The following is a 57,104-nucleotide window of genomic DNA, read 5'->3' as shown; positions in this document are numbered from 1 at the left end:
CTCGGCCGCCGTGACGCCGGCGGCGAGCGCCGTGGCGGTCTCCGCGGCGGAGAGCGCGCCGACGCCGACGACGACCGGGCGGTCGCCGAGGTCGCTGTCGTCGACGACGTCGTTCGCCGGCAGCCGGCGCACGGCGGGATGGCCGGGCAGATCGACGGCGTTGCCGACGATGGTGGCGGCGGCGTCCGCCGCGGCGGCGTTGGCGGCGAGGATGGTGACGCTGTCGGCGATGCCCATGGAGAGGCTGCGGCCGCCGCGCCCGGAGGTGGCGACGCCCCGGCTCGGGTCGTCGGCGGTCACGATGAAGCGGCCGAGGCCGGCGCCGTCCTCGCGGGCGACGCCGACGCGGAAGGCGGCGCCGGGATCGAGGTGGAGCGCGATGTCGCCGCCGTCGTTGACATGGATCCGCGCCGGCCGGCGCGCCGGATCGACCGCCGCGAGCATGGCGGCGAGCACCTCGTCGGCGACCGCGCCGGCGACCGCGGCCATCGGCGTCACGAATGTTTCGCCGGCGAAGGGTTCGACCGCGGCCGTCATCCGCCGGGCGACCGACCCGGCCGGGCGCGGGCCGCCGGGGCGGGCGGGAGCCTTCAGAAAGGCGAGTTCGCCGACGAGCTCGTCGAGGATGGTGGAGAAGCGCACCCGGGCGGCGGCGAGGGCGTCGAGGCGGGCGGCGGGGTCCGGGCCGCCGTCGGCGCCGACGACGAGGTCGATCGGGCCGTGCTGCAGGTGCAGCCGTCCGTCGGGTCCGCCGTCGAGCCAGGCCGCCACCGCTCCGCCCATCGCCCGTGTCCCCTCCTTCGTCGCCCCCGGGCCGTTTTCCCGTCGTCGCGGTTCAGCCGCCCCAGGCGAAGTTGCGCCGGTCGGTCGGCCAAGCGCGCTCGACCACCGGGGCGATCCGCCGTTCGGCCTGTGCCACCGCCTCCTCGATCGGCACCACGGCGTCCATGTGACCGCCGAGGGCGCGGTAGTCGTCGAGGCGCATGGTGAATTCGATCGGCGCCACGATCGCCGGCGTCGGGACGTAGCCGAAGCTGCCGGCCGGCATCTCGGTGACATCGACCATCACCGTGATCCCGCCGCCGGGCCAGACGTAGGCCGGCGCGCCGCCGCAGGAGACGTGGGTGAGCGCGGCCTTGACCGAGCGCGTCAGCCGCACCGGGTTGGTGGTGACGCCGGCCCTGAGGCTGCCGCCGGCACCGCCGACGAACAGCACCGACACCGACGCCGGCTCGCAATTCTCCGCCACCGTCTCGACCGAGGCGCGCACGGCGTCGGGCAGCACGTCCTGGAGCACCGGGTTCAGCGCCTCGTCGAGGACGTAGTAGCCGTATTGCTCGCCGGTGGTGGAGAGCATCAGGAGTTTGAGGCCCGGCCGCGCCACGGCGGGGTCGAAGGCGCCGAGGATGGTGAGCGGATCGGAGATGTTGGTGCCGCCCCAGCCGGTGCCCGGCTCGGCGACGCGGAAATAGCGGCCGGGGGTCGAGCGCCGGCCCTTGATGCGGATCCCGGTCGGCGGCACGTCGAGCAGCTTGCCGGCCTGGTGCTCGGAGAGCACGCCGGTGATGTGGTCGTCGACTACCACGACCTCGTCGACCATGTCCTTCCACTGCTTGGCGAACATGCCGATCGAGGCGGAGCCGCAGCCGACCCGCATCCGCGCCTCCTCGACGCCGTCGATCACCGGGGGCCGGCCGGCCTGCAGCGACAGCGCGGCGCCGCCGTCCACCGTGAAGTCGACGCGCTCGCGGTTGCACAGCCGCATCAGCGCCTCGCAGGTGACGCGGCCCTCCTTCTTGCCCCCGCCGGTGAGGTGGTGGACGCCGCCGAGCGAGAGCATCTGCGAGCCGTATTCGCCGGTGGTGACGTGGCCGACCGGCTCGCCGTCGACCCGGACCAGCGCGGTCTCCGGCCCGACGAAGCGGTCGGTGTCGATCTTCACCTTGGCGCCGCAATAGGAAAATATTCCCTCGGTCACCACGGTGACCATGTCGACGCCGTCGGTCTTCTGAGACACGATGAAGGGCGCGGGCTTGTAGTCGGGATAGGTCGTACCGGCGCCGACGGCGGTGATGAAGCGGTGGCCGGCGGCGACGATGTCGCCGTCCCACTCGCGCTCCGGGCCGGGCATGAACTCGACCACCTTGCCGCCGGCCGAGACGGTGTTCTCGATCATCGTCAGCGGGTCGACGCGCACGAGGTCGCCACCGACGTTGGCGTAGCGGTCGCAGGCGCCGGCGCGGCCGTCGGCGATGTAGCACATCACCGGGCAGGCGTCGCAGCGGATCTTGCCGTTCACCGTGCTCTCGACCGCCTGCTTCACCATGGCCGCATCCTCGGCGTGCCGCGACGAACGGCCGGAGGGTCCGGCCGACGCGGCGTCCCCGGAAATATCATTTGTAGACGAACGAGTGTCAATCGCGGAAACGGCCACGGGGCAGCGGGCGGACGGGGACGGTGGAGCCGGCGCGTGGCGACCCCGGGGGGCGGGGCCGGTGACGGGTCGACGCGCCGGCGCCCGGGAGCGCCGTCGGATCCCGCGCCCTTCCCACCCGGGGTTGCCCGTGCCCCGGTCGGCGCGCTACCCATCGCGGGTGCGCCGTCGCGCGCCGCCGGGGAGGGCGGTGCGTCGGGGCGGCGCCGTGGAGGTCCGCGGATGGCGGATGAGGACGACGCCGAAGCCCTGCCGGTGCACGGCCGGATGCCGGGTCCGCTGCGCGATCGACTGGTGCGCAAGGGGCTCCGGCTCACCCACCTGCGCCTGCTCGCCGCCCTGGAGGCGACCGGGCAGATGAGCGCAGCGGCGGCGATGCTGGCGATCTCGCAGCCGGCGGCCTCGCGCTGCGCCGCCGAGCTCGAGGAGATCGCCGGCGCCAAGCTCTACGAGCGCCACGCCCGCGGCATCTCGCTGACGCTCTACGGCCGGATGATGGCGCGGCGCGCCCGCGCCGTGTTCCGCGAGATCGCCGAGGCCGACGGCGAGATCGCCCGCCTCAAGGCCGGGCTGATGGGCGAGGTCCGCGTCGGCGCCGTCACCGGCGCGGCGGTGGAATTCGTGCTGCCGGCGATCAAGGCGGCGCGGCTCACCCATCCGCAGGTCGACTTCAGCGTCGTCGTCGACACCTCCGACAACCTGATCACCGCGCTCGACGCCGGCCGGGTCGACTTCTTCCTCGGCCGCATCCCGCCGACCCACGACCACCGCTACTATTTCACCCGCCTCGCCGGCGACGAGCCGATCTCCCTGGTGGTGCGCGAGGGCCATCCGCTGATCCGCCGCCGCGAGATCGACCTGATGGCCTGCGCCGAATGCGACTGGGTGATGCAGCCGCCGGGCGGGCTCCTGCGCCGCAGCGTCGAGGCCTATCTCGCCGAGCGGATGGTGCCGCTGCCCAAGGTGGTGCTCGCCACCGCCTCGCAGTTCCTCACCCTGCTCGCGATCACCGAGCTCGACGCCATCGCGCCCTTGTCGCGCTCGGTGGTCGAATTCGTCCGCGGCGAGGCCAGCCTGCACGGCCGCGTCCTCGCGCTCCCCGTCGCCGGCGACCTCGCCGTGCCGCCCTACGCCATCGCCAAGCTGGCGGGACACGCGCTGTCACCGGCCGCGCAGATGCTGTTCGACGACATCAACGGGCGGTTTTGAGAGCGCGTGCTTCGCTCGTCAGTCGAACATTCTGAAAAATTCCGCAGGCAAAGATTGAGTAGAATCTCGGAGTATGACACGCTCAGGTTATGTCCAGTCACGGAACGACTTTCATCATGTGGAATAGGCTGCGAGCAATTGGCAAATATGTTGCTGAGCATATCGGTACCATTCTCGGCATACCAGCCGGATTAGCCGGGTTGATTACAGCTTACTACGAGCTGAAAGATCACTACTTTTCGATGAACGACGCCTCCTACTTGAATGCGGGCAAGTTTTCGTTCGATGGGACGGTTCTGCCCGACGTCTATCGTAGCGTTGCAACCGGTGGCGCAATCGGGGCACTCACGAGAACTACATTTACAATCAATAAGGATGACACGACTGGATCCGGAAAGGTCGACTTTCTCGTCTGCGATCGGGACCGTCTAATCACCAACGGGAAATTCGCGTTCGGCACTACATCTGCGTCTTATTCGTTGGATATCGAAGATCTCCAGATCGCAGATGTTCATTTGATAGCGAACGTCAGCATGGAGGACGGGATCTTTGCGGTTTCGCAGTTCCTATCGGGAGACGGATCCGCTTCGATATTCGTCCCGATAACAGAGCCATTGATTGAAAAAGTGGCGGCAACCTGCAAAACGGCTCCCGTCCAAGCCGAATAGTGTCGCTTCCGTCCAGGACGGAATTTTTCATTTCTTCCGCCGTCGAAGATGCGCGGCTACTGATGACTTCAGATAACACCGCTCACATCCGAGCTAAAATGTGCAGCGAACCTTCTTAGCGTCTAGTCTCGTGCACAATCCTTCTTGTGGAACGTCGGCACGCATCTGGAGCGTGCTCTTGCCGCCGAGTTGATGGATGACCTACATTATACCACCCCCGTTATATCGCCCCCGCCATTTCTGATTTGATCGGCAAATCGACCGGGCCTTAGGCTTTCCACCGATCGGAGGACGTCGGGGACAACCCGCCGCGATCGTATTCGGGAGGAGAGACCCATGACACTCAGGACCCTGCTCGCCGGGGCGAGCCTGCTCGCCTGCCTGCTCGGCGCCGGCGCGGCCGCCGCCGAGGACAAGCTGACCATCGGCTTCTCGCAGATCGGCTCGGAGTCCGGCTGGCGCGCCGCCGAGACCTCGGTCTCCAAGATCGAGGCCGAGAAGCGCGGCATCGATCTCAAGATCGCCGACGCGCAGCAGAAGCAGGAGAACCAGATCAAGGCGATCCGCAACTTCATCGCCCAGGGTGTCGACGCCATCTTCGTCGCCCCCGTGGTCGCCACCGGCTGGGACGACGTGCTCGCCGAGGCCAAGGACGCCGAGATCCCGGTCGTGCTGCTCGACCGCACCATCGACACCAAGGACGACAGCCTCTACCTGACCGCCGTCACCTCCGACACCGTGCACGAGGGCGCGGTCGCCGGCGAGTGGCTGGCGAAGACGGTCGGCGACAAGCCCTGCAACATCGTCGAACTGCAGGGCACCGTCGGCTCCTCGCCGGCGATCAACCGCAAGAAGGGCTTCGACGAGGCGATCGCCTCGCATGCCAACCTGAAGATCATCCGCTCCCAGACCGGCGACTTCACCCGCACCAAGGGCAAGGAGGTCATGGAGAGCTTCATCAAGGCCGAGAACGGCGGCAAGAACATCTGCGCCGTCTACGCCCACAACGACGACATGCAGATCGGCGCCATCCAGGCGATCAAGGAAGCCGGCCTGAAGCCGGGCACCGACATCCTGATGGTCTCGATCGACGCCGTGCCGGACATCTTCAAGGCGATGTCGGAGGGCGAGGCCAACGCCACCGTCGAGCTGACCCCGAACATGGCCGGCCCGGCCTTCGACGTCATCGCCGCCTACAAGAAGGACGGCACGATGCCGCCGAAGTGGATCCAGACCGAGAGCCGGCTCTACCTGCCGGACACGGCCAAGGAAGAGTACGAGCGCCGCAAGGGCCTCGGCTACTGATCGGGATCGCGTAAAGCGATCCGAGATCCCGTGAACGGCGCCGTCGGGCGGCAAGTCCGGCGGCGTTCCGCCATGTCGGCGGGGCGGCGCCGTGCCGCCCGCGCCCCGCACGCAACGGACGACGATCCATGGACCCGACCCCGGCGCTGCTCGAGATCCGCGGCCTCGCCAAGAGCTTTCCCGGCGTCAAGGCGCTCGACCGGGTCGACTTCACGCTGCGCGCCGGCGAGATCCACGCCCTCCTCGGCGAGAACGGCGCCGGCAAGTCGACGCTGATCAAGGTGATGACCGGCGTCCACCGCCGCGACGGCGGCGAGGTCCGCCTCGACGGCGTCGCGATCGACCCGGCCGACACCGCCGACGCCCAGCGCCACGGCATCGGCACGGTCTACCAGGAGGTCAACCTGCTGCCGAACCTGACGGTGGCGGAGAACCTCTTCCTCGGCCGCCAGCCGACCCGGCTCGGCTTCGTCGACGGCCGCCGGATGCGCCGCGACGCCGCCGCGCTGCTCGCCGAATACGGCCTCGCGGTCGATCCCGACAGCGTGCTCGGCGAGCACTCGGTCGCGGTCCAGCAAATCGTGGCGATCGCCCGCGCCGTCGACCTCTCCGGCAAGGTGCTGGTGCTCGACGAGCCCACCGCCAGCCTCGACGCCGGCGAGGTCCAGGTGCTGTTCCAGACCGTGCGCCGGCTCGCCGCCCGCGGCATCGGCGTCGTCTTCGTCACCCACTTCCTCGACCAGGTCTTCGAGATCTGCGACCGCGCCACCGTGCTGCGCAACGGCCGGCTCGTCGGCGAGCGCCGGATCGCCGAGCTCTCCCGGCTCGATCTCGTCACCATGATGCTCGGCCGCGAGCTCGCCGAGGAGACCATGATCCGCCACCGCGGCACCCGCACCGCCGCCGAGCCGTTCCTCTCGCTCGCCGGCTACGGCCGGCGCGCCTTCGTGCAGCCGCTCGACCTCGAGATCCGGCCCGGCGAGGTGGTCGGCGTCGCCGGCCTGCTCGGCTCGGGCCGCACCGAGACCGCCAAGCTGGTGTTCGGCGTCAAGGAGGCCGACAGCGGCAGCGCCACCGTCGACGGCCGGCGCGTTCGGATCGCCTCGCCGCGCGCCGCGGCCGCGCTCGGCTTCGGCTTCTGCCCGGAGGACCGCAAGACCGAGGGCATCGTCGGCGACCTCGGCGTGCGCGAGAACATCGTGCTCGCCCTCCAAGCCCGGCGCGGCTGGCTGCGGCCGATTCCGCGCCGCGAGGCCGAGGCGATCGCCGCCCGCTTCGTGCGCCTCCTCGACATCCGCACCTCCGACGTCGACAAGCCGATCCGCCTGCTCTCCGGCGGCAACCAGCAGAAGGCGCTGCTCGCCCGCTGGCTCGCCACCGAGCCGCGCTTCCTGATCCTCGACGAGCCGACCCGCGGCATCGACGTCGGCGCCCACGCCGAGATCATCCGCCTGATCGAGAAGCTGTGCGACGACGGCCTCGCGCTGATGGTGATCTCCTCGGAGATCGACGAGATCGTCGCCTATTCCGACCGCGTCGTGGTGATGCGCGACCGCGCCAAGGTCGGCGAACTCGCCGGCGCCGACGTCTCGGTCGAGGGCATCGTCCGCGCCATCGCCGGGGAGGCCCGCCCGTGACGCTCGCCCGCAATCTCCGCGGCGTCGGCGGCGCCCTGCCGCAGATCCTGACGCTCGCCGTCGTGCTCGCCGCCAACTGGGCGGTGTTCCCCGACTTCTTCGACCTCCGCCTCCAGGACGGCCGGCTGTTCGGCAGCCTCGTCGACGTGCTGAACCGCGGCGCGCCGGTGGCGATCCTGTCGATCGGCATGACGCTGGTGATCGCCACCCGCGGCGTCGACCTCTCGGTCGGCGCGGTGATGGCGATCGCCGGCGCGGTCGCCGCCACCCTCGCCGCCGACGGCCAACCGATCTTTCTCGTGATCGGCGCCGCCCTCGCCGCCGGCCTCGCCTGCGGCCTCTGGAACGGCTTCCTGGTCGCCGTGCTCGACATCCAGCCGATCATCGCGACGTTGATCCTGATGGTGACCGGCCGCGGCATCGCCCAGCTCGTCACCGAGGGCCAGATCGTCACCTTCACCGATCCGGCGCTCGCCGCCGTCGCCGCCAGTTCGGCCTTCGGCCTGCCGATGCCGGTGGTGATCGCGGTGGCGCTGGCGCTCGTCGCCGCCCTCCTGGTCCGGGCGACCGCGCTCGGCCTGATGATCGAGGCGATCGGCGTCAACCGGCTCGCCAGCGCCTATGCCGGCGTCGACGCCCGCGGCGTGCTGATGGCCGCCTACGCCACCTCGGGCGTCGCCGCGGCGGTCGCCGGCCTCGTCGTCACCGCCGACATCCGCGGTGCCGACGCCAACAACGCCGGCCTCTGGCTCGAGCTCGACGCCATCCTGGCGGTCGTGATCGGCGGCACCAGCCTGTTCGGCGGCCGCTTCTCGATCCTGTTGTCGCTGGTCGGCGCCCTCGTCATCCAGGCGCTCAACACCGGCATCCTGCTGTCGGGCTATCCGCCCGAGATGAACCTGATCGTCAAGGCGGTCGTCATCACCGTCATCCTGGTGCTGCAGTCGCCGGCGGTGCGCCGCCTCGCCACCTTCCTGAAGCGGAGCGACGCGCCGTGAACGCCCGCCACCTGCCCCTCCTCGCCACCATCGGCGTCTTCCTCGTGGCCTACGCGCTCGCCACGCTGCAGTTCCCCAACATGGCGTCGACGCGGGTGGTCGCCAACCTCCTGACCGACAACGCCTTCGTCGGCGTTGCCGCGGTCGGGGCGACTTTCGTGATCCTGTCGGGCGGCATCGACCTCTCGGTCGGCGCGGTGATCGCCTTCACCGGCGTGTTCCTGGCGGTGACGATCCGCGCGGGCCTCGATCCGATCGCCGCCTTCGTGCTGGTGCTCGCGATCACCACCGCCTTCGGCGCGGTGATGGGCGCGATGATCCACCAGCTCGAGACGCCGCCCTTCATCGTCACCCTCGCCGGCATGTTCTTCGCCCGCGGCGCCTGCTTCCTGCTCACCACCGATTCCGTGCCGATCGACCATCCGACCTTCGCGGCGATCGCCTCGTGGAGCTGGAAGATCCCGAGCGGCGGCCGGCTGACGCTCGTCGGCGTCGTCATGCTGGTCACCTTCGTAATCGGTGCCGTCGTCGCCCACCGCACCCGCTTCGGCACCGCGGTCTACGCCCTCGGCGGCAACCGCCAGTCGGCCGAGCTGATGGGCGTGCCGGTCGGACGCACCACGGTGGCGATCTACGCGCTGTCGGGCTTCCTGTCCGGCCTCGCCGGCATCGTCTTCGCGCTCTACACCTCGGCCGGCTACTCGCTGTCGGCGACCGGCGTCGAGCTCGACACCATCGCCGCCGTGGTGATCGGCGGCACCCTGCTCACCGGCGGCGTCGGCACCGTCGCCGGCACCTTCGTCGGCGTGCTGATCCAGGGCCTGATCCAGACCTACGTCATCTTCGACGGCACGCTGTCGAGCTGGTGGACCAAGATCGTGATCGGCGCGCTCTTGTTCGCCTTCATCCTGATGCAGCGCGGCCTCCTCGCCGCCGCCGCCCGCCGCCGCGAGAACGCCCGCGCCGGCGCGCGTGTCGCGGCGGCGTGAGGCGGGCGCAGGCGGAACGCAGGATCTCGCACCCGCGGGCCGGGCGTCGCCGGTGACGCTCGTCGCGGCACCGCCGCGGCGTCGCGAACTTCCCGACCGGCGAAGCTCCCCCGTGGCTGCGCGGAGCGACCCGCCCGACACGTGTGCACTCCGCGGCGACGACCCGCTCCGCGACCGGCCGCCTCGGGCACACCGGCGCGGCACGGACCGCGCATCCGCCGCACCCCTCCCGCTCTTGCACGGCAATTGCATACAATCGCCCGGCCGGTGCCCGTCACCGCGTCACCGCCCGCGAGGGCCCCGCCGCGCCCGGGGCCGCCGCACCGGGCGGAATGCTCCGTGGCGTACTGGATTGCCCGACGCGATGACCTGGGACCCGATCGGCGGCAGCCTCGACTTCCGCACCCTCCACGATGCCTACCGTTCGGGCAGTCTGACGCCGTCCGCCGTCGTCGCCGCCGTCTACGACCGCATCGCCGCCCGCGGGCCGGACCCGGCGTGGACGACGCTGATCCCGCGCGAGCGCGCGCTCGCCGCCGCCGCGGCGCTGGAGGCGTCCGTCGCCGGGCCGGACGACCTGCCGCTCTACGGTCTGCCCTTCGCCATCAAGGACAATTTCGACGTCGCCGGCCTGCCGACCAGCGAGGCCTGCCGCGCCAACGAGCACGTCGCCACCGAAACCGACCCGAACGTCCGCCTGCTGCTGGAAGCTGGGGCGATCGCGATCGGCAAGAACAACATGGACCAGTTCGGCATGGGCCTCGTCGGCGTGCGCACCGACTACGGCATTCCGCGCTGCGTGTTCGATCCCGCCTACATCTCGGGCGGCTCGACCTCCGGCGGCGGCGTCGCGGTCGCGGCCGGCCTCGTCTCCTTCGCCCTCGGCGGCGACGCGGCCGGCTCGGGCCGGGTGCCGGCGGCGCTCAACAACATCGTCGGCCTGAAGCCCACCAACGGCCTCGTGCCCTTCGGCCGCTCCGCCGCCGGCATGGGCGCCAGCCACACCGTGCTGACGCTAACCGTCGAGGACAACGTCCGCGCTCTCCAGGTGCTGATCCGCCACGACGCCGGCGACCCGCTGTCGCTGCCGGTGGCGGCGACCACCCGGCTCGCGATCTCGCCCCCGCCGGAGCGCTTCCGCTTCGCGGTGCCGTCCCGCGAGAGCCGGATCTTCGCCGGCGACGACGCCGCCGAGGCGCTGTTCGACGCCGCGATCGCCCGGCTGGAGGCGATGGGCGGCACCGCGGTGCCGTTCGACTACGCCCTGCTGCACCGGGCCGCGCGGATGCTCTACGAGGACGCCTTCATCGCGCGGCGCTACGCCAACCTGAAGCCGATCTTCGAGGCCTGCGGCGACCGCTTCCACCCGGCGACGCGCGCGGTGCTGTCCCAGGCGCTGAAATATTCGGCCGCCGACGTCTTCGTCGCGCAATACGAACTCGCCGGCCACCGCAAATACGCCCTCGCGCTGTTCGACGACGTCGACGTGATGGTGCTGCCGACGACGCCGACGACCTTCACCGTCGAAGAGCTCGAGGAGCGCAACGTCGAGTGCAACGCGATCATGGGCAGCTACACCAACTTCGTGAACCTTATGGAGTTCTGCGCCCTCGCCGTGCCGAACGGCTTCCGGCCCGACGGGCTGCCGCAGGGGCTGATGTTCGTCGGCCCGTCCTTCGCCGACGACCGCGTCCTCGGCTTCGGCGCCGCCTGGCACCGCGCCACCGGCCTGACCCTCGGCGCCACCGGCCACCCGCAGCCCTGATCCGCTCCCTTTCCCTCCCAGGAGATCCCCCGCGATGATCCGCGACCCCCTCGGCGCCTTCGTGCCCGGCACCGCCTGCGTGGTCCAGGCCACCGGCGACGGCCCGCTCGCCGGCACCACCTTCGCCGCCAAGGACCTGTTCGACGTCGCCGGCCACGTCACCGGCTGCGGCAATCCCGACTGGGCCCGCACCCACGCGCCGGCGAAGCGCCACGCCGCCGCCGTGAAGGCCCTGCTCGACGCCGGCTCGACCCTGGTCGGCAAGGCGATCACCGACGAGATCTCGCTCGGCCTCGTCGGCCGCAACCGCTTCGAGGGCACGCCGCTGAACCCGAAGGCGCCGGACCGGGTGCCCGGGGGCTCCTCGAGCGGCTCGGCCTCGGCGGTCGCCGGCGGCCTCGTCGACACCGCGCTCGGCACCGATTCCGGCGGTTCGGTGCGCACGCCCGCCGCCTTCTGCGGCCTCTACGGCCTCCGGCCCACCCTCGGCCGGATCTCCTGCGAGGGCATGATGCTGCAGTCGCCGACCTTCGACACCTGCGGCTGGTTCGCCGCCGACGGCGAGATGTTCGCCCGCGTCGGCGCCGTGCTGCTCGGCGCGCCGATCGGCGGGCCGGCCTTCTCGCGCATGATCGTCGCCACCGACTGCTTCGCCATCGCCGACGAGCCGGTCCGCGCCGCGCTCGCCCCGGCGGTCGCCCGGCTCGCCGGCGCCTTCGCGTCGGTGGTCGAGGCACCGCTCGCCACCGGCGACATCCTCGAGTGGTCGGCGGCGCAGTCGCTGCTGCAGCGGGCCGAGTTCTCCGCCACCTTCGCGCCCTTCGTCGAGGCCGCCGTGCCGCGCTTCTCCATCGAGGTCGGCACCACGCTGGCGCTCGCCGCGCTGATCGGGGAGGCCGACCTCGTCGGCCCGAAGGCGTTCCGGGCGGAGGCGACGGCGCGGATGGTCGACCTCCTCGGCGACGACGGCGTCATCTGCCTGCCGACCACGCCGATCCTGCCGCCGCCGCGCGACGAGCCCTTCTCGGCGCTGATGCGTTCGGTCGGCCGCATCGTCGAGCTGACCGCGATCGCCGGCCTCACCGGCCATCCCCAGGTCAACCTGCCGCTCGCCGACCACGGTGGCATCCCGGTCGGCCTGTCGCTGATCGGTCCGAAGGGCTCCGACGAGCGCCTCGTCGCCTTCGCGCGCGACTTCCCCGCGGCCTGACGCGCGGCTTGCTCGATCACCGAACCGGGAGGTGACGGCGGCCGCGTCCCGGCTTAGGGTCCGGCGCGTCGGCGGCGCGCGCCGGGCGTCCGGGATGGTGGAGCGGGTCGTGGAGAGGGTCATGGAGCACGTCGTCGTCGTCGGAGCCGGGCAGGCCGGTGCGGCCCTGGTCGCCAAGCTGCGCGACCTCGGCTACACCGGCCGGATCACCCTGATCGGCGACGAGGCGAGCGCGCCCTACCAGCGTCCGCCGCTCTCCAAGGCCTACCTGCTCGGCAAGCTCGACCGCGAGCGGCTGCTGCTGCGCCCCGAGGCGTTCTGGACCGACCGCCGCGTCGACCTCCGTGTCTCCACTCGCGTCACCGCGATCCGCCCGGCCGAGCGTGTCGTCGAGATCGGCGACGAGCGGCTCGGCTACGACGCCTTGGTGCTCGCCACCGGCGCGCGGCCGCTCGCCTTGCCGGCGGCAATCGGCGGCGACCTTCGCAACGTCTTCACCCTGCGCACGCTCGCCGACGTCGACCGCTTCGAGCCGGAGTTCCGTCCCGGCCGGCGGCTGCTGGTGGTCGGCGGCGGCTACATCGGCCTCGAGGCCGCCGCCGTCGCGGCCGCGAGCGGGCTCCACGTCACCGTGCTCGAGCGCGCCGAGCGCATCCTGCAGCGCGTGGCGTCCCCGCAGACCGCCGGCCATTTCCGCGCGCTCCACGCCCGCCACGGCGTCGAGATCCTGGAGGGCGCCGCGCTCGACCGCCTCGAGGGCGACGACGCCGGCACGGTCCGCCGCGCCCGCCTCGCCGACGGCCGCGTCCTCGACGTCGACCTCGTCGTCGTCGGCATCGGTGTCGCCCCCGCCACCGACCTCGCCGCCGCCGCCGGGCTCGCGATCGACAACGGCATCGCCGTCGACGCCCTCGGCCGCACGTCGGCGCCGGACGTCTGGGCCTGCGGCGACTGCGCCAGCTTCCCGCACGACGGCCGCCGGATCCGGCTCGAGAGCGTGCCCAACGCCATCGACCACGCCGACACCGTCGCCGCCAACCTGCTCGGCGCCGAGAAGCCCTACGTGCCGAAGCCGTGGTTCTGGTCGGACCAGTTCGAGACCAAGCTGCAGATCGCCGGCCTCGGCACCGGCTACGATCGCGTCGTCGCCCGCCCCGGCGGCAAGGAGGGCGCGGTGTCGTTCTGGTACTACGCCGGCGACCGCCTGCTCGCGGTCGACGCCGTCGACGACGCCCGCGCCTTCATGGCGGCGCGCCGGATGATCGAGGCCGGCCATTCGCCCGACCCCGCCGCCGTCGCCGACCCCGCGGTCGACCTCAAGACGCTCTTGCCCGCCGGCCGGCCCTGAGCGGGCGCCCGACCGAGCCTCAGCCCCCGGACACCACCTCGGCCGGCGCCTCCTCGGCCGGCCGCGCGGCGTAGCGCTGGGCGAGGAAGGCGCAGGCGAACAGCTGGATCTGGTGGAACAGCATCAGCGGCAGCACCACGAGACCCACGGTCGCGGCCGGGAACAGGATGCCGGCCATCGGGATGCCGCTCGCCATGCTCTTCTTGGAGCCGCAGAACACGATGGCGATCTCGTCGGCCTTCGAGAAGCCGAGGGCGCGCGCCGCGAAGGTGGTGGCGACCAGCACGACCGCGAGCAGCACCACGTCGACGGCGATCACGATCGCGAGGTCGGCGCCGCCGATCTCGCTCCAGATCCCGGCGACGACGCCGGCGCCGAAGGCCTCGTAGACCACCAGCAGGATCGAGCCGCGGTCGACGTAGCCGATCGCCTTCTTGTGGCGGGCGAGCAGCGGGCCGAGCCAGGGCCGCACCAGCTGGCCGGCGACGAAGGGCAGCAGCAGTTGCACCGCAATGTCGCGGAAGGCCTTCAGCGAGAAACCGGCGTCGGCGTGCAGCACCAGCGCCACCAGCACCGGCGTCAGCACCACGCCGAGCATGTTCGAGACCGACGCGGCGCAGAGCGCGGCCGGCACGTTGCCGCGCGCGATCGAGGTGAAGGCGATCGAGGACTGCACCGTCGACGGCAGCAGGCAGACGAACACCAGCCCGGTCGCGAGCGGCCCGGACACCCGGCCTCCCACCAGCGCCGCGAGGGCGAGGCCGAGCAGCGGGAACAGCAGATAGGTCGAGACGAGGATCACCGACTGCAGGCGCCAGTGGGTGATGCCCGCCAGGATCGCCTGCGGCGACAGCCGCGCGCCGTAGAGGAAGAACAGGAGCGCGATGGCGAGGTCGGTGGCGGTGGAGACCACCGGCGCGGCCGCGCCGGTCGCCGGCAGCACCGAGGCCAGCGCCACGGTGGCGGCGAGCGCGATCAGATAGGGGTCGATCCTGAGGCGGGCGAGCATGCGGCGGTCCTGGTCCCTCGTCGTGGGCGGTTCGGTCGGCCCGCGACCATACAGGATCCGTGCCGGCCGGGAAGCGGTCCCGGACGGGCCGGGCCGCGCGCCGGGCGATCGCTCGAAGCCGCCGTTCGTCCCCGCCACCAGGAGGGGCCGGGCGAAGCGAGCGGCCGTGTCGCGGGATGGATGGCGCTTCGGTCAGCCCGGCACGGTCCCCGCCGCGTATGTCGCCACGGCGGCGAACTGCGTCTTGAACAGCGCGAAGCGGTCCTCGTAGGCCGCGGCCATGGCGGCGATGGGTTCCAACTCGTCGACCGCGGCCGGCGGCCGGGCGACCGTCGGGATCGCGTCGGCGTCGCCGGCAATCGCGGCGAGACGGGCGGCGCCGAGCGCGCCGGCATGGTCGCCGTCGGAGAGGCGGACCAGCGGCCGGCCGAGCAGGGTGGCGAGGATCCGGCCCCAGAGCGCGCTGCGCGCACCGCCGCCGACGAAGGCCGGCCGCTCGCAGCGGCCGCCGGCCGCGGCCATCAGGTCGTCGGCCTCGCGCACCGAGAAGGCGATCCCCTCGATCACCGCCTGCGCCACGTCGACCGCGTCGGTCGCCTCGCCGAGGCCGAACAGGGCGCCGCGCAGGTGCACGTCGGCGTGCGGGGTGCGGTCGCCGGCGAGATAGGGAAGGAACATCACCCGCGACGGGCCGGCATGGCGGGCGGCGACGCGGGCGAGGAGCTCGCCGACGTCGGCGGCCCCGACCAGCCGCGCCGCCCAGGCGAGCGCGCTCGCCCCGTTGGAGAGGCCGGCCATGTGGTACCAGCGGCCGGGCAGGGCGTGGGCGAAGTCGTGGACCGTCGGGTGACCGCGGCCGTCGTAGCGGTCGCGGGTCGTCAGGAGCACGCCGCCGGTGCCGAGCGAGAGGAAACCCGAACCGGGCGCGGTGCAGCCGAGCCCGATCGCGACCGCCGGCGTGTCGCCGCCGCCGGCCGCCACCGGCAGGCCCGGCGGCAGGCCGGTCTCGGCGGCGACGGTGGCGCGCAGCGTCCCGGCCGGGGCGATGCCCTCGAGCAGCGGCGGCAGCCGGGCGGGATCGAGGCCGACCGCGGCGAGCATCGCCGGCGACCAGTCCCGTGCACGCTGGTCGAACAGCTGCGTGCCGGCGGCGTCCGACATGTCGGTCGCCCGCTCGCCGGTCGCCCACAGCCGGACGAAGTCCTTCGGCGACAGCACGTGCGCCGTGCGCGCGAAGGCGTCCGGCTCTTCGTCGCGCAGCCAGACCAGCTTGGCGGCGGTGAAGCTCGGCATCGCGGCGACGCCGGTGATCGCGGCGACGTCCGGCACCGCCGCGGTCAGCGCCGCGCAGGCCGCGGTTCCGCGACCGTCGTTCCACAGCAGCGCCGGCCGGACCGGCCGGTCGGCGGCGTCGAGGGCGACCAGCGAGTGCATCTGGCCGGAAAAGCCGATGCCGCGGGCGGCGGCGAAGGCGGCGGGAGCGGCTTCGCGCAGTCCGGCGAGCGCGGCCCGCACGGAGAGAATCCAGCCGTCCGGGTCCTGTTCGGCCAGGCCGTCGCCGGGGCGGAGGGTGTCGTGGGCCGCGCCGGCGCGCGCGACGACGATGCCCGCGTCGTCGACCAGCACCGCCTTGGTCGCCGTGGTTCCGAGATCGATGCCGACGTGCAAGCCCTGCCTCCCGCGCTCCCGCCCGATCCTCCCACGGCCGGGCGTCGTCGTCATCATGACATATGATGGTTACGACGGTCAAAAGTCATTGACACTGCGGCCGGCGCGGAGGATAGTCCCGGCCATCCCAATCTCCCGGCCGTCTCCGAGGACCCGTCCATGCCCAAGGCCCTGTTCGTCGATCCCGCCGTGACCCGGCGCGCGACGACGCTCGCGTTCCCCGCGATCCCCGTGCACGCCTACGCCCGGCCCTTCGCCGAGGAGCGCGCGGCGCGCGGAGACGCCGCGCTGGTGGACGTGCTGCGCCACATGATGCTGGTGCGCGAGTTCGAGGCCATGCTCGCCTCCTTCAAGGCGACCGGCGCCTATGCCGGCATCCAGTACGCCTACAAGGGCCCCGCCCATCTCTCGATCGGCCAGGAGGGCGCGGCGGTCGGCGCGGCGCTGGCGCTCGAGCCGGTCGACCACGTCTTCGGCAACCACCGCAGCCACGGCGAGTTCATCGCAAAGGGCCTGTCGGCGATCGCCCGGCTGCCGGCCGCCGACCTCGTCGGGGTGATGGAGGGCTGGAAGGGCGGGGCGCTCCTGCGGACCGTCGAGACCAACCTCGGCGGCGCAAACGAGACCGCGCTCGCCGAGAGCTTCCTGCTGTTCGGCCTGCTCGCCGAGATCTTCATGCGGTCGAACGGCTTCAACGGCGGCATGGGCGGCTCGATGCACGCCTTCTTCCCGCCCTTCGGCGCCTATCCCAACAACGCCATCGTCGGCGCCTCCGCCGGCATCGCCACCGGTGCCGCGCTCGCTCGCAAGCTGATCGGCGGCGGCGGCATAACCATGGCGACCGCCGGCGACGGCTCGACCGGCTGCGGCCCGGTCTGGGAGGCGATGAACTTCGCCGCCATGGCGCAGTACCGCACCCTGTGGGACGTCGAGCCCAAGGGCGGCCTGCCGGTGCTGTTCTTCTTCAACAACAACTTCTACGCCATGGGCGGCCAGACCATCGGCGAGACCATGGGCTGGGACCGGCTGTCGCGCATCGCCGCCGCGGTCAACGTCGACGCCCTGCACGCCGAGACCGTCGACGGCACCAACCCGCTGGCGGTCGCCGACGCGGTGGCGCGCAAGCGCGCCCTGCTCCTCGCCGGCGAGGGCCCGGCGCTGCTCGACGTCGAGTGCTACCGCATCTCCGGCCACTCCACGACCGACGCCAACGCCTACCGCACCAAGGAGGAGATCGAGGCCTGGAGCGCGGTCGACCCGATCCTGCGCTTCGGCGGCGAACTGGTCGGCGCCGGCGTCCTCACCGACGACGCGGTCGCGACCATGAAGGCCGACGTCGCCGAGACGATCGCCAGGATCACCGCCGCCGCCGTCGATCCGGCGATCGCCCCGATCGTCGACGTCGCCGCCGACCCGGTGCTGATCGGCCGGACCATGTTCTCCGACGTCGAGCGGCCCGTCCCGGCCGAGCCGGTGCCGACGCTGTCGGATCCCGCCGCCAACGCCCGGATCCGCCAGAACGCCAAGAAGAGCCGGACCGGCCTCGGCCCGGCCGGCGAGAAGCTGTCGGCGATGCGGGCGATCACGCTGCGCGACGGCCTGTTCGAGGCGATCCTGCACCACATGCTGAACGACCGCCGGCTGATCGCCTACGGCGAGGAATGCCGCGAGTGGGGCGGTGCCTTCGGCGTCTACCGCGGCCTCTCCGACATCCTGCCGCACGACCGCCTGTTCAACTCGCCGATCTCCGAGGCGGCGATCGTCGCCACTGCCGTCGGCTACGCCCTGGAGGGCGGCCGGGCGCTCGTCGAACTGATGTACGGCGACTTCATCGGCCGCGCCGGCGACGAGATCTTCAACCAGATGGCCAAGTGGCAGTCGATGTCGGCCGGCGAACTCAGGATGCCGGTGGTGCTGCGCTGCTCGGTCGGCAGCAAGTACGGCGCCCAGCATTCGCAGGACTGGACGGCGCTGATCGCCCACATCCCGGGTCTGAAGGTGTTCTACCCGGCGACGCCCTACGACGCCAAGGGCCTGATGGCGACCGCGCTTTCGGGCGACGACCCGGTGGTGTTCTTCGAGAGCCAGCGCCTCTACGACACCCCGGAGTTCTTCCACGACGGCGGCGTGCCCGCGGACTACTACCGCGTTCCCGCCGGCGTGCCCGACGTCAAGCGCACCGGCGACGACCTCACCATCCTGACGATCGGGCCCTCGCTCTATCCGGCGCTGGAGGCGGCGAAGGAGCTCGAGGAGAGCCACGGTCTGACCACCGAGGTGATCGACGCCCGCTGCCTCGTCCCGTTCGACTACGAGCCTCTGCTCGCCTCGGTGCGGCGCACCGGCCGGCTGGTGCTGGTGACGGAGGCGTCCGAACGTGGCAGCTTCCCGATGACCGTCGCCGCCAACGTCACCCGCTTCGCCTTTTCCGACCTGAAGGCGCCGCCGCGGGTGATCGGCTCGCCGAACTGGATCGTGCCGGGTGCCGACATGGAATCCACCTATTTCCCGCAGGCCCACGACATCGTCGACGTGGTGATGGGCGAGTTCTTCTCCTGGCGCCGCGCCAACCGCCGCGGCGTCCGGACCTGGGACGACCTCGCCCTCGCCCGCAAGGGCCTGTGACCGGGCGGAAACGACGAGGAGGAGGAAACGCATGAGCGACGTGAACATCGTGCTGCCGCAGCTCGGCAACGAGATCGAGGAAGCCCAGATCGACGCCTGGCTGAAGGCGGTCGGCGACACCGTCGCCGCCGGCGAGCAGGTCGTGGTGGTGACGACGCCGAAGGTGACGCTGGAGATCGAGGCGCCCGCCGCCGGGATCCTCAAGGAAATCAAGGTGGAGGCCGACGACATCGCCGCCGTCGGCGCCATCCTCGGCGTGATCGAGGCGGCCTGACGATGAGCGGTGCGCCCGTCCTCGCCCTGCACCCTGCCGGCGGCGACGGGCCGCCGGCCCTGCTGCTGCACGGCTTCGGCGCCGACAGGCTGTCCTGGCTCGCCAACCAGGGCGAGATCGGACGGGTCGCGACCGTCCTGACCCTCGACCTGCCCGGCCACGGCGCCGCGCCCTTCGGCGGCGACGCCTCGCTGGAAGCGACCGCCGCCGCGGTGGCCGCCGCCCTCGACGGCGCCGGCCTCGGGCCGGTGCACCTCGTCGGCCACTCGCTCGGCGGCGCGGTCGCGGTGACACTGGCCGCGACCCGGCCGGATCTCGCCCGCTCGCTGGCGCTGATCGCGCCGGCCGGCCTCGGCGCGCCGGTGAGCCCGGATTTCCTCACCCTCTATCCCGCGGCCGAGACGCCCGAGGCGGCCGAGGCGGTGATGCGGACGCTGGTGGCGCGGCCGCGGCTGATCAACCGCATGATGGTCGCCCGCGTGCTCGAACAACTCGCCGTGCCGGGGGCGCGGACGGCGCTCCGCGCCTTCGCCGGAACGCTGGGCGGCATCGGCCCTGCACTGGCGCCCCACGCCGCAGCGGTCGCCGCCGGCGACCTGCCGCGGCTGGTGCTCTGGGGCGACGGCGACACGATCGTGCCCCGCGATCCCGCCCGTCTCGCCGCCTTCGGCGGCGAGGTCGTGGTGGTCGAGGGCGCGGTGCACCTGCCGCACATGGAGAACGCGCGGGCGGTCAACGAAGCGCTGGTCCGGTTCCTGCAACGTGTCGAACAAGGTCCCGAACAAGGTGTCGGAGGCGACGCCCAACCCACGGAAGACCATGGCGAAACTGCCCCGTGACGGTCAGACCACCCTGAAGGACACCAAGTCGCTGCGGCTCCGGGCGGCGTGGCTCTACTACCGCTACGGCCTGACCCAGAAGGACATCGCCGATCGGCTCGGGCTCGCCCGCACCACCGTGGTCAAGCTGCTCGACGAGGCGTTGAAGCGGCACGAGGTCCAGATCGGCATCGCCGAGGGCGACGGCGAGATGATCGAACTCGGCGTGCGCCTGGAGCGGGCGCTCGGGCTCGACGAGGCGATCGTGGTACCCGGCGGCAGCGGCGCCGACGACACCGCCCAGGCGGTCGGCGCCGCGCTCGGGACGCTCCTGTCCGGGGCGATCGGCGACGGCATGTCGATCGGCGTCGGCTGGGGCCGGACGCTGACCGCGGCGCTCGCAACCTTCGCCCCGCCGCGCCGGGAGAACGCCAAGGTGGTGGCGCTGCTCGGCGGCGTCGTCGAGGTCAGCGTGACCAACCCGCAGGAATTCACCTGGCGGCTGGCGAACCAGCTCGGCGCCGCCTGCTTCCTGTTCCCCGCCCCGCTGATCGTCGACAGCGCCGAGACCCGCGAGCGGCTGATGACCCGCTGCGGCCTCGACCGGCTGGAGCGGATGGCCGAGCGGCTCGACATCGCCGTCGTCAGCGTCGGCGACATCGGCTCGGCGGCGACGTCGCTGTCGCGCGACCTCCTGACGGCGGACGAGCTGCGCGAGCTCGCCGAGGCCGGTTGCGTCTGCGACGTCATGTGCAACTTCCTGTCAACCGACGGTCAACCGATCGACCACCCGCTGCGCCACCGGGTGATGTCGATCGGTCTCGACACCGTCGCGCGCGCCGACCACGTCGTGATCGCCACCGGCGGCGCCGCCCGCGCCGAGGCGATCCTCGCCGCCCACCGCCGGCTCGGCTGCGACACTCTGGTCACCGACGAGCACGCCGCCGTCCGCATCCTCGGGCTCGTCGGCGGCTGACTATTGCGCGGGGCGGACAGGCGGGTGCGGGCGATCGTGGTGACGCCCTCTTGCAAGGCGGCCCCTCTCCACCCGGTCGGACGAAGACCCGCGACCGTGCAGCCTCCATTCTCTCCCTCCTGGGGGTGAGGCAAAGCCGAACGCGGAGGAGGCACGCGACTCCGAGGCGGGCAGGTCGACGACTGGAGGCCGGCGAAGTGGGTTGAGGTTCCGCGGCTCCGACGTGTCCCGACGCGTCGAGCCCGTGGCCTACCACCCCACCCCGGCGCTTCGCGCCGACCCTCCCCACGAGGGGGAGGGTAGATTACCGGCCGGCCGCCCGCCTGCCGGACGGGCAGGGGGTGCCGGAAGAACGGACTTGTCCGGCGGGGCGCCGGCGGGTCAATCTCGCGCGGCCGGCGTGGCGGACCGCATCGTCGTCCGCGCCGGACAACGGAGAGTTTCCAGGATGTTGCGCCTGCACGGCATCGTCGGGGACCGTCGCGATCCCGCGCTCGCCGACCGCCTGCACGACCTCGCCCACGCCGACGCGGTGGAGTATCTGTTCGTCGCCGAGGCCGATCTCGGCCGCGGCCGGCTGCGCGCCGTCACCGATCGCGGCACCGACTGCGCGGTGTCGCTGGAGCGCGGCGAGACGCTCTACGACGGCGCGGTGCTGGCGCTCGGGGCGGACCGGGCGGTGGTGGTGCGCGCCGGCGCGCCGCGGCTCCTGCGCCTCTCCGCCCGCGACGATGCCGCCGCGCTCCGGCTCGGCTTCATGGCCGGCCACCTGCACTGGCGTGTCCGCTTCGACGGCGCCGACCTCGTCGTGCTGCTCGACGGCCCGGCCGCGGACTACACTGCCCGGATCTCCGCCCTGATCGACGAGGGAGCCGTGTCGGTCGCCGCGGACGACTCCGCGGAGGGCCCCGACCACGGCCACGGCGAGGACGGCCACGAGCACCATCACCACCACCATCCCCACCCGCACGGACCGCACGGCCATGGGGACTGAACAGCTCCTGATCGCCCTGCAGCAGGGCGACAGCGCCTTTCCCTCGGGCGGATTCGCCTTCTCCTGGGGGCTGGAGGAGCTGGCGGCCGGCGGTCTGGTCGCGACCGCGGCGGATGTCGAGGGCTTCCTCGACGACCTCGTGGTGCAGCGCTGGAACGGGTTCGACCGCGTCTTCCTCGGCCGCGCCCACGGGGCGCCGGACCTCGACGCCCTCGCCGCGGTCGACCGCGCGGTCGAGGTGGCGACGTGGTCGGAGGCGGTGCGGGCGGGCTCGCGCCGGGCGGGCCGGGCGCTCCTCGGCGTCCAGGCCCGGCTGATCGGCGGCGACGCCGCGGCGTGGCGCGCCCGTGTCGAGGGCGACGACGAGCTCGGCCATCTCGCCCCGGCGCAGGGGCTGGTCTGGCGCCTCGCCGGGCTCGACCTTGCCGCCGCCGAGGCGCTGTCGGCGTGGAGCCTCGTCCAGGGCGTCGCCGCGGCGGCGCTCCGGCTCGGCCTCCTCGGCCACCTCGCCGCCCAGGGCGTGGCCGCGCGGAACCGCGCGCGCCTCTCGGCCCTGCTCGCCCGCCCGGCGCCGGACGAGCCGGCCGGGTTCACGCCGGTCGCCGACATCGCGCTCGGCCGCCACGCCCGCCGCGACGCCCGCCTGTTCGCCACCTGACCCGCAACCCATCCTTTGGGGGACGCGCCCGATGAACCTCACGCCGACCGAGATCGAACGGCTCGTCGTCTTCAACGCCGCCGAATTCGCCCGCCGCCACAGGCGGCTCGGCATTCGGCTGTCGCACCCGGAGGCGGTGGCGCTGATCGCCGACGAGATGCTGCTCGCCGCCCGCCGCGACATCGCCTACACCGACATCCAGGAGATGGCCGGCCGCCTCCTCACCACCGACGACGTCGAGCCCGGCGTCGCCGAGATGATCCCGGTGATCTCGGTGGAGGGCAATTTCGCCGAGGGCACCAAGATGATCGTGGTGTTCGACCCGATCGGCCCCGGCGCCCTGCCGGTGGAGGGCGACGTGCCCGGCGAGATCATCACCGCCGACGGCGACCTCGAACTCAACGCCGGCCGCGCCCGCGTCTCGGTCGAGGTGGTCAACACCGGCGACCGCGACGTCCAGGTCCGCAGCCACGCCCATTTCTTCGAGGTCAACCGCGCGCTCCGCTTCGACCGCGCCCGCGCCTGGGGCATGCGCCTCGACGTGCCCTCGGGCGTCGGCGCCCGCTTCGAGCCGGGCGTGCCGAAGACCGTCGACCTCGTCGCCATCGCCGGCGACCGTGTGGTGCGCGGCGAGGCCGGCCTGGTGGAGGGCCCGCTCGACGCCCCCGGCGCGTTCGAGAAGGCGATCGGCACCGCCCGCGCCCGCGGTTATCTCGGCGCCTGAAGGGGAGGGGACGCGACATGGTCATGATCGGCCGCAGGGCCTACGCCGAGATCTACGGGCCGACCACGGGCGACCTCGTCCGCCTCGGCGACACCTCGCTGCTCGCCGAGATCGAGCACGACTTCACCGTCTACGGCGACGAGCTCACCACCGGCGCCGGCAAGTCGATGCGCGACGGCGAGGGCTTCCAGACCACGGGGACCTACGCCTCCGGCGCGCTCGACATGGTGATCCACAACGCCATGATCGTCGACGCCGTCGCCGGCATCGTGAAGGCGGACATCGGCATCCGCGACGGCCGCATCGTCGGCATCGGCAAGGCCGGCAACCCGGACGTGATGGCCGGGGTGCACCCGGAGCTCCGCACCGGACCGAACACCACCTGCGTCCACGGCGACTTCTCGATCGTCACCGCCGGCGCCATCGAGGGCCACGCCCACTTCCTGTCGCCGCAGCAGTGCGACCACGCCCTCGCCGGCGGCACCACCACCATGATCGGGATGTCGCCGGGGCCGAATTTCGACACCAGCTGCTCCGGCCCGAACGTGCTCGGCGGGCTGATCCGCGCCTGCGACCACTATTGCCTCAACTTCGGCTTCCTCGGTCGTGGCGCCTCCGACCCGGACGCGGTGGAGGAGACCGTCGCCGGCGGCGCGCTCGGCGTGAAGATCCACGAGGACCTCGGCGCCTCGCCGGCCGTGCTCGACGGCTCGCTGATCGCCGCCGATCGCAACGACTTCGCGGTGCACCTGCACACCGACACCATCAACGAGTTCGGCTTCTGCGAGGACACCATGGCGGCCGTCGCCGGCCGCACCATCCACATGTACCACGTCGAGGGCGCGGGCGGCGGCCACGCGCCGGACCTGCTCAGGGTCAACTCCTGGGCCAACGTGATCCCGTCGTCGACCAACCCGACCAACCCCTTCACCGCCTATGCGCTGGAGGAGGGCGTGCCGATGACGATGCTCGCCCACATGATGAACTACAAGCTGCCCGAGGACGTCGCCTTCGCCGAGTCGCGGATCCGGGCGCAGTCGATGGCCGCGGAGGACTTCCTGCACGACATGGGGGCGATCTCCTGCTTCGCCACCGACACCCAGGGCATGGGCCGGCTCGCCGAGAACGTCGCCAAGTGCTGGCAGCTCGCCAGCGTGATGAAGGACCGCGTCGGCCGCCTGCCGGAGGAGACCACCGCCCGCGCCGACAACGAGCGCATCAAGCGCTACGTCGCCAAGCTGACGATCAACCCGGCGATCGCCGTCGGCATCGACGAGCACGTCGGCTCGATCGAGCCCGGCAAGATGGCCGACCTGGTGCTGTGGCCGCGCAACGCCTTCGGCTCCAAGCCGCAGCTGGTGATCAAGGGCGGCCAGATCGTGTGGGCGACGATGGGCGACGGCAACGCCAGCCAGATCGGCTCCGAGCCGATGATCCACCGGCCGATGTGGGGTGCGCTCGGCACCGCCCGCCACCATCTCGGCGTCACCTTCGTGTCGACGCTGGCGATGGAGTCGGGTGCCCGCGAGCGGCTCGGCGCGGCCAAGCGCTTCGTGCCGATCCGCAGCGTGCGCCGGCTGACCAAGGCCGACATGGTGCGGAACGCGGTGCTGCCGGCGATCGAGGTCGACCCGCAGACCTTCGAGGTGCGCGCCGACGGAAGGCTGCTGACCTGTCCGCCCGCGGCGAAGGTTCCGCTCAACCGCCGGTACATGCTGCGATGAGCGGAGCCCCGGACAGGAAGGCGCCGGCGGCGCGCGTCGGCATCGGCGGGCCGGTCGGCTCCGGCAAGACCGCGCTGGTGGAACGGCTGATCGCGGCGCTCACGGCCCGCGGCGTCGACCTCGCCGTCATCACCAACGACCTCGTCACCCACGAGGACGCCGAGCGGGTGCGCCGCTCCGGTCTGATCGACCCGGCCCGGGTGGCGGCGGTGGAGGCCGGGGCCTGCCCGCACACGGTGATCCGCGAGGACCCGACGCTGAACATCGAGGCCGCCGACGACCTCGAGCGGCGCTTCCCCGGGCTCGACCTGATCCTGATCGAGAGCGGCGGCGACAACCTCGCCTCGACCTTCTCGCGCGACCTCACCGACTTCTGGATGTTCGTGATCGACGTCGCCGGCGGCGACGACATTCCGAGGAAGCGCGGGCCGGGCGTGGTGCGCTGCGATCTCCTGGTGGTCAACAAGGCCGACCTCGTGCCCCACGTCGGCGTCGACCTCGACCGCATGCTCGCCGAGGCGCGGGCGGTGCGCGGCGGCCGGCCGGTGCTGGTGACCAACTGCCGGCGCGGCGAAGGCGTCGACGCCGTCGCCGACCACCTCGAGCGCGAGGTGCTGTTCCGCTCGTGACCGCCGATCCCGCGCTCGACCTCGTCTTCGACCGCCACCCCTCGGCCGGCACCCGGCTGACGCGCCGGCGCGCACGCTATCCCTTCGTGCTGACGCGCGCCTTCCGGCTCGACGAACACCATCCGGACGTGCTGACCGCGATCGTGCAGTCGGCCTCCGGGGCGATCCTCGGCGAGGACGTGCTGGCGCAGGCGGTGACGGTGGGGCCCGGCGCCAGCGCCCACGTGACGACGCCGGCGGCGATGACCGCCAACCGCACGGTCGGCGGCGCGGTGGCGCGCGAGACGGTGACGCTCCGGGTCGCGGCCGGCGGGCTGCTCGAATGGCTGCCGGCGCCGCGGATCCTGCTGCCGGGATCGGCGCTCGACCAGGAGGTCGCGGCGACCGTCGACCCGGACGGGATCGCCGTGCTCGCCGATGGCTTCTCCGTGCACGACCCCGAGGCGGCCGGCCGGCCGTTCCGCTTCTACGCCGCCCGCCTGACGGTGCGCCGGCCGGACGGCCGGGTTCTGTTCGACGAACGGCAGCGCCTCGACGGCCCGCCCAACCGCTTCGGCGGCGCGGCGGGGCTGACCGCGCACGGCGCGCTGACGGTGCTGGCACCGTCGGGGGAGGGCGGCCACGGCGCGCTCGCGGCGGCGCTGGAGGCGGCGGTGGCGGGGCTGCCGGTCCACGCCGGCGCCGGCGCGCTGCCGCGCGGGGCCGGGGTGGCGCTCCGGATCGCCGCCGCCGACGGCGGGGCGATGCGGACGGCCGTGACGGCGGCCTGGGCCGCGGCGCGGACGGCGCTGACGGGGGCGTCGCCGTCGCGGCGGCGGTTCTGAGCCGGGGGAGGGCGCCCGCCGCGAATCGACCGACGTCCGGCGCCGCGCCCCGATCAGGACAGGATGGTGGCGAGGAAGCCGCGCAGGCGGTCGACGGTGGCGGGGTCGAGCTTGTCACCGAGGCCGGACGCGACGTCCTCGACGTCGCCGCCGAGGGTCTCGAAGCGGGCGCGGCCCTTGTCGGAGATGAAGACCAGCACCTTGCGGCGGTCGTGCGGGTCGGGGCCGCGGTAGACGTCGGCGCTGGCGACCAGACGGTCGATCATCTTGGTCAGCGTCGGCGAATCGACCACCAGCTTCTGCGCCAGCTCGCCCATGGCGAGGCCGTCGCGGCGGGCGAGGGCGCGCAGGATCCAGTATTGCTCGACCGACAGGCCGGCCGGCTTCAGGCGCGCGGCGAGGATCTGCTCGAGCTGGCGGTTGACGCCGCCGAACAGCTGGATGAGGTCGACGGTGTCGCCGGTGGGCGCGGTGGTCATCCGATAGGCTCGCAATTCAAATATTGATCAGGCATACAACCTGAGCCGGGGGTCCGGCAAGGGTCGCGGCGGTCCGCAGCCGCACGGACGCGTGATCCGTTCGGGGAATCCGCGGGACCGCCCGTCGGTTCCCGTGCCGGCGCGGTGGCTGGCATCGTCCTTGCTTCGCCAAGTGTCGGTCGACGGGCGCAATGCCGCGACAGGAGGCACACCCGATGCCGCGCCCCCTCAGGATCGCACTCCTCGCCGCAGAGGAAGGCCCGGCCGGGCTGTGGTGCCCGTCGGCGGTCGCCTGCGCCACCCTCGCCGTGCGCGAACTCAACGAGGCCGGCGGCCTTCTCGGCCGGCCGGTGGCGCTCGACGTGCTGAACATCGGCACCTCGCCGGCGGCGGCGGCGGAGGCCGCGGGCAGTGCGATCGAGGTCCACGGCGCCGACGCGATCGTCGGCATGTTCCCGAGCTACGCCCGGCGCGCGGTCGCCTGGGCGGTCGGGCGGCGGGTGCCGTTCATCTACACGCCGCAGTTCGAGGGCTGGGAGACCGACCCGTCGGTGGTCACCACCGGCGAGACCTCGCTCGAACTGCTGTCGGCCGCGACCCGCTGGCTGACCGGGGCGCGCGGGGCCCGGCGCTTCTTCCTGTGCGGCAGCGACTACGTCTGGCCGCGCTCGACCTTCTCGACCGCGCGCCGGCTGATCCGCGAGGCCGGCGGGGAGGTGGTGGGGGAGGAGTACCTGCCGCTCGAGGGCACCGACTTCGACGGCGTGCTCGACCGCATCCGCGCCGCCCGCGCCGACGTGGTGCTGCCCTATTTCCTCGGCGCCGACGCCATCGCCTTCAACCGCGCCTTCGCCGCCGCCGGCCTCGCCCGGCGGATGCTGCGCTTCTCCTCGGCGATCGACGAGACCGTGCTCTACGGCCTCGACGAGAACGCCACCGAGAACCTCTACGTCGCCGCCGCCTATTTCTCGACGCTGAAGTCGCGGCGCAACGGCGCCTTCCTGGAGCGCTACCACACGGCCTACGGCGACAGCCCGCCGCCGCCGAACGGCTTCGGGGAATCCTGCTACGAGGGCGTCCACTGCCTCGCCGCGCTCGCCGAGGCGGCGGGCACGCTTCGCCCGGCCGACCTCTTGCGCCACGTCGGCGCGGCGCCGCAGCGGCGCACCGCCCGCGCCCTCGACGACGCCCCGCGCGCCGGCGGCCGGCGGCCGATCCACCTCGCCCGCGTCGACGGCTACGACTTCACGGTGATCGACCGGCTCTGACCGGGGAGGACGCCACGTCGCTGGGCATGGCGCGAGAACGGGCAGGTGCACAAGGCTTCCTCCCGCACCGCACAATCTATCATCTAGTCGAAATCAAATATTGCTGTTTCAAATATCCCTCGTGTCCGCCGGCCTCTCACGCAGGGATCCTCCATGGCCATCAATCGCCGCCGCTTCCTGACGACGTCGCTCACCGCGTCCGCCTCGCTCGTCGCCGCCCCCGCCATCCTGACCCGCGGTGCCTTCGGCGCCGACGATCCCATCCTGGTCGGCAGCCTGCACGACCAGTCCGGCCCGATCGGCACCTCGGGCGTGCCGATGGTGAAGAGCCTCGAGCTCGGCATCTCCGAGATCAACGCCGCCGGCGGCCTGCTCGGCCGGCCGCTGAAGCTGGTGCACTACGACACCCAGTCCAACATCCAGATGTATTCGCAATATGCCCAGCAGCTGGCGCTGAAGGACAAGGTCGCGGTCGTCCACGGCGGCATCACCTCGGCCTCGCGCGAGGCGATCCGCCCGACCTTCGACCGCTTCCGCGTGCTCTACTTCTACAACACGCTCTACGAGGGCGGCGTGTGCGACCGCAACACCTTCTGCACCGGCACGACGCCGGCCCAGACGGTGGAGAAGCTGGTGCCCTACGCGATGTCGAAGTCGGGCAAGAAGGCCTACATCATCGCGGCCGACTACAACTACGGCCAGATCACCGCCAAGTGGATGCAGAAATACGTCAAGGACAACGGCGGCGAGACGCTGTCGGTCGACTTCTTCCCCCTCGACGTCACCAACTTCGGCCCGACCATCTCCAAGATCCAGGCCGCCAAGCCGGACCTGATCCTCTCGGCCCTCGTCGGCGGCAACCACACCGCCTTCTACCGCCAGTGGACCGCGGCCGGCATGAAGGGCCAGATCCCGATCGCCTCGACCACCTTCGGCCTCGTCAACGAGCCCTCGACCCTCGACGCCGCCGAGAGCGACGCCATCCTCGGCGCCTACGGCTACTTCGAGGAGCTGACGACGCCGGCGAGCACCTCCTACGTGGAGAAGCTGAAGATGCAGTCGCCGGACATCCCCTACATCTCCGAATTGGCGGCGGCGACCTACGAGGGCTTCTACCTCTGGGCCGAGGGCGTCAAGAAGGCCGGTTCGCTCGACCGCATGGCGGTGATCGAGGCGCTCGAGACCGGCATTTCCTTCGACGGCCCGAGCGGCAAGGTCACCATCGACCACGCCACCCACCACGTGGTGCGCAACGCCTTCCTGGCCTCGGTCAAGGACCGCAAGTGGTCGGTTCTGGAGTCCTATCCGGACGCCAAGCCGCTCGACACCGCCGGCGTCTGCGACCTGATCAAGAACCCGGCCGACAACCAGCAGTACGTCATCGACATCTGAGCCCGGCCCCGCGGCGCCCCGGCGGGTCCGGGGTGCCGCGGTGTCCCGTCCGTCCGGCCGGCGCCCCTTCCCCCCACTCCCCGGGGGCGCTCCGGACCCGGGGGCCGCCGACCGCGGCCCCCGTCCCTCGCACAGGCGGACCGCTGCCCATGGAAATCGCGATCATCCTCGCGCTCGACGTGCTGAACGGCGCCTCCGCGCTGTTCCTCCTCTGCCTCGGTCTGGCGATCATCTTCGGCATGATGCGCATCATCAACCTCGCCCACGGCGAGTTCGTGATGCTCGGTGCCTACGCCACCGTGGTCAGCGCCAACGCGGGCCTGAACATCTGGGTCGCCATGCTGGTGGTGGCGCCGCTCTTCACCGGGCTCGTCGGCCTCGTGGTGGAGCGTTGCCTGATCCGCTTCCTCTACGGCCGCCTCGTCGATTCCATGCTCGCCACCTGGGGGCTGAGCCTGACGCTGATCGGCGTCGTCACCACGATCTTCGGCAACACCATCAACGGCGTGCCGACCCCGCTCGGCGGCTTCTCGATCGGCGCCTACCGCTCGAGCTGGTACACGATCTTCCTGTTCGCCATGGCCTGCGTGATGTGCGCCCTGGTCTACGTCGTGCTGCGCCGCACCCGCTTCGGCCTGATCGCCCGCGCGGTGATGCAGAACCCGGGCATGGCCGCCGCCCTCGGCGTCAATCCGGCGCGGATCTACATGGCGACCTTCACGCTCGGGGCCGCCGTCACCGGCCTCGCCGGCGGCCTGCTCGCCCCGGTCTCGGGCATCACGCCGGTGATGGGCGGCGCCTTCGTCGCCAAGTGCTTCATCACCGTGGTCGGCGGCGGCGCGGCGATCCTGTCCGGCACGCTCTCGGCCGCCGGCCTGTTCGGCTTCGTCAACCAGCTCGGCGCCTATTTCACCACGCCGGTCTACGGCGAGGTGATCCTGTTCCTCTCCGCCATCATCCTCATCCGCCTCCTGCCCCAGGGCATTTCGGGCCGCTTCTTCAAGGGGACCCTGTGATGACGGCAGCCCAACGCCACGTCCTCCAGGCGGCGCTCGTCCTCGTCGCCGTCTACGTCACCGCGATCGCGCCGAACTGGCTCGACCTCTTCACGCTGATGCAGGTGACCCTGTTCGCCGCCATGGCGGTGCTCTCGCTCAGCCTCGCCTTCATCTGGGGCTACGGCGGCATCCTGTCCTTCGGCCAGACCGCCTTCTTCGGCCTCGGCGCCTACGTCTACGCCGTCGCCGCCATCAACTTCGGCGACAGCACCAACGCCATCCTGCTGGCGATCGTGCTGCCGGCGCTGTTCGCCGCCGCGCTCGGCTACTTCGTGTTCTACGGCCGGATCAGCGACGTCTATCTCGGCGTCATCACCCTGACGGTGACGCTGATCCTCTTCAACGTGGTCAACTCGACCGCCGGCGACGAATACGCCATCGGCAGCGCCCGGCTCGGCGGCTTCAACGGCATCCCGGCCGTGCCGACCTTCAACATGCCCTACGACCCCGCCGCGATCCTGTCGCCGGAACAGTCGTGGTACGTGACGGCGGGCGTGCTGATCGGCGTCTACGTGCTGCTGCGCGTCGTGCTGGCGAGCCCGTTCGGCCGGGTCGCGGTGGCGGTGCGCGAGAACGAGGTCCGCGCCTCGCTGCTCGGCTACGACCCGCGCCTCGTCAAACTGCTGGTCTTCGTGTTCGGCGGCGCGATCGCCGGTCTCGCCGGCGCGCTCTACGTCAACTGGGGCGCCTTCGTCGGCCCGACGATCTTCTCGCTGTCGCTGTCGGCCGAGATCATCATCTGGATCACCATCGGCGGCCTCGGCACCCTGGTCGGTCCGATCGTCGGCTGCTTCCTGATCCAGTATCTCAACTCGCAGATCGGCTCGCAGCAGGCGTTCAACTCCTATCTCGTGCTCGGCGTCATCCTGGTCGCCTTCGTGCTGCTGCTGCCGAAGGGCCTCGTGCCGACCGCCCGCGAACTCGCCCTGAAGATCGCCCGCTTCGCCTCCGAACGCCGCCGGCCGACGCCGCCCGCCGCCGCCCCGCAGACCGAGGGAGCCGAGTGACCATGCCCGACCTCGTCCCGCTGCTCGAAACCAAGAACCTCACCATGCGCTTCGGCGGCGTGGTGGCCAACGACGACGTCTCCTTCCGCCTCGGCGAGATGGAGCTGCGCTGCCTGATCGGCCCGAACGGGGCCGGCAAGAGCACCTTCTTCAAGATGCTGACCGGCCAGCTGACGCCGACCTCCGGCTCGATCGCCTTCCGCGGCCAGCCGATCGCCGGCCAGCTCTCGCACGAGATCGCCCGCATGGGCGTCGGCATCAAGACGCAGATCCCCAACGTCTTCAACGGCCTCAGCGTGCGCGAGAACGTCTGGCTCGCCGCCCGCCGCAAGGGCACGCCGAAGACGATCAAGGCGATGGTCGACGAGGTGCTGGACAAGATCCGCCTGACCCACCGCGCCGAGGACATCGTCGGCACGCTCTCCCACGGCCAGCGCCAATGGGTCGAGATCGGCACCGTGCTCGCCGGCGACCCGCAGCTGATCCTGCTCGACGAGCCCGCCGCCGGCATGACCGACGACGAGACCTTCCGCACCGGCGAGATCATCCGCGAGATCAACCAGTCGCGCGCCATCGTCGTCGTCGAGCACGACATGGAGTTCATCAAGATGATCGCCAAGACCGTGACCGTCTTCCACCAGGGCCGCATCCTGATCGAGGACGACTGCGCCACCGTGCTCGCCGACCAGCGGGTACGCGACGTCTATCTCGGCAAGAAGGTGGCGGCATGACCACGCTCCTCACCGTCTCCGGCCTCAAGGCCGCCTACGGCCGCGTGCCGATCCTGACCGGCGTCGACTTCGCGATGGCCAAGGGCGAATATCTCGGCATCCTCGGTCACAACGGCATGGGCAAGACGACGCTGATGCGCACCATCGTCGGCGCCCTGCCGGCGACCGGCGGCCGCATCGCCTTCGACGGCCGCGACGTTTCCAAGCTCGCGACCCACGAACGCGCCCGGCTCGGCATCGGCCTCGTGCCGCAGGGCCGCGAGATCTTCCCGGCGCTCTCCGTCCACGAAAACCTGCGCATGGGCCTCGCCAGCGCAAGGCAAGAGGATCCCAAGGTGATCGAGGACGTGCTCACGGACTTCCCGCGCCTCGTCCGCCTGCTCGACCGCCGCGGCGGCGCGCTCTCGGGCGGCGAGCAGCAGTTGCTGGCGCTGGCCCGGTGCCTCTGCATGCGGCCGAAGCTGATCCTGCTCGACGAGCCGACCGAAGGTATCCAGCCCTCGATCATCGAGGAGATCATCGAGACCCTGCTCGCGCTCAAGAAGCGCTGGGACCTCTCGATCATCATCGTCGAGCAGAACCTCGAGTTCATCACCTCGCTGTCCGACCGCGTGCTGCACATCCAGAAGGGCCGCATCACCGGCGAGGTCGACCGCGCCGATCTCCTGGCGGGACACGTCGGCATGGCCGCCGCCTGACCGCCCGCCGGCGCGTCGCGCGCGCCGGCTCACCCCGCTCCACCCCCTACGATCCACCGCTCGCCCGTTCGAGAAAGGAAGACCCATGCCCATTACCAGACCCAGCGCCGCCCAGGTCGCCGAGATGGCCGCCGGCCTCGGCATGACGATGTCGGAGGCCGAGGCCGCCGAATACCTGCCGCTGATGGGCGGGAGCTTCGACGCCTACGACGTCGTCGACGCGCTGCCGGACTTCGTGCCGGTGGTGACCTACCCGCGCACGCCGGGCTACCGTCCGTCCGGCGAAGAGAACAAGTACAACGCTTGGTACTACAAGAGCACCGTGAAGGGCGCCGCCACCGGCAAGCTCGCCGGCAGGACGGTCGTGCTCAAGGACAACGTCGCGCTCGCCGGCGTGCCGATGATGAACGGTGCCTCGACGCTGGAAGGCTTCGTGCCGACCGCCGACGCCACCATCGTCACCCGCATGCTCGACGCCGGCGCCACCATCGTCGGCAAGGCGACCTGCGAATACTTCTGCCTCTCCGGCGGCAGCCACACCTCCGAGCCCGGCCCGGTGCACAACCCGATGAAGCACGGCTATTCGGCCGGCGGCTCGTCGTCGGGTTCGGCGGCACTGGTGGCGGCCGGCGAGGTCGACATGGCGATCGGCGGCGACCAGGGCGGCTCGATCCGCATCCCGGCCTCCTACTGCGGCATCGTCGGCCTGAAGCCGACCCACGGCCTCGTGCCCTACACCGGCGTGATGCCTATCGAATCGACGATCGACCACACCGGCCCGATGACCCGCACCGTCGCCGACAACGCGCTGATGCTCGAGGTGCTCGCCGGCCCCGACGGCATGGACCCGCGCCAGTACGCGCCGAAGCTCTCGGCCTACACCGAGGCGCTCGGCAAGGGCGTCAAGGGCCTGAAGATCGGCGTGCTCGCCGAGGGCTTCACGACCCCGAACATGACCGCCGGCGTGGTCGACAAGGTCAAGGCCGGCGCCGAACGCTTCGCCGCCCTTGGCGCCGAGGTAACGGAGATCTCGATCCCCGAGCACCCGCTGACCGCCGCGGTCTGGGGCCCGATCGCCCTCGAGGGCCTCGTCGCCCAGATGATGCTCGGCAACGGCATGGGCTTCAACTGGAAGGGCCGCTACGACGTCGGTCTGATCGACGCCCATTCGGCCTGGCGCGAGCGCGCCGACGAGCTCTCCAAGACGCTGAAGCTGTCGATGTTCGTCGGCATGTGGGGCATCGAGCACTATCGCGGGCGCTACTACGCCAAGGCGCAGAACCTCGCCCGCCGGATGAAGGCGGCCTACGACGCCGCCTTCGGCGCCTACGACCTCCTGCTGATGCCGACGCTGCCCTGCGTCGCCACCCCGCTGCCGGGCCCCGACGCCTCGCTGGAGGAGATCTGCGCCCGCGCCTTCGAGATGGTGGCCTCGACCTCGCCCTTCGACGTCACCGGCCATCCGGCGATCTCGATCCCCTGCGGCCTGTCCGAGGGGCTGCCGGTCGGCCTGATGCTGGTCGCGCGCGACTACGGCGAGGCGACGATCTACCAGGCGGCGAGCGCCTTCGAGTCCGACGGCGACTGGAAGACCTTCTGATGCCGGTGATCACCGCCGTCATCCGGGCCAAGGCGGGCGGGGAGGCGGCGCTCGGCGCCGCGCTCCTCGACGTCGCCGCCCACGTCGCGGCGAACGAGCCGGGCACGCTCGACTTCTTCGTCGGGCGCGATCCGGCCGATCCCGCGGTGTTCACCACCTACGAGCGCTTCGTCGACCGCGCCGCCATGGACCTCCACAACGGCTCGGACGTGGTCGCCCGCTTCTTCGCGATCGCAAAGCCCCTCCTCGACGGCCCGGTGACGCTGGTGATCGGCGAGGAGATCTCCGCCAAGGGCCGGCCGGCGCTGGACGCTTGACGCTCGGCGCTTGACGGGGACCCCGCTTCGTGTGCGCCTCTCCGCCGCGATCGGACGGAGAGGCGGCATGACGGCGGGCGGATCATCGGGACGGACGACGCCGGCGCGGAGCTGGCCGCGGCGCTTCCTGGCGGCGGCCCTGCTGCGCCGCCGGCTCGGCGCCGGCATCATCGCCGGCGTCGTCGCCTTCGCGGCGCCGACCGGCGAGCACGCCGCCTCGACCCGGCTGCTGTTCGCCTGGGACCTCGGCGGCGTCGTCTATCTCGCCCTGACCGGCTACGCCATGCTGCGCTCCGACGTCGGCCGGATCCGCCGGCGCGCCGCCGTCGAGGACGAGGCGGAATGGGTGATCCTGCTGCTGACCATCGCCGCGGCGGTGGTCAGTCTGGTCGCGATCGGCGCCGAACTCCACGGCGTGCACGACGCCGCCCCGGAGGAGCAGGGCCTGCGCGTCGGCCTCGCCGCCTTCACCATCCTGGTGTCGTGGTTCGTGCTGCACACCATCATGACGCTGCACTACGCCCACGCCTTCTACGCCCCGCGCGACGGCGAGGGCCTCGTGTTCCCCGACGAGATCGCCGAGCCCGACTATTTCGACTTCCTCTATTTCTCCTTCACCATCGGCGCGGCCTCGCAGACCTCCGACGTCACCGTCGCCTCGCGCCGGCTCCGCCGCGTCGTGCTCGGCCACACCATCCTGTCGTTCTTCTTCAACACCACCGTGCTGGCGCTCGCCATCAACGTCGGCGCCAGCCTGATCTGAGGGCGCAGGCGGGCGCGAGGTTCCATAAGATCCCTTATCGGACCGGGTCGCGGGGTGGCGCGCGGCCGGGCCGTCGGATGGACGAGGCGGGGACGGACGATTATATTGGGTCCATGACGGCCGAGCCCTTGCCCATGATCGTTCCGACCGAGTTCCCCGAGCTCGCCGCTCTGGTCTGGAACGGCGATCCTGATCGGCCGATGCACCCGCGTGATGCACTGACCCTCTACGAGCGCTACTGGCGTTTCGTGGACCGTGACCGGCTGACCGATCGCGAGACGACGCTCATTCGGCGGCTCGTCGCCGATTACGGCCGGGGACAGTTCCTCGCCTGATCGTGGACGCCGGCCGGATGCGCGGCCCTCGCCCTCGACGTTTCCGCGAAGATGGCCATGAACTTCGTCAGGCCGGAACACACTCTCATCGCCGAAGTCCTGGCGTCCATGGACGCGCAGTGGCTCCTGGACAATCATTGCTTCTTCGCCGGCGGCACGGCCATCGTCCTGGCGAACGGCGAGTACCGCCGGTCGCTCGACGTGGACTTCCTCTGCGACGACGTCGACGGCTACCGCACGCTCCGAACGGCGGCGATCGGCCGGGGCGCGCCGGCGTTCTTCCGCATCGAGGTCGAGACATTGCGCGCGTTCAGGGCCGATCAGTACGGCATCCGGGCGGTGATCGGCTGGAAGGGGCAGCCCGTCAGGTTCGAGATCGTGCGCGAGGCGCGGATTCCACTTGGCGGTTCGCCGAACGCGATGCTCCGTGTCCCGGTCCTGGACCTGCACGACCAGTTCGCCGAGAAGCTGCTCGCCAACGCCGACCGATGCCTCGATCCGGCCTTCGCCTACCGCGACGCCATCGACCTCGGCCGTCTCTGCATGGCCAACGGCGGCAGGATCCCGGACGCGGCCGTCGAGAAGGCCACCCGGGCCTACGGCACGGAGATCCCGAGGAAGGTCGCCTCGGTCGTCGGCATCCTCGCCGAAGAGAAGGAACTCCGCCGCGCGGCGGCGGTGCTTCTGATGGATTTCGACGTCGCCCGACGGGCCGTGTCGGCGTTCCGGCACGCGGCCGCGGCGGCGTGGCCCGACCTGGAACTCGCGGACGTCCATCCGACCGCCATCCCTCGGGATCCCTGAACCGTTCCCGCCGTGACCGGGGCGTGCGACATCGTTGCCGAGCCTCCCCGAGTCGTTATCCGAGCGAATAACGAAATTGCGAGCCGCTATCGGTTCATGCCATCAATATAAGGCGCTCTACCCGGCGCCGACCCGTGCGGTGACACCCACACGTCCCCCCGGGAGGCGGGTCGCCGATCCCCTCGGCGGCCCGCCGGCGGGGGGCGATCAACCGTCGCCGCGCCGGCTCTCCGGCAGGGTCAGGACGCTGCGGATCGCGAAGCTCGACTGGATCCGCGCCACCCCCGGCAGGCGCGACAGGATCTCCTTGTGGATCACCTCGTAGTCGGCCGCGCTGCGCGCCTCGACGCGCAGCAGATAGTCGGCGTCGCCGGTCATCAGGAAGCACTCCCGGATCTCGGGATGGCGGCGGATCGCCGCCTCGAAACGGTCGAGCGACTCCTCGGTCTGTCGGTCGAGGGTGATGCGTACGATCGCCACGGTGCCGTCGCCCGCCTCGCCGGCGACGATCGCGGTGTAGCCACGGATGGTGCCGGTCTCCTCCAGCGTCCGGAGCCGCCGCAGGCAGGCGGAGGGCGACAGCCCGACGTCGCGCGCGAGGTCGACGTTGGAGATCCGGCCGTCGACGCGCAGGCGGCGGATGATGCGGCGGTCGATCTCGTCCAGGGCCAACGCAATTTCCTTTCGTTTTGCGCAACAACATGCGGCAAGGAATTTGAAATCGCAATGACCTAGCGTGGAACGGCAGCACCTTCGAACGATCTCCTCCTATGATCGGAGCGTTCACCAATTCCGCGGGGTAGCCGCCGATGTACGCCGACGCCTGGCTGGTCACGCAGGATTCGCACACGGGCGCGGGCCGCCTGACGATCGACCTCGGCGCCGTCGTCGCCAACTGGCGCGCCGTCGCCGCCCGCCAGCCGGGTGCCGAGACCGGCGCCGTGGTCAAGGCCGACGCCTACGGCCTCGGCGCCCGCCGCGTCGCCCGCGCGCTCGCCGCCGCCGGCTGCCGAAGCTTCTTCGTCGCCCAGCTCGGCGAGGCGGTCGAGTTGCGCCGCGCGCTGCCGCCGGAGGCCCGGCTGTTCGTGCTGAACGGTCTCGTGCCCGGCGCCGAGGCGCTCGCGGTCGAGACCGGCGCGGTGCCGGTGCTGAACTCGCTGCCCCAGGTCGCCCGCTACGCCGCCGAGGCGCGCCGGCGCGACCGGCGCCTGCCGGCCGCGCTGCAGGTCGACAGCGGCATGTCCAGGCTCGGACTGTCGCCGGCCGAGGTCGACACCCTCGCCGCCGACCCGACCATGCTCGACGGCGTCGAGGTCGTGCTGGTGATGTCGCATCTCGCCTGCGCCGACGAGCCGGCCAATCCGGCCAACGCCGCCCAGCACGCCGCCTTCGTCGCCCTCGCCGACCGCCTGCCGGCGGCGCCGCGCGCCCTCGCCAACTCCGCCGGCTCGGCCTTCGCCGGCTTCGGCCACGAGGTGACCCGCCCCGGCCTCGCGCTCTACGGCGTCGAGCCGACGGGGCGCACCGACGCGGGCCTGCGCCCGGTCGTGACCCTCGAGGCGCCGGTGGTCCAGCTGCGGACCGTGGCGGCCGGCACCGGCGTCGGCTACGGCCTTTCCCACGTCACCTCCGCCGAGACCCGGCTCGCGACGATCGGCGTCGGCTACGCCGACGGCTGGCCGCGCCACCTCGGCGGCCGCGGCGCCGTCTGGTTCGACGGCGTCCGACTGCCGATCGTCGGCCGCGTCTCGATGGACAGCCTCACGGTCGACGTCTCGGCGCTGCCCGAGGGTGCGCTCGCCGAGGGCGCGATGGTCGAGCTGGTCGGCCCGCACCAGAGCCTGCAGGACGTCGCCGACGCCGCCGACACCATCGCCTGGGAGATCCTGACCCGGCTCGGCGCGCGCTACGAGCGCCGCTACCTCGAGGCCGGCCCCGCCGCCTGACGGCGCGGCCCGCCGGGCTCCCGGACTCCCCTCCCGTTTCCCATCGTTCTCCACGGACAGGACGTGCCATGAAGGTCGCCGTGCTCGGAAGCGGCGTCGTCGGCGTGACGACCGCCTATTATCTCGCCGCCGCCGGACACGAGGTCGAGGTGATCGACCGCCAGCCCGGCCCGGGCCTCGAGACCAGCTTCGCCAACGCCGGCGAGATCTCGCCCGGCTACGCCTCGCCCTGGGCTGCGCCCGGCATCCCGCAGAAGGCGGTGAAGTGGCTGTTCATGCGCCACGCCCCGCTGATCCTGCGCCCGACCCTCGACCCCGACATGTATCGCTGGCTGGCCGCCATGCTGGCCAACTGCACGGCCGGCCGCTACGCGGTCAACAAGGGCCGGATGGTGCGCCTCGCCGAATACAGCCGCGACCGGCTGATCGCGCTCCGCCAGCGGACGGCTATCCGATACGACGAGCGCAGCATGGGCACGCTGCAGCTGTTCCGCTCCGACAAGCAGCTCGCCGCCGCCGACAAGGACATCGCGGTGCTCCGCGCCGACGGCGTGCCCTTCGAGGTGCTCGACGCCGACGGCTGCATCCGCGCCGAGCCGGCGCTGGCGGCGGTGCGCGGCAAGTTCGTCGGCGGCCTGCGCCTGCCGAACGACGAGACCGGCGACTGCTTCAAGTTCACCAACGCGCTCGCCGCCCTCGCCGCCGAGACGGGCGTCGTGTTCCGCCACGGCGTCCGCGTCGACGGCTTCGAGCGCGACGGCGACCGCATCGCGGCCGTGCGCACCAGCGCCGGCACCGTGACCGCCGACGCCGTCGTCGCCGCCATGGGCAGCTACACGCCGCGGGCGCTCGGCGCGCTCGGCATCCGCGTGCCGGTCTACCCGGTCAAGGGCTACAGCATCACCGCGCAGATCCTGGACGAGAGCCGCGCGCCGGTCTCGACCGTGATGGACGAGACCTTCAAGGTGGCGATCACCCGGCTCGGCGACCGCATCCGCGTCGGCGGCATGGCCGAGATCTCCGGTTTCTCCACCGACCTGCCGACCCGGCGCCGCGGCACGCTCGAGCACTCGGTCGGCGACCTCTTCCCCGGCGGCGGCGATCTCGCCGGCGCGAGCTTCTGGTCGGGACTCCGGCCGATGACGCCGGACGGCACGCCGGTGATCGGCGCCACCAAGTACCGCAACCTCTGGCTCAACACCGGCCACGGCACGCTCGGCTGGACCATGGCCTGCGGCTCCGCCGCCGTGCTCGCCGACCTGATCGGCGGCCGCCGCCCGGAGATCCCGGCCGACGACCTCGCGCTGTCGCGCTACGCGGCCTGACGGCGCGGGGTGCCGAGGCGGCACGGGCCGTCCGCCCCCTGCGGCGACGCGCGGAGGTGACAGGGCGTGCGGAATATGTTGTTAGTATACGAACGAGACGAGATCCGCCCGAGACGAGTTCCGCCATGTCCGCAGTCGTGTCCGACGCCGTGCCGCAGCGCTTCCCGATTCCCGACGGCGTGTTCGCCGAGACCGTGGTGTCGGTGCGCCACTACACAGACCGCCTGTTCTCCTTCCGCATCACCCGCCCGGCCAGCCTGCGCTTCCGCTCCGGCGAGTTCGTGATGATCGGCCTGCCCAACGCCGAGCGGCCGGTGTTCCGCGCCTATTCGATCGCCAGCCCGTCGTGGGACGAGGAGGTCGAGTTCTTCTCGATCAAGGTCGAGAACGGGCCGCTGACCGAGCACCTGCAGAAGATCCGTCCCGGCGACACCGTGCTGATGCGCAAGAAGCCGACCGGCACGCTGGTGCTCGACGCGCTGCTGCCGGGCCGGCGGCTGTGGCTGTTCTCGACCGGCACCGGCGTCGCGCCCTTCGCCTCGGTGGTGCGCGACCCCGAGACCTACGAGAAGTTCGAGGAGGTGATCCTCGTCCAGACCTGCCGCGAGGTCGCCGAACTGACCTACGCGAGCGAACTGGTCGCCGGCATCGCCGCCGATCCGCTGATCGGCGAGATCGCCGCCGACAAGCTGCGCTTCCACGGCACCACCACGCGCGAGCCGTCGCCGCGCATGGGCCGCGTCACCGACCTGATGCGCTCCGGGCAGTTGTTCGCCGACCTCGGCGTGCCCGCGATCACGCCGGAGACCGACCGCGGCATGATCTGCGGCTCGATGGCGATGCTGAAGGAGACCAAGTCCATCCTCGAGGACTTCGGCCTCGCCGAGGGCTCCAACGCCGCCCCCGGCCAGTTCGTGGTGGAACGCGCCTTCGTGGGTTGAGGATGGACGGGACGGGGAGGACGGAGCCGATGGAGCCGACCGCACCCGCCTGGTTCGCCGACCCAGACCGCCGCTTCCGCCCGGCCGCCTTCTGGTTCTGGCCGCGGCTGCCGGCGGCCGACGAGATCGACGCCGGCCTCGCCGACATGGCGCGCGCCGGCATCATGACCGTGATGGTGCAGGCCCGCCTCGGCCTGCCGCTCGCCGACTATCTCTCCGACGCCTGGTTCGCCGCCTGGGATCGCGCCGTCGACGCCGCCGGCCGGCTCGGCATGGCGGTGACGGTCTACGACGACTACAACTGGATGTCCGGCCACGGCGGCGGCCGCACCGTCGCGGGCCGCGACGACCTGCGCGAGCGCCACCTGTTCTGGGCCCGCGGCAACGCCGATCCGGCCGTCGGCCCGCTCGCGGTCGCGGTCACGGACATCCGCTCGCCCTTCCTCGACTTCCTCGGCCCCGCCGGCCGCGCCTGGTGCCTCGAGGGCGGACGGGCGGTCTGGGGCGACTGGCAGGTGGTCGCCGCGGTCGGGCCGGGCGGGGAAGCGCTCCCCGCCACCGTAGAGCCCGCCGGCGAACGCGGCGCGGTCGCGACCGTCGACGTCGCGGGCCTCGCCCAGGGCGCTGCCGTCACCGTCTTCCTCGCCGCGCGCTGCGAGACCTCCCGGCTCGTCAACTACCTCCGCCCCGAGACCGCCGAGCGCTTCGCCGACGTCGTCCACGCGCGCTACGCCCGCCACGCCGCCCGCCGGCCGGGCGTCGTCGACGGCTTCTTCTTCGACCACCCCTACGCCGGCTTCCAGGACTGGGACGGCCGCTTCGGCATGCTCGGCAACAGCCTGCTCTGGGACGAGGCGGTCCTCGCCTTCCCCACGGTCGACGCCGCCGGCCTCGGACGGGTGCTGCTGGCCGTCGTCGATCCCGCCGGGGACGACGCCCTCCGCGCCGCCTTCCTCGAGGACTACGCCGAGCGGATGCACGCCGCCTTCTTCGGCACGCTGCGCCGGCGCGCCGACGCCCTCGGCCTCGGCCTCACCGGCCACGAACTCCTCACCCACGTCGGCGCCTTCGGCCTGTTCGACGGCCTCGGCGGCGTCGACCCGCGCGTCATGCCCGGCGTCGACCCCTTCGCGGTCGACGCCTTCCGCACCGCGACCGCGGTCGACGCCTGCGACTACGCCCCCCAGGTCTCCGCCCGGATCGGCGACAGTGTCGCCCGCGCGAACGGACGCAGCCGCTGCGTCGTCGAGCAATATTCCACCGGCCGCGAGCGCGGTCGCCCCGGCTGGACCGGCCAGTGGGACCTGACGCTCGAACGCCTGCGCGCCCAGGCGGTCCGCCACACCCTCGCCGGCGCCCGCCAGTTCCTGTTCCACGCGGTCTACCTCGACGACGGCCGCGCGCCCGACGGCTCGGACGTGCCGAACCCGCGCTTCGACTTCCCGCCGGGCATCGACCGGGAACCCTGGTGGGCCGACTGCTCGGCCGTGTTCGCCGAGCTCGCCCGTCTCTCCGCCTTCCTCGAGGACGGCGAGCCGGTGCGGCCGGTGGCGCTCCTCCATCCGCTCGAGACCATCCGCGCCGGCACCCCCGCGCCCGCCTGCGGCCGCCATTTCGGCTGGTGGGCCAAGGCGCTCGCCGAAGCCGGCGTCGGCCACGAGATCGTCTCGGAGGGCACGATCGCCGCCGGCGCCCTCGTCGGCCGGTCGGTGCTGCTGCTGCCGGCGGTCGAGGCGCTCGCGGACGCCGCCACCGCCGCGGCGATCGCCGCCTTCGCCGACGCCGGCGGCCGGGTGGTCGCCTCCGGCCCCCTGCCCGCCCGCGCCGGCCGGAACGCTGGCGCCCGGGCCGCCGCCGCCGTTCTCGCCGGGCGGATCGACCCGGACCGCCCCGCCGACGAGGCCGCCGTCCGCGCCCGCGTCGCCGCCGACCTCGCGCCGCTCGCGCCCGTCGTCCTCGAGGGCGGGCCGACCTGGTGCGCGGCGATGCGCGTTCCGGGCGCGCTCCGCCTCGCGATCCTCAACGACGCCGACCGGCCGCGGATCCTCCGCCCCGCCGAGGGCCGCGCGAGCGCGACCCGCTGGCACCCCGAGGACGGCCGCCGGACGGAGATCGGATGGGATCGGGCGATGGTGCTCGGCGCGCAGGAGATCCTGTGTGTCGAGGTGGCGGATGGCGTGGAGGTTCGAGAGGCGAACGGCCGGGCCGTTCGCGAAGGGGATGGCGCGGCCGTGCCGGTCGACGCGGAGCACTCGCTCGACACCGAAATTCATCCCTCCCCTCAGGGGAGGGTCCGAGCGGAGCGAGGGGGAGGGGTCGCCCTTTTTCCCGTCTACCCGCCCGTTCTGGATCGGATCGAGGCTCAGCTCGACCAAAACGCATCTGGTCCGACCCGCAAAGGCGACCCCTTCCGGCCCTCCGGGCCACTGCCTGCCTCGGAGTCGCCCGCCTCCTCGGCGTTCGGCTTCGCCTCACCCCCTGAGGGGAAGGATGATTGGCAGCCTCACGCAATCACCCCCCCGCTCCACCCGGCGCCGCCGCCGGCCGAAGCCGACCCGATCGCCGTGATCGACCTCCCCGACGGCTGGACCCTCGCCGTCCCCGGCGCCGGGCCCGTGCAGGTGGCGGTCGATCGCGGCTGGGAGGTGCAGGGCTTCGCGGCCTTCTCCGGCACCGGTACCTACCGCCGCACGGTCGACCTGCCCTTCCCCGCCGCCTGGACGCTGGATCTCCCCGCCGTCGGCGAGACCGTGACCGCCCGCCTCGACGGCGTCGACCTCGGCACCCGCGTCGCCGGCGCCCGCCGCTTCGCGCTCGGCATCCGGGCCGGCCGGGTCGTCCTGGAACTCGACGTCCGCAACACCGCCGCCAACCGCTACCACCAGGGCACGCCGCTCGCCGCCGCGCCGCCGCCGTCGGGGCTGCTCGCCCCGCCGCGGCTCCTGGCGCGGCGGTCCTGACACCCGCCCTCCCCCGCTCCGGAGACCCGATGCCGCTCCACGCTCCCCTCGGCCCCGGCGCCGTCCATCTCGTGATCGACATGCAGCGCCTGTTCGCCGAGGCGACCGACTGGCACACGCCGGGTCTTTCCGCCGTGCTGCCCAACGTGGTCCGGATCGCCGCCGCCCACCCGCGCGACAGCTATTTCGCCCGCTTCACCGTGCCGCCGAACCCGGCTGCCGCCGCCGGGCGCTGGCGGCATTATTACGAGCACTGGCGCGGCGTCACCGGCGAGGCGATCGCGCCGGAGCTGATCGACCTCGTCGCCCCGCTCGCCGCCATCGCGACGCCCGACCGTGTCTTCGACAAGCCGACCTATTCCGTGATGAAGGAGCCGGCGCTGCGCGCGGCCCTCGCCCGCCGCGGCGTCGACACCGTGGTGTTCACCGGCGTCGAGACCGACGTCTGCGTGCTCGCCAGCCTGCTCGACGCCGTCGACATGGGCCTGCACGCCGTCGTCGTTTCCGACGCCCTCGCCAGCGGCTCCGACGAGGCCCACCGCGCCGTGATCGGGACGCTGCTGCCGCGGCTCGACCGCCAGGTCGACGTCGTCACCACCGACGAGCTGCTCGCCGCTTGGCCGGGGCGCTGACCATGGACGTCGCCGCCACCCTCGCCGCCCTCACCGACGCGGAAAAGCTCGACCTCGTCTCCGGTGCCGGCATGTGGCGGACCGCGGCGGTGCCGCGGCTCGGCGTCCGCGCCCTGACCATGGCCGACGGCACCTACGGCCTGCGTGTCGCCCGCGACCAGGACGCCGCCGGCGTCGGCGCGCCGCTCGACGCCTTCCTCGCCGCCGTCGCCCGCCGCGCCGACGCGGCCGCGGCCGACGACGGCACCCTGCCCGCCACCTGCTTCCCGACCGGATCGGCGGTCGCCTGCTCGTTCGACGTAGACCTCCTCGCAGAGATGGGCGCCGCCCTCAGCCGCGAGGCGCGCGCCCTCGGCGTCGACATCCTGCTCGGGCCGGGGGTGAATCTGCGCCGCACTCCGCTCGCCGGCCGCGCCTACGAATACTACTCGGAAGATCCGGTCCTCTCCGGCGACCTCGCCGGCGCGCTGATCGCCGGCCTGCAGGGCGAGGGCGTCGGCGTCTGCCTGAAGCATTTCGCCTGCAACGACAGCGAGATCGAGCGCACCACCATGGACTCGGTGGTCGAGGAGCGGGCGCTGCGCGAGGTCCATCTCGCCGCCTTCGCCCGCGCCATCGCCAAGGGCCGGCCCTGGACGGTGATGTCCGCGTACAACCGCCTCGGCGGCGAGCAGGCGTCCGAGAGCCGGCGGCTCCTGACCGACATCCTGCGCGGCGACCTCGGCTTCGACGGGCTGGTCGTCTCCGACTGGCACGCGGTCAAGGACCGCCCGGCCGCGCTCGTCGCCGGCTGCGATCTCGACATGCCCGAGAACCCGAGCCGGCGCGCCGCCCTCGCCGCCGCGCTCGCGGACGGCCGCCTGCCGCGCGAAGCGCTGGACGAGGCGGCGGCCCGCGTGCTCGCGCTCGTCGCCCGTGCGGACGCGGCCCGCGCGGCCCGCGCGGCACTCGTCGGCGACGGCGCCACGGAAGCCGGCTTCGACGCCGACGCCCACCACGCGCTCGCTGTCCGTCTCGCCGCCCGCTCGGCGGTGCTGCTGCGCAACGAGGGCGACCTCCTGCCGCTGGAGCCGCGCCCGGGCCTCCGCCTCGCCGTGGTCGGCCGCGCCGCGGTCGCGCCGGTGATCCAGGGCTCCGGCTCGGCGACGACCCGGCCGACCCGGGTCGAGATCCCGCTCGCCGCGCTCCGCGAGGTCGCCGGCCCCGCGGTCGAGATCACCTATTTCGACGGCCACGGCGCGGACGGCGCCGATCCCGGCGCCCTCGCCGCCGCGGTCGCGGGCGTATCCGCCGCCGACGTCGCGATCGTGTTCGTGCACACCGAAGTCGGCGCCGACGGCGAGAACGCCGACCGCCGCGACCTCGCCCTCGCCCCGGGCCAGGACGACCTCGTCGCCGCGCTCGCCGCCACCGGCGTGCCGGTTGTGGTCGTCGCCGCCATGCCGGACGCGGTGGCGATGCCCTGGCTCGCCGAAACGCGGGCGGTGCTGGCGGTATTCTTCGCCGGCCAGGGCATGGGCCGGGCGGTCGCCGACCTCGTGTTCGGCCGCGCCGAGCCGTCGGGCCGGCTGACGACGACCTTCCCCGCCGCGCTCGGGCAGATCCCGGCGATCCACAGCTATCCCGGCGAGAACGGCCGCCACGTCTACGCCGAGGGCGTCCACGTCGGTCACCGCTGGTACGACCGGCTCGGCCTCGAACCGCTGTTCCCGTTCGGCCACGGCCTGTCCTACACCCGCTTCGCCTACGAGGGCCTCGCCGCCGACCGCGCCACGATCGGCCGCGACGGCACCCTGACGCTGACGGTCACGGTCGCCAACGGCGGCCGGCGGCCGGGCCGGGCGGTGGTGCAGCTCTATGCCGCCGACGCCGCGGACCGGGCGGGCCCGGTCCGGGCCCTGAAGGGCTTCTCCGTCGTCGAGATCCCCGCCGGCGAACGGCGGGACGTGGCGATCCCGGTCACGGTCGCCGACCTCGCGCGCTACGACACCGCCCGCGGCCGGTGGGTCACCGGCGGCGGCGCCGTCACCTTCCGTGCCGGCGCCTCCTCGCGCGACCTGCCGCTGACGCTGGAGATCCCCTGGGGACATCCGGCGCCCCAGCGCCCGATCCGCCGCGACACCCAGCCGGCCTTCGTGATCGATCGCCCCGGCCCGCGCGCGGCGCTCGCCGCCGCCCTCGTCCGCCGGCTCGCGCTCTCCGCCGCCGAGGCCGACGCGGTGATCGAGCACGGCCGCGACAGCTTCTTCGGCCTCTTCACAACGCTGGAACGTCGCCTCCGCGTCACCCTCCCCGACGACGACGTCGAAACCCTGCTCGCGGAGATGAACGCGGCGGCGGAGCGCGAGGAGGGGTAGGAAATGGCAGGCGCGGAAGCCGTATCCGCCGCATCCTGCTCCTGTGGGCGAGACACGGCTGAATGGCCGCGGGGGAGGGATGTTTGTCATCTCGTTCGGCAAGAACAAAGACGACTGGGCTCATTGTTTCAACGATCACGTTCAGTATTTGATCGCCAAAGACAGGTACAAAATTGGTGAATATACAAATGCCATGGGACGGTGATCGAAAACGATAAACTGACGACGGGATGATTTGATCGCCGACGCAGGGTCGCGGTGTTCTGCCTTTCAGGATGCCAACGTCAATTCGTTCAGAATCGGTCTAGAAATCAGTTTTTCTGACAATTCAAGACAAGTCGGGACGATCTGGAGTTCCGAGAAGCTTCAAGCGACAAAATCCACTATTCATATGCGCTCGCCGCCACGAGACACACGGCTACCATCTGAAACTTGTTTGTTATCTTATTGTCCACTCTGGTGTCGTGCAAAAATGCGGCCATCGCCTCCAGATAATCATCGATAGTCCAGCTCTCCCAGCGATCCTTATTTTTTTCGAAGTCCATCATGAGATTTTTGATGAACTCGACGAGGCGCTCTTTGTCCGTCACGGTTGCCGGATCGAGCTCAATATCCAGGTCGTCTTCTTTGTCGAACTCCTCGGCCGATATGTTCTCCGGGTCGATTTCCATCTCCTGGCGCTCCTTTCATCGCCGCGCCCGAGCGTATCGCTGCCTCCACCGATTGCAACCGGAAGCGCCGGTTCGCGCGGGTCTGCGAGGGCTGCCGGGACACCCCCTCCCCTACCCGCCCGCGAACGCGCCCCGCCCGGCGGCGACGGTCGCGGCCGAGGCGTCCCAGGCGGGGGCGGCGGGGGCGAAGCGGGCGCGGAGGTAGGCGAGGAGGTCGGCGAGCTGGCGGTCGGAGAGCGAGGCGGCGAAGGAGGGCATGGCCATGACCTCCTCGGGTAGCGCCGCCCGGTGCGCGAAGGCGGCGGGGGCGTCGACGCCGTGGAGGAGCGCGGCGAGCGCGTTGGTCGGCGCGGCCGCGTGCAGCGACGTCGACAGCGCCAGCGCGGCGAGCGGGCCGCCCTCGTGGCAGGACGAACAGGCGCCCTCGAAGATCCGCGCGCCCGCCGGCGCGATCTCGGCCGCGACCGTCCGCGCCGCCTCGGCGGCGGAAAGCGCGTCGGCGGTCTGGCGGGCGGCCGTCTCGGGCGTCACCGCCGGGCCGTCGAGGGTGGCGAGATAGGTCGCCATCGCCCGGATGTCGGCGTCGGGCAGCGCCGACAGGCTGGCGACCACCGCCGCCATCGGTCCGGCCGCGGCGCCGTGGCCGGCGGCCCCGCCGGTGCGGAGATACTCGTAGAGCGCGTCGGCGGTCCAGCCGACCGGCCCGGCGGACGCGGTGCCGAGGGCCGGGGCGTGCCAGCCGTCGGCCTCGCCGCCGGACCAGCGCGCGGCCCCGCGCGCCTCGGCGCCGAGGGCGTTGCGCGGGCTGTGGCAGGCGCTGCAATGGCCGAGGCCCTCGACCAGATAGGCGCCGCGGTTCCACGCCTCGCCGCGGGCCGGATCGGCGGCGACCGCGGTCGGGCGCAGGAACAGCGCGTTCCACCCGGCCATCAGCGGGCGGAAGCCGAAGGGCGGGCGCATCTCGGCCGGCGGCGTCGGCGCGCGCACCGGCGCCGCGCTCATGACGTAGGCGTAGAGGTCCTGCAGGTCGGCGTCGGCGACGTCGACGAAGGACGTGTAGGGATGGACCGGGTAGAGGTGGCGGCCGTCGCGCGAAACGCCCTCGCGCATGGCGCGCACGAAGGCCGGGTAGGACCACGCGCCGATGCCCGTGACCGCGTCCGGCGAGACGTTGGCGGCGTGGACCGTGCCGAAGGGCGTCGCGAAGGCGCGGCCGCCCGAAAGCGGCGTGCCGTCCGGGCCGTCGTGGCAGGCGGCGCAGGCGCCGGCGGCGGCGACCAGCCGGCCGCGCTCGACGGCGGCGGCGGAGAAGGCGGCCGGGTCCGGCCGGGCGATCTCGGGAAACGCCCCGCGGATCGGCGACAGCGTCGCGAGCCCGGCGAAGGCCGCGCCGGCGAGGCCGGCGGCGCCGAGGCCGAACCAGCGCCGGCGCTTCTCGCCCCCGTGCTTCTCCCCGGCGCGCGGCCCCGGCAGCCGCGGCGGCTCGGAGGTGGAAAGGCCGCGCGCGCGCAGGGCGGCGAGCACGCGGTCGGGCGTCAGCGGCAGTTCGCGGAAGCGGAGGCCGGTGGCGTCGTAGACGGCGTTGACGATCGCCGCCGCGCTCGGCACCGAGGCGCTCTCGCCGACGCCGAGCGGCGGCTCGTCGGGACGGGGCAGCATCACCACGTCGATCTCGGGCAATTCCTCGAACGTCAGCAGCGGATAGCCGCCCCATTCCAGGCTCTCGACCCCGGCCGGACCGAAGGCGACCTTCTCCTTCAGCACCCTGCCGACCGACTGCACCACGTTGCCGTGGATCTGGTGACGGACGCCGTCCGGGTTGATCATCAACCCGGAATCCTGGCCGACCGTGACCCGGGTGACCGCGACCTCGCCGGTGCGCCGGTTGACGGCGACGTCGGCGACCCAGGCCGACCACGCCGCCGCCGTGCCCGGGAACTTGCCGTGGACGTAGACCGCGTAGGCGAAGCCGCGGCCGTAGAGCAGGTCGCCTTCGCCGCCCTCGGTGCCCCAGCGGGTCCGCGCGGTCCAGCCGGCGCGTTCGCGCACGGCGTGGACGAGGTCGATCGCGCGCGGGTCGGTCAGGTAGCGCAGCCGGTATTCGATCGGGTCGACCCCGGCGGCGGCGGCGAGTTCGTCGACGAAGCTCTCGTGGGCGAAGCTGTTCGGCATCGCCGACACCCCGCGGAACCAGGAGGCGCGGGCGAGCGGTGGCATGTCGTGGACGGCGACGCGCAGGTTGCCGAAGGCGTAGGGCGGGATCGCGGTGCGGTCGCCCATCTCGACCACGTCCGGCACCGGCGGGACCTTGCCGGTCAGGATCAGCGCCAGCGTCGGCGCGAGGTTGGAGGGATAGCGCGTCTCGAAGTCGTAGCCGATCGGCCCGCCCTCGCGGTCGAGCCCGCCGCGGACGTCGATCACCTGGGCGGCGCCCTTCGGCTCCCAGCCGTGCTCCTGCGCCCGCGTCAGCTGCACCCGCACCGGCCGGCCGACCGCCCGCGACAGGAGGGCGGCGTCGGCGGTGACGTCGTCGGCGCAGTTGCGGCCGTAGCAGCCGGCGGCCTCCAGCCGCTCGACCACGATCGCGGTCTCTGGGAGGTCCAGGAGGCGCGCGAGGTCGCGCCGCATGAAATGCGGGTTCTGGGTGCCCGACCACACCGTGACGCCGTCGGCCCTCACGTCGGCGACGGCGCAGGACGGCCCGATCGAGCCGTGCATCTGGTAGGGCCAGACGTAGGTGCGGTTCATCGCCGGCGTCGCGGCGGCGAGCGCGCGCTCGACGTCGCCGCGGTCGGCGAGGACGCGGGTCTTCGCCGGATTGGCGCGGATCGCGGCCTCGAGGTCGGAGAGGTCCGGCCGGGTGGGCTGCTCGGCCCAGGTCACCGCCAGCCTGTCGGCGGCCGTGGCGGCGATCTCCTCGCGGGTCGCGACCACGCCGACGAAGTCGCCGACCACCACCACCGCGACGACGCCGGCGATGCCAGAAACCGAGGCTTCGTCGACCGCGATCAGGCTGGAGCCGACGCCGGGGCCGTGGTCCCAGCCGACGTGGGGCGGGCGGACGACCCGGCCGTGCAGCATGCCGGGGACGCGGACGTCGTGCACGTAGGTCCAGCGCCCGAGCGTCTTGTCGGCGATGTCGACCCGGGGCGTCGAGGTGCCGACGACGCGGTAGGCCGCCACCGGCTTGACCGGGGCCGAGGGGTCGAGCGCGATCGCGTGCGGACCGCCGCGGACGAGCTCGCCGAAGCCGACCGCCTCGTTGCCGTGACGGACGAGGCCGTCGTCGACGCTCAGCCCATCGACCGGCGCGGCGAAGCGTTCGGCGGCGCGGGCAAGGAGCCACGTCCGGGCGGTGGCGGCGGCGCGGCGCAGCGGCTCGGCGGCGACCTGGATGGTCTCGCTGGCGATGGTCGGGCCCTGGTCGGGCGCGGCGCCGGTGGTGCCGAGCACCATGGCGACCGCGGCGGGGGCGACGTCGAGTTCCTCGGCGACGATCTGGGCGAGCGCGGTGCGGATGCCGGTGCCGAGGTCGACGTGGCCGTTGAAGCCGGTGACGGCGCCGGCGCCGTCGATCGCGAGGAAGATCTCGCGTCCGGCCGGGCCGGCACGCCAGACGGTCAGGCTGTCGGCGGCCGCGCCGTGGTCGGCGGCCGGGCGCTCGCGCGGGGCGGTCACGATGCGGTCTCCCGGACGATCGTCCCGCCGGCCTCGGCGGTCAGGCGGACGGCGAGGCGGACCGCGGCGAGGATCTCGACGTGGGTGCCGCAGCGACAGAGGTGGCGTGCGAGCGCGGCGCGGATCGCGACTTCGGAGGGCGCGGGGTCGCGCGCCAGCAGCGCCACGGTGGCGACGATCATGCCGTTGAGGCAATAGCCGCACTGGGCCGCCTGCGCCTCGGCGAAGGCGCGCTGGACCGGATGCGGTCGTCCCTCGCGGGCGAGGCCCTCCAGCGTGACCACCGACCGGCCGGCGACCCGGGCGACGGGGATGGTACACGAACGGACCACGCGGCCGTCGACCAGCACGGCGCAGGCGCCGCACTCGCCGAGGCCGCAGCCGTATTTGGCTCCGGTGAGCCCGAGGTCGTTGCGCAGCACCGTGAGCAGCGACGTCTCCGGCGCGGCCGCTACGGGCCGCATCTCGCCGTTCACCGTCAGTCGGAGGGGCTCGCCCGTCATCGCGCTCCGGTCCGTCGCTGGCGGGCGCCACCGGCCGAACCGGCGGCGTCCCCGGGGGCGGATGATAACGCGGGTTCATTGGTATTCAAACGATTTCTACGGGGTGATGCGGATGGGGCACGGGGCCGCTCATCTACCCTCCCCCACGAGGGGAGGGGCGGCGCGAAAGCGGCGGGGCGGGGTGGCCGGCCCGGGGCTCGGCGGGGAGATCGGCGTCGCGGCGGGGGAAGCGGGCCCAACCCCGCCGGCCTTCGGCCGTCGACCGGCCTGCCTCGGAGTCGCCTGCCTCCGCGGCGTTCGGCTTCGCCTCACCGCCACGAGGGGGAGGGTAGGAGGTGGGGTCGTCGCGGATCGGCACCCCGCCCGCGGCATACGGGCTGCACGCGGCGACGCCGGCTGCCGGATCTACCCTCCCCCACGAGAGGGAAAGTGGAAGCGGGGCCGCCGCGGGTCGCCACCCACGGCAGGGGACCGGGGCGTCGTCCCCTCCTAACGCGGGGCGCCGATCTGGATGTGCAGGCGGGCGCGGTCGGTGCGGTAGAGGGCGGTGTAGTATTCGATCGGCTGGCCGTCGGCGGCGAAGGCGACGGATTCGATGCCGAGCAGCGGCGTGCCGGTGGTGACGCCGAGGAGGCGGGCGTCGGGCTCGAGCGGCGCGGTCGCCTCGATCCAGCGCTCGGCGCGGTCGAACACGACGCCGTAGCGCCGGCTGAGGGTCTCGTAGAGCGAACGGGTGTGCAGCGGCACCCGGTCGAGCCCGGGCACGAGGCGCTCCGGCATCCGCCAGCGCACCAAGAGCCGCGGCACGCCGTCGACCGAGAGCACGCGGTCGACCGCCACCAGCGGCTCGTCCTCGGCAAGGCGCAGCATCATCCGGACCCGCTCGTCGGCGGGCTCGACGGCCTGGCGCAGCACCTTGCGGTCGATCACCTTCTGCTTGTCGGCGAGTTCGCCGGAGAAGCCGACGCGGGTGCCGACGAAGTCCTGCTCGTCGCGCCGGCCGGCGACGAAGGCGCCCTTGCCCTGCAGCTTGTAGATCAGCCGCTCGTTGACGAGCTGGTTCAGCGCCTCGCGCACCACGGTGCGCGACACGCCGAAGGAGGCGCAGAGCTCGGCCTCGGACGGCAGGCGGGTGTGTTCGGGCAGGTTGCGGCCGACGATGTCGGCGACCAGCGCCGACTTCAGCTGCGACCACAGCGGCACGCCGCCGTCGGCGTCGCGGCGCACCGCGAACGGCTCGCGCCCGTCGTCCTCCCGTTCCGCCACCCGGTCCGTCATCTCTAGGCCGCCCTGGTCCGCTCCCCGCCCAGTGATACGCCATGGCGCTCGCGAAGCAAACGGTTGCAGGCGTCGCGCTCGGCGGCGCGGCGTTCCGTACTCCAGCCGAGGACGTCGCCGACGATCTCGGCGAGTTCGGCCACCAGCGCAGCGCTCGCCAGCCCCTCGAAGCCCATCAGCGTCCGGCGCAGCACCACGTCCTCGAGCCGGGTGACGCGCTCGTCGCGGGTGATCGCGACGATCTCGGCGTGCGAGTAGGTCGGCGCCGCCGCGAGCATCCGGCCGCCGTCGGCGACCTCGGCGGCGGCGATCGCGGCGGCGGTGGAGCCGTAGCGGTCGGCGAGCCGGGCCGCGCGCTCCGACGCGACGCCGGTGCGGCGGGCGAGGTCGGCGGCGTAGGCGGCGCGGCCGGCGTCGTCGCGCGGGAAGTCGCGGCCGCCGCCGATCGGCTCGGTCTTCGTCGAGCGGGTGCGCCGGCGCCCGAGGACGCCGAGCACGCCGTCGGCGATCTGCTCGGCGCAGGCGCGGTAGGTGGTCCACTTGCCGCCGACCAGCGACAGCATGGTGAAGGGCCGCTCCGGGCTCGGCTCGTAGCGGCGGATGCTGTGGTCGCGGCTGATCGCGCCGGCGACGGCGCCCTCGGTGCGCGGCAGCGGCCGGACGCCGGCGTAGTGGAACACGATGTCGGCGCGGGAGAAGCGCACCTGCGGCATCACCGCGGCCAGCACGCCGAACAGGTAGTCGATCTCGGCCGCCGAACAGGTGCCGTCGTCGGGATCCTCGGTGCGCAGGTCCGTGGTGCCGAGCAGGACGTGGTCCTCGTCCATCCGGTAGATCAGGCAGGCACGGTGATCCTCGGTCTCGAAGTAGAGCATGATCTCGCCGAGCTCGGCGGCGACGTCCGGGGCGCGGATCACGAGATGCGAGCCCTTGGTGCCGCCGACCAGCTTCTCGGCGAGCCCGAGCCCGCCGTGGACCTGGTCGAGCCAGGCGCCGGAGGCGTTGACGACCACCTTCGGGCGCACCCGCACCACCCGGCCGTCGACGCGGTCGGTCAGCTCGACCGCGCCGGCGCGGATGCCGGTGACGGCGAGATAGGGCACCGCCAGCGAGGCCGGACAGGCCGCCTCGGCGTCGGCGACCAGCTCCATGGTCAGCCGTTCGGGGTGGCTGATGCGGGCGTCGTAGTACTCGGCGACCGCCCGGGTCGACGGGGCGAGCCGCGGCACCCGCGCCAGCGCGGCGGCGCGCGAGAAGAAGCGGTGCCGCGGCATGGTGCGGTGGGCGTTGCCGAACAGGTCGTAGAAGGCGAGGCCGACCTTGACCGGCACCGCGCCCTTGCGGCCGGGCGTGCGGGTCAGGCGCATGAAGCGCGCCACCGTGCCGGCGAGGCCGCCGAACCAGGAGCGCAGCGGGATCCAGCAGCGGATCGGCCGCACCACGTGCGGGGCGTTGAGGAGCAGGAGGTTGCGCTCCTCGACGGATTCGCGCACGAGCGCCATCTCGCCGGTCTCGAGATAGCGCAGGCCGCCGTGGATCAGCCGCGACGGCGCCGCGCTGGTGCCGGAGGCGAAGTCGCCGCGCTCGACCAGCAGCGCCGCCACGCCCTCGCCGGCGAGGTCGCGGTAGACGCCGACGCCGTTGATGCCGCCGCCGACGATCAGCACCTCGGGCGCCTCGCCCGCCTCCAGCCGCCCGAGAACCGCGTCGCGCGTGCGCATGGTCGTCCCCTCCTCCTCGTCGCCGGCACCGTCCGGGGCCCCGTCGCGGACCCTCGCGCACCGTTCGCGGCGATACCATAAGATCACTCATCCTGTAATGACAAGTGGACGAAGCAGCGAAGCGCATCGATCCATGGCCGCGACGCGTTGCGGCGCCGAAACGGCGGGCTCGTCATGTCGCAACGCAGCAAAACCGCCTTGTGCCGTGCAGCAACGAATGTGCGCTTTCTTCGACCTCGGGGCCGCTTGACATGGATCAAATCCGGTGTACCGTCTACTTGTCATTACGAGTTGGCGGCAGGGTCGGCCGGGGGATCCGTTGAGGAGCGGATCGTCCGAGCGGCGCGTCACGAGGAGGGACCATCGAGAGTCCCGACGCGTCGTCGAAGCTCTGCCGCACCGGGAGGGGACCCCATGAAGGAGCGCGTGATCGGCATCGACGCCGGTGGCACGATGACCAAGGCCGCCCTGTTCGACCTCGCGGGTGTCGAACGGGCCTGCGCCAGACGGCCGAACCAGATGCTGTTCCCGAAGCCCGGGCACACCGAGCGCGACCCCGACCGGATGTGGCGGATGGCGTGCGAGGCGGTGCGCGAGGTGCTCGAGGTCTCCGGCACCGACCCCGCCGACGTCGCCGCGGTCTCGGTCGCCGGCTACGGCAGCGGCCTCTACGTGATCGACGGTGCCGGCGACCCGGTCCGCCCGGGCATCGTCTCCACCGACGGCCGCACGGCGGAGATGCTGGCGTCCTGGAAGGCCTCGGGCCTCTACGACGCCGCCGGCGCCAAGGTGCAGCAGCGCCTGTTCGCCGGCCATTCCGCCGCGCTGATCCCCTGGCTCGACCGCAACGAGCCGGAGCTCTTCGGCCGCTCCGCCCAGGTCGCCTTCTGCAAGGACTTCCTGCGCGGCCGGCTCACCGGCGACTATTCCACCGACCCCTCCGACGGCGGCATCGCCGGCCTGATCGACGTCGAGCGCGCGGCGTGGTCGGAAGAATTCTTCGAGATGACCGGGATCCGGCACTGGCTGTCGCGGATGCCGGAGATCCGCCCCTCCGACGAGATCGTCGGCGGTGTCACCGCGGCGGCGGCGGCCCTGACCGGGCTCAGGGCCGGCACGCCGGTGGTGCGCGGGGCTGTCGACGTCAGCGCCGCGGCGATGGCCTCGGGCGTGGTCGATCCCGACCACCTCAGCGTCGTCGCCGGCACCTTCTCGATCAACTCGACCCTGCACGCCACCCCCCGCCTGTCGATCCTGCCGTTCATCCAGAGCCCCTACCCGCTCGGCGGCTTCATCGCCACGGAGGGCGCCGCGACCTCGGCGAGCAACCTCGAATGGTTCATCCGCAACGTCCTCGACGGCGAGGCGGCGCGGGCGGAACGCGAGGGCAAATCGATTTACGCGGTCTGCAACGAGCTGATCGAGGGCAGCCTCGGCAAGTCCAACGACATCCTGTTCTTCCCCTTCCTGTTCGGCGGCCCCGGCGGCGCGCCGGCCGGACTGCTCGGCCTCACCGCCTCGCACACCCTCGGCGACGTCCTGCGCGCCATCTTCGAGGGCATCGTCTACGCCCACAAGCAGGACATCGACCGTCTGCTCACCGGCCCCGACGCGGCGCGGCCCTCGGTGCTGCGCCTCGCCGGCGGCGCCTCGCGCAGCCCGCTGTGGGCGCAGATGTTCGCCGACGCGCTCGGCCTGCCGGTCGAACTGCCGGCCGGCAGCGAACTCGGCGCCCAGGGCGTCGCGATCCTCGCGGCGACCGCGATCGGCGCCCATTCCGACCTCCGCGGCGCGGTCGCGGCGATGACGAGGACCGCGCGGCGCTTCGAGCCGCGGCCGGAGCGTCAGGCCGACCACGCCCGCAAATACGCCCGTTACACCGCCACCGCCGACGCCCTGTCCGCGGCCTGGCGCGAGGACGACCGGCTGGTGGCCTGACCACCGCCGTCTTCCCGAAACCCGACGCCGAACCGACCGCGGGCGCCCCGTGCCCGCGGAACGAGGCCCCGCGCCGCGGCGCGAGCGATCACTGGAACAAGCCATGCTCGAATTGGTGGACGTCGGACGGACGGTGGGTGGAGAGGATCACGTATCGGGGGTGTCGATGACGCTCCGGGCGGGGAGCCTCAACGTGCTGCTGGGTCCGACGCTGTC

48 protein-coding genes and 1 pseudogene (1 of these 49 running past the window's edge) are annotated in these 57,104 nt (G+C 72.5%); 38 read left to right on the top strand and 11 right to left on the bottom strand.

What is annotated here, in order from left to right:
• Together EDD54_RS22275 and EDD54_RS22270 are read right to left on the bottom strand one after the other, a co-directional pair.
• Positions 1-783: the 5' portion of a UPF0280 family protein gene (locus EDD54_RS22275; RefSeq protein ID WP_126542035.1), read on the bottom strand. The gene continues 138 nt to the left of window position 1, outside the view; only the first 783 of its 921 coding nucleotides appear in the window; its start codon is at positions 781-783; its stop codon lies beyond the left edge, outside the window.
• A 52-nt stretch (positions 784-835) separates the two neighbouring features.
• Positions 836-2,326: a 6-hydroxynicotinate reductase gene (locus tag EDD54_RS22270; protein ID WP_126542036.1), complete on the bottom strand. Its 1,491-nt coding sequence runs from the start codon at positions 2,324-2,326 to the stop codon at positions 836-838.
• Positions 2,327-2,656: 330 nt separating this feature from the next.
• Here EDD54_RS22270 and EDD54_RS22265 point away from each other — a divergent pair, with 330 nt between their 5' ends.
• The 9 genes from EDD54_RS22265 to EDD54_RS22225 all read left to right on the top strand — a co-directional run bounded on the left by EDD54_RS22265 (position 2,657) and on the right by EDD54_RS22225 (position 13,563).
• The gene (locus EDD54_RS22265) at positions 2,657-3,643 is read left to right on the top strand and encodes a LysR family transcriptional regulator (protein ID WP_126542037.1); all 987 of its coding nucleotides are present in this window, start codon (positions 2,657-2,659) and stop codon (positions 3,641-3,643) included.
• Between the two features lie 116 nt (positions 3,644-3,759).
• Entirely contained in the window at positions 3,760-4,311 is a 552-nt protein-coding gene (locus EDD54_RS22260; RefSeq protein ID WP_126542038.1) for a hypothetical protein, read from the top strand.
• 336 nt (positions 4,312-4,647) lie between these two features.
• On the top strand, positions 4,648-5,616 hold the full coding sequence (gene ytfQ, locus EDD54_RS22255; RefSeq protein ID WP_126542039.1) for a galactofuranose ABC transporter, galactofuranose-binding protein YtfQ: 969 nt from the start codon (positions 4,648-4,650) through the stop codon (positions 5,614-5,616).
• Positions 5,617-5,744: 128 nt separating this feature from the next.
• On the top strand, positions 5,745-7,253 hold the full coding sequence (gene ytfR, locus EDD54_RS22250; RefSeq protein ID WP_126542040.1) for a galactofuranose ABC transporter, ATP-binding protein YtfR: 1,509 nt from the start codon (positions 5,745-5,747) through the stop codon (positions 7,251-7,253).
• Positions 7,250-8,251: an ABC transporter permease gene (locus tag EDD54_RS22245; RefSeq protein ID WP_126542041.1), complete on the top strand. Its 1,002-nt coding sequence runs from the start codon at positions 7,250-7,252 to the stop codon at positions 8,249-8,251. The genes ytfR and EDD54_RS22245 overlap by 4 nt, the downstream gene beginning before the upstream one ends.
• Positions 8,248-9,240 (top strand): galactofuranose ABC transporter, permease protein YjfF, encoded by a 993-nt coding sequence (gene yjfF, locus EDD54_RS22240; RefSeq protein ID WP_126542042.1) that lies wholly within the window; start codon positions 8,248-8,250, stop codon positions 9,238-9,240. The genes EDD54_RS22245 and yjfF overlap by 4 nt, the downstream gene beginning before the upstream one ends.
• A gap of 364 nt (positions 9,241-9,604) precedes the next feature.
• Positions 9,605-11,005, top strand: a complete 1,401-nt coding sequence (locus tag EDD54_RS22235; RefSeq protein WP_126542043.1) for an amidase family protein — start codon at positions 9,605-9,607, stop codon at positions 11,003-11,005.
• Positions 11,006-11,039: 34 nt separating this feature from the next.
• The gene (locus EDD54_RS22230; RefSeq protein WP_126542044.1) at positions 11,040-12,215 is read left to right on the top strand and encodes an amidase; all 1,176 of its coding nucleotides are present in this window, start codon (positions 11,040-11,042) and stop codon (positions 12,213-12,215) included.
• Between the two features lie 121 nt (positions 12,216-12,336).
• Entirely contained in the window at positions 12,337-13,563 is a 1,227-nt protein-coding gene (locus EDD54_RS22225) for an NAD(P)/FAD-dependent oxidoreductase (protein ID WP_126542045.1), read from the top strand.
• A gap of 19 nt (positions 13,564-13,582) precedes the next feature.
• Here EDD54_RS22225 and EDD54_RS22220 read toward each other — a convergent pair whose 3' ends face one another.
• The gene (locus tag EDD54_RS22220; RefSeq protein ID WP_126542046.1) at positions 13,583-14,572 is read right to left on the bottom strand and encodes a bile acid:sodium symporter family protein; all 990 of its coding nucleotides are present in this window, start codon (positions 14,570-14,572) and stop codon (positions 13,583-13,585) included.
• A 192-nt stretch (positions 14,573-14,764) separates the two neighbouring features.
• Entirely contained in the window at positions 14,765-16,240 is a 1,476-nt protein-coding gene (xylB, locus tag EDD54_RS22215; protein WP_166653481.1) for a xylulokinase, read from the bottom strand.
• A 159-nt stretch (positions 16,241-16,399) separates the two neighbouring features.
• Here xylB and EDD54_RS22210 point away from each other — a divergent pair, with 159 nt between their 5' ends.
• The 10 genes from EDD54_RS22210 to EDD54_RS22165 all read left to right on the top strand — a co-directional run bounded on the left by EDD54_RS22210 (position 16,400) and on the right by EDD54_RS22165 (position 26,486).
• Entirely contained in the window at positions 16,400-18,865 is a 2,466-nt protein-coding gene (locus EDD54_RS22210) for an alpha-ketoacid dehydrogenase subunit alpha/beta (RefSeq protein WP_126542048.1), read from the top strand.
• Between the two features lie 31 nt (positions 18,866-18,896).
• On the top strand, positions 18,897-19,139 hold the full coding sequence (locus EDD54_RS22205; protein ID WP_126542049.1) for a lipoyl domain-containing protein: 243 nt from the start codon (positions 18,897-18,899) through the stop codon (positions 19,137-19,139).
• A gap of 2 nt (positions 19,140-19,141) precedes the next feature.
• A complete protein-coding gene (locus EDD54_RS22200) occupies positions 19,142-19,978 on the top strand; it encodes an alpha/beta fold hydrolase (RefSeq protein WP_126542050.1) in 837 nt (278 codons plus the stop codon).
• On the top strand, positions 19,959-20,933 hold the full coding sequence (locus EDD54_RS22195) for a sugar-binding transcriptional regulator (RefSeq protein WP_126542051.1): 975 nt from the start codon (positions 19,959-19,961) through the stop codon (positions 20,931-20,933). The genes EDD54_RS22200 and EDD54_RS22195 overlap by 20 nt, the downstream gene beginning before the upstream one ends.
• A gap of 448 nt (positions 20,934-21,381) precedes the next feature.
• Entirely contained in the window at positions 21,382-21,927 is a 546-nt protein-coding gene (gene ureE / locus EDD54_RS22190) for an urease accessory protein UreE (RefSeq protein WP_126542052.1), read from the top strand.
• On the top strand, positions 21,917-22,585 hold the full coding sequence (locus EDD54_RS22185) for an urease accessory protein UreF (protein WP_126542053.1): 669 nt from the start codon (positions 21,917-21,919) through the stop codon (positions 22,583-22,585). The genes ureE and EDD54_RS22185 overlap by 11 nt, the downstream gene beginning before the upstream one ends.
• A gap of 31 nt (positions 22,586-22,616) precedes the next feature.
• Positions 22,617-23,309, top strand: coding sequence for an urease subunit beta (locus tag EDD54_RS22180; protein ID WP_126542054.1), 693 nt, complete (start codon positions 22,617-22,619; stop codon positions 23,307-23,309).
• A 17-nt stretch (positions 23,310-23,326) separates the two neighbouring features.
• Positions 23,327-25,033, top strand: a complete 1,707-nt coding sequence (ureC, locus tag EDD54_RS22175) for an urease subunit alpha (protein ID WP_126542055.1) — start codon at positions 23,327-23,329, stop codon at positions 25,031-25,033.
• The gene (ureG, locus tag EDD54_RS22170) at positions 25,030-25,662 is read left to right on the top strand and encodes an urease accessory protein UreG (protein WP_126542056.1); all 633 of its coding nucleotides are present in this window, start codon (positions 25,030-25,032) and stop codon (positions 25,660-25,662) included. The genes ureC and ureG overlap by 4 nt, the downstream gene beginning before the upstream one ends.
• Positions 25,659-26,486 (top strand): urease accessory protein UreD, encoded by an 828-nt coding sequence (locus EDD54_RS22165; protein ID WP_166653480.1) that lies wholly within the window; start codon positions 25,659-25,661, stop codon positions 26,484-26,486. Before ureG ends, EDD54_RS22165 begins: the two co-directional genes overlap by 4 nt.
• Positions 26,487-26,539: 53 nt before the next feature.
• On the opposite strand, the gene EDD54_RS22160 is transcribed toward EDD54_RS22165, so the two are convergent.
• Positions 26,540-26,965 carry a MarR family winged helix-turn-helix transcriptional regulator gene (locus tag EDD54_RS22160; RefSeq protein ID WP_126542058.1) on the bottom strand — a complete coding sequence of 142 codons (426 nt, stop codon included), beginning with the start codon at positions 26,963-26,965 and terminating at the stop codon, positions 26,540-26,542.
• A 215-nt stretch (positions 26,966-27,180) separates the two neighbouring features.
• On the opposite strand from EDD54_RS22160, the gene EDD54_RS22155 reads away from it, so the two are divergent.
• From EDD54_RS22155 to EDD54_RS22105, 11 genes are all read left to right on the top strand, one after another.
• A complete protein-coding gene (locus EDD54_RS22155) occupies positions 27,181-28,233 on the top strand; it encodes a substrate-binding domain-containing protein (RefSeq protein ID WP_126542059.1) in 1,053 nt (350 codons plus the stop codon).
• A gap of 153 nt (positions 28,234-28,386) precedes the next feature.
• Positions 28,387-29,625, top strand: a complete 1,239-nt coding sequence (locus EDD54_RS22150) for an urea ABC transporter substrate-binding protein (RefSeq protein WP_126542060.1) — start codon at positions 28,387-28,389, stop codon at positions 29,623-29,625.
• A gap of 149 nt (positions 29,626-29,774) precedes the next feature.
• The gene (locus tag EDD54_RS22145) at positions 29,775-30,641 is read left to right on the top strand and encodes a branched-chain amino acid ABC transporter permease (protein WP_126542061.1); all 867 of its coding nucleotides are present in this window, start codon (positions 29,775-29,777) and stop codon (positions 30,639-30,641) included.
• The gene (locus EDD54_RS22140) at positions 30,641-31,690 is read left to right on the top strand and encodes an ABC transporter permease subunit (protein ID WP_126542062.1); all 1,050 of its coding nucleotides are present in this window, start codon (positions 30,641-30,643) and stop codon (positions 31,688-31,690) included. Before EDD54_RS22145 ends, EDD54_RS22140 begins: the two co-directional genes overlap by 1 nt.
• Positions 31,691-31,692: 2 nt before the next feature.
• Positions 31,693-32,421, top strand: a complete 729-nt coding sequence (locus EDD54_RS22135) for an ATP-binding cassette domain-containing protein (protein WP_126542063.1) — start codon at positions 31,693-31,695, stop codon at positions 32,419-32,421.
• Positions 32,418-33,119 (top strand): ABC transporter ATP-binding protein, encoded by a 702-nt coding sequence (locus tag EDD54_RS22130; RefSeq protein ID WP_126542064.1) that lies wholly within the window; start codon positions 32,418-32,420, stop codon positions 33,117-33,119. The genes EDD54_RS22135 and EDD54_RS22130 overlap by 4 nt, the downstream gene beginning before the upstream one ends.
• Before the next feature lie 85 nt (positions 33,120-33,204).
• Positions 33,205-34,719, top strand: coding sequence for an amidase (locus tag EDD54_RS22125; RefSeq protein ID WP_126542065.1), 1,515 nt, complete (start codon positions 33,205-33,207; stop codon positions 34,717-34,719).
• Entirely contained in the window at positions 34,719-35,036 is a 318-nt protein-coding gene (locus tag EDD54_RS22120) for a putative quinol monooxygenase (protein WP_126542066.1), read from the top strand. Before EDD54_RS22125 ends, EDD54_RS22120 begins: the two co-directional genes overlap by 1 nt.
• A 67-nt stretch (positions 35,037-35,103) precedes the next feature.
• Positions 35,104-35,799 carry a DUF1345 domain-containing protein gene (locus tag EDD54_RS22115; RefSeq protein ID WP_126542067.1) on the top strand — a complete coding sequence of 232 codons (696 nt, stop codon included), beginning with the start codon at positions 35,104-35,106 and terminating at the stop codon, positions 35,797-35,799.
• A gap of 134 nt (positions 35,800-35,933) precedes the next feature.
• Positions 35,934-36,134: a hypothetical protein gene (locus EDD54_RS22110; RefSeq protein ID WP_207620439.1), complete on the top strand. Its 201-nt coding sequence runs from the start codon at positions 35,934-35,936 to the stop codon at positions 36,132-36,134.
• 57 nt (positions 36,135-36,191) lie between these two features.
• Positions 36,192-36,938, top strand: coding sequence for a nucleotidyl transferase AbiEii/AbiGii toxin family protein (locus EDD54_RS22105; RefSeq protein ID WP_126542069.1), 747 nt, complete (start codon positions 36,192-36,194; stop codon positions 36,936-36,938).
• Positions 36,939-37,145: 207 nt separating this feature from the next.
• Here EDD54_RS22105 and EDD54_RS22100 read toward each other — a convergent pair whose 3' ends face one another.
• Positions 37,146-37,610: an Lrp/AsnC family transcriptional regulator gene (locus EDD54_RS22100; RefSeq protein ID WP_126542070.1), complete on the bottom strand. Its 465-nt coding sequence runs from the start codon at positions 37,608-37,610 to the stop codon at positions 37,146-37,148.
• A 137-nt stretch (positions 37,611-37,747) separates the two neighbouring features.
• Here EDD54_RS22100 and alr point away from each other — a divergent pair, with 137 nt between their 5' ends.
• The 6 genes from alr (at position 37,748) to EDD54_RS22070 (ending at position 47,099) form a co-directional block, all read left to right on the top strand.
• A complete protein-coding gene (gene alr / locus EDD54_RS22095) occupies positions 37,748-38,884 on the top strand; it encodes an alanine racemase (protein WP_126542071.1) in 1,137 nt (378 codons plus the stop codon).
• A 68-nt stretch (positions 38,885-38,952) separates the two neighbouring features.
• Positions 38,953-40,209 (top strand): D-amino acid dehydrogenase, encoded by a 1,257-nt coding sequence (locus tag EDD54_RS22090; RefSeq protein WP_126542072.1) that lies wholly within the window; start codon positions 38,953-38,955, stop codon positions 40,207-40,209.
• A 125-nt stretch (positions 40,210-40,334) separates the two neighbouring features.
• A complete protein-coding gene (locus EDD54_RS22085; RefSeq protein WP_126542073.1) occupies positions 40,335-41,150 on the top strand; it encodes a ferredoxin--NADP reductase in 816 nt (271 codons plus the stop codon).
• Positions 41,151-41,179: 29 nt separating this feature from the next.
• Positions 41,180-44,110: a hypothetical protein gene (locus tag EDD54_RS22080; protein ID WP_126542074.1), complete on the top strand. Its 2,931-nt coding sequence runs from the start codon at positions 41,180-41,182 to the stop codon at positions 44,108-44,110.
• A gap of 29 nt (positions 44,111-44,139) precedes the next feature.
• Entirely contained in the window at positions 44,140-44,742 is a 603-nt protein-coding gene (locus EDD54_RS22075; protein ID WP_126542075.1) for a cysteine hydrolase family protein, read from the top strand.
• A complete protein-coding gene (locus tag EDD54_RS22070) occupies positions 44,727-47,099 on the top strand; it encodes a beta-glucosidase (protein WP_245515869.1) in 2,373 nt (790 codons plus the stop codon). Before EDD54_RS22075 ends, EDD54_RS22070 begins: the two co-directional genes overlap by 16 nt.
• 383 nt (positions 47,100-47,482) lie before the next feature.
• On the opposite strand, the gene EDD54_RS22065 is transcribed toward EDD54_RS22070, so the two are convergent.
• The 5 genes from EDD54_RS22065 to EDD54_RS22045 all read right to left on the bottom strand — a co-directional run bounded on the left by EDD54_RS22065 (position 47,483) and on the right by EDD54_RS22045 (position 54,950).
• Positions 47,483-47,770: a DUF7660 family protein gene (locus EDD54_RS22065; RefSeq protein WP_126542076.1), complete on the bottom strand. Its 288-nt coding sequence runs from the start codon at positions 47,768-47,770 to the stop codon at positions 47,483-47,485.
• Positions 47,771-47,881: 111 nt separating this feature from the next.
• The gene (locus EDD54_RS22060) at positions 47,882-51,448 is read right to left on the bottom strand and encodes a molybdopterin cofactor-binding domain-containing protein (RefSeq protein WP_126542078.1); all 3,567 of its coding nucleotides are present in this window, start codon (positions 51,446-51,448) and stop codon (positions 47,882-47,884) included.
• Positions 51,445-51,951, bottom strand: a complete 507-nt coding sequence (locus tag EDD54_RS22055) for a (2Fe-2S)-binding protein (RefSeq protein WP_126542080.1) — start codon at positions 51,949-51,951, stop codon at positions 51,445-51,447. Before EDD54_RS22055 ends, EDD54_RS22060 begins: the two co-directional genes overlap by 4 nt.
• A gap of 489 nt (positions 51,952-52,440) precedes the next feature.
• Positions 52,441-53,229 (bottom strand): GntR family transcriptional regulator, encoded by a 789-nt coding sequence (locus EDD54_RS22050; RefSeq protein ID WP_126542081.1) that lies wholly within the window; start codon positions 53,227-53,229, stop codon positions 52,441-52,443.
• A gap of 2 nt (positions 53,230-53,231) precedes the next feature.
• Positions 53,232-54,950, bottom strand: a complete 1,719-nt coding sequence (locus EDD54_RS22045) for a glycerol-3-phosphate dehydrogenase/oxidase (protein ID WP_126542083.1) — start codon at positions 54,948-54,950, stop codon at positions 53,232-53,234.
• 414 nt (positions 54,951-55,364) lie between these two features.
• On the opposite strand from EDD54_RS22045, the gene EDD54_RS22040 reads away from it, so the two are divergent.
• Together EDD54_RS22040 and EDD54_RS23590 are read left to right on the top strand one after the other, a co-directional pair.
• Positions 55,365-56,888: an FGGY-family carbohydrate kinase gene (locus tag EDD54_RS22040; RefSeq protein ID WP_126542085.1), complete on the top strand. Its 1,524-nt coding sequence runs from the start codon at positions 55,365-55,367 to the stop codon at positions 56,886-56,888.
• Between the two features lie 103 nt (positions 56,889-56,991).
• Positions 56,992-57,104: pseudogene (locus tag EDD54_RS23590) on the top strand (ABC transporter ATP-binding protein); the annotation flags it as partial.

Source organism: Oharaeibacter diazotrophicus, from assembly GCF_004362745.1.
GTDB classification, from domain to species: Bacteria; Pseudomonadota; Alphaproteobacteria; order Rhizobiales; family Pleomorphomonadaceae; genus Oharaeibacter; species Oharaeibacter diazotrophicus.
Note: the sequence above shows the minus strand (reverse complement) of the source record. Positions and strands in the feature narration are given on the sequence as shown.

What these genes read in the sequence shown, in the direction of transcription:
- EDD54_RS22110 (WP_207620439.1), top strand. Translation starts at nt 35,934, where the DNA reads ATGATCGTTCCGACCGAGTTCCCCGAGCTCGCCGCTCTGGTCTGGAAC.
- EDD54_RS22080 (WP_126542074.1), top strand. Translation starts at nt 41,180, where the DNA reads ATGGAGCCGACCGCACCCGCCTGGTTCGCCGACCCAGACCGCCGCTTC.
- ureG (WP_126542056.1), top strand. Translation starts at nt 25,030, where the DNA reads ATGAGCGGAGCCCCGGACAGGAAGGCGCCGGCGGCGCGCGTCGGCATC.
- EDD54_RS22160 (WP_126542058.1), bottom strand. Translation starts at nt 26,965, where the DNA reads ATGACCACCGCGCCCACCGGCGACACCGTCGACCTCATCCAGCTGTTC.
- EDD54_RS22115 (WP_126542067.1), top strand. Translation starts at nt 35,104, where the DNA reads ATGACGGCGGGCGGATCATCGGGACGGACGACGCCGGCGCGGAGCTGG.
- ytfR (WP_126542040.1), top strand. Translation starts at nt 5,745, where the DNA reads ATGGACCCGACCCCGGCGCTGCTCGAGATCCGCGGCCTCGCCAAGAGC.
- EDD54_RS22055 (WP_126542080.1), bottom strand. Translation starts at nt 51,951, where the DNA reads ATGACGGGCGAGCCCCTCCGACTGACGGTGAACGGCGAGATGCGGCCC.
- EDD54_RS22270 (WP_126542036.1), bottom strand. Translation starts at nt 2,326, where the DNA reads ATGGTGAAGCAGGCGGTCGAGAGCACGGTGAACGGCAAGATCCGCTGC.
- EDD54_RS22120 (WP_126542066.1), top strand. Translation starts at nt 34,719, where the DNA reads ATGCCGGTGATCACCGCCGTCATCCGGGCCAAGGCGGGCGGGGAGGCG.
- EDD54_RS22195 (WP_126542051.1), top strand. Translation starts at nt 19,959, where the DNA reads ATGGCGAAACTGCCCCGTGACGGTCAGACCACCCTGAAGGACACCAAG.
- EDD54_RS22230 (WP_126542044.1), top strand. Translation starts at nt 11,040, where the DNA reads ATGATCCGCGACCCCCTCGGCGCCTTCGTGCCCGGCACCGCCTGCGTG.
- EDD54_RS22225 (WP_126542045.1), top strand. Translation starts at nt 12,337, where the DNA reads ATGGAGCACGTCGTCGTCGTCGGAGCCGGGCAGGCCGGTGCGGCCCTG.
- ytfQ (WP_126542039.1), top strand. Translation starts at nt 4,648, where the DNA reads ATGACACTCAGGACCCTGCTCGCCGGGGCGAGCCTGCTCGCCTGCCTG.
- EDD54_RS22105 (WP_126542069.1), top strand. Translation starts at nt 36,192, where the DNA reads ATGAACTTCGTCAGGCCGGAACACACTCTCATCGCCGAAGTCCTGGCG.
- EDD54_RS22210 (WP_126542048.1), top strand. Translation starts at nt 16,400, where the DNA reads ATGCCCAAGGCCCTGTTCGTCGATCCCGCCGTGACCCGGCGCGCGACG.
- EDD54_RS22265 (WP_126542037.1), top strand. Translation starts at nt 2,657, where the DNA reads ATGGCGGATGAGGACGACGCCGAAGCCCTGCCGGTGCACGGCCGGATG.
- EDD54_RS22135 (WP_126542063.1), top strand. Translation starts at nt 31,693, where the DNA reads ATGCCCGACCTCGTCCCGCTGCTCGAAACCAAGAACCTCACCATGCGC.
- EDD54_RS22180 (WP_126542054.1), top strand. Translation starts at nt 22,617, where the DNA reads ATGAACCTCACGCCGACCGAGATCGAACGGCTCGTCGTCTTCAACGCC.
- EDD54_RS22130 (WP_126542064.1), top strand. Translation starts at nt 32,418, where the DNA reads ATGACCACGCTCCTCACCGTCTCCGGCCTCAAGGCCGCCTACGGCCGC.
- EDD54_RS22090 (WP_126542072.1), top strand. Translation starts at nt 38,953, where the DNA reads ATGAAGGTCGCCGTGCTCGGAAGCGGCGTCGTCGGCGTGACGACCGCC.
- EDD54_RS22150 (WP_126542060.1), top strand. Translation starts at nt 28,387, where the DNA reads ATGGCCATCAATCGCCGCCGCTTCCTGACGACGTCGCTCACCGCGTCC.
- alr (WP_126542071.1), top strand. Translation starts at nt 37,748, where the DNA reads ATGTACGCCGACGCCTGGCTGGTCACGCAGGATTCGCACACGGGCGCG.
- ureC (WP_126542055.1), top strand. Translation starts at nt 23,327, where the DNA reads ATGGTCATGATCGGCCGCAGGGCCTACGCCGAGATCTACGGGCCGACC.
- EDD54_RS22260 (WP_126542038.1), top strand. Translation starts at nt 3,760, where the DNA reads ATGTGGAATAGGCTGCGAGCAATTGGCAAATATGTTGCTGAGCATATC.
- EDD54_RS22085 (WP_126542073.1), top strand. Translation starts at nt 40,335, where the DNA reads ATGTCCGCAGTCGTGTCCGACGCCGTGCCGCAGCGCTTCCCGATTCCC.
- EDD54_RS22045 (WP_126542083.1), bottom strand. Translation starts at nt 54,950, where the DNA reads ATGCGCACGCGCGACGCGGTTCTCGGGCGGCTGGAGGCGGGCGAGGCG.
- EDD54_RS22205 (WP_126542049.1), top strand. Translation starts at nt 18,897, where the DNA reads ATGAGCGACGTGAACATCGTGCTGCCGCAGCTCGGCAACGAGATCGAG.
- EDD54_RS22140 (WP_126542062.1), top strand. Translation starts at nt 30,641, where the DNA reads ATGACGGCAGCCCAACGCCACGTCCTCCAGGCGGCGCTCGTCCTCGTC.
- EDD54_RS22200 (WP_126542050.1), top strand. Translation starts at nt 19,142, where the DNA reads ATGAGCGGTGCGCCCGTCCTCGCCCTGCACCCTGCCGGCGGCGACGGG.
- EDD54_RS22065 (WP_126542076.1), bottom strand. Translation starts at nt 47,770, where the DNA reads ATGGAAATCGACCCGGAGAACATATCGGCCGAGGAGTTCGACAAAGAA.
- EDD54_RS22125 (WP_126542065.1), top strand. Translation starts at nt 33,205, where the DNA reads ATGCCCATTACCAGACCCAGCGCCGCCCAGGTCGCCGAGATGGCCGCC.
- EDD54_RS22040 (WP_126542085.1), top strand. Translation starts at nt 55,365, where the DNA reads ATGAAGGAGCGCGTGATCGGCATCGACGCCGGTGGCACGATGACCAAG.
- EDD54_RS22145 (WP_126542061.1), top strand. Translation starts at nt 29,775, where the DNA reads ATGGAAATCGCGATCATCCTCGCGCTCGACGTGCTGAACGGCGCCTCC.
- ureE (WP_126542052.1), top strand. Translation starts at nt 21,382, where the DNA reads ATGTTGCGCCTGCACGGCATCGTCGGGGACCGTCGCGATCCCGCGCTC.
- EDD54_RS22185 (WP_126542053.1), top strand. Translation starts at nt 21,917, where the DNA reads ATGGGGACTGAACAGCTCCTGATCGCCCTGCAGCAGGGCGACAGCGCC.
- EDD54_RS22235 (WP_126542043.1), top strand. Translation starts at nt 9,605, where the DNA reads ATGACCTGGGACCCGATCGGCGGCAGCCTCGACTTCCGCACCCTCCAC.
- EDD54_RS22050 (WP_126542081.1), bottom strand. Translation starts at nt 53,229, where the DNA reads ATGACGGACCGGGTGGCGGAACGGGAGGACGACGGGCGCGAGCCGTTC.
- EDD54_RS22155 (WP_126542059.1), top strand. Translation starts at nt 27,181, where the DNA reads ATGCCGCGCCCCCTCAGGATCGCACTCCTCGCCGCAGAGGAAGGCCCG.
- EDD54_RS22075 (WP_126542075.1), top strand. Translation starts at nt 44,140, where the DNA reads ATGCCGCTCCACGCTCCCCTCGGCCCCGGCGCCGTCCATCTCGTGATC.
- EDD54_RS22220 (WP_126542046.1), bottom strand. Translation starts at nt 14,572, where the DNA reads ATGCTCGCCCGCCTCAGGATCGACCCCTATCTGATCGCGCTCGCCGCC.